Genomic DNA, 57671 nt, shown 5'->3' on the forward strand with positions numbered 1-57671 from the left:
CTGCATCAGTGAAGTCGCTGGAATACGCCATTAGCATTGGATTTTAGATGCTGAGGAGTACCTTAATTCAAAACCTCATAAGATGTCAAATGGGTTCTATAGGGTTAAAAGTATTTGAGTGTCTAAGTTTTCTCATCTACTAATGTCCTAACACTACTGGCTATCGCTATATTTCATCAGGAAACATTACAAATACTTAATTTGCATAACAACTATCTTCAATTACCTTCTAACATGAAAAAATTAATTCAGTATTATTAAGCTGTTCAAGTGTATTTTATTACCTATTGTTGGCAAAAGATGAGCTATTATTCTTTTCTGTCTACTTAAAAAGCTTTTTTAGAGCAGACTGATGCTGTTAATCACAAAAGCTTGCTTGTTGACAGGGTTGCAGGGGAGAGTGTTTGAAGTTTTTCCCAACAATTCAAATTCTGCAACTTGAATGCACATCAGCTTAAATAGCTCTGACGTGGCTAGCATAAAACTTATAATTAAACCACATTTTAGAAATTTCTTCAAAATCAAAGCCAAGGAATTTATATATTCTTAATAATTGTTTAACAAGCCAGATCACCATCAAAGCCGCACAAAATCAGCAAAACAGTATCTTAAACCGCCCCATACTTAGATTAGGCAGTCTTATATAAATGCCAAAAATTTGATGAATACTCTGTGAAAAGCTACTAGCCTCTTAAATCATTGTGGTAATCTACTGAGAGAAAAAATTACTTAGTAAATATTACTTGCATATTAATTACTTACAAAAACTATTTTTAGTATTTTTATGCAATGTAGCTTGTCGGCATTCATAGACTGACAAGAAACTAACTAAAAATACACGCAATTGCTCATTTAATGGGTGAATTCCGTAATGGAACCAGCACAACAACCATCAAATTTAAAACAAAAAGCCATCAAAGGCGTATTTTGGTCTGCAATTGAAAGTTGGGGACGGCAATTAATTTCACTAATTGTTTTCTTTATACTTGCGCGCCTGTTAAGCCCACAAACCTTCGGTCTGGTGGCGTTGAGTAGCGTATTTATAGCTTTTTTGCAAGTATTTGTTGATCAAGGATTTACACAAGCGATCGTTCAAAGGCACAATTTAGAATCAGAGCATTTAGATACGGCGTTTTGGACTAATTTAGGAATAAGTTTAATACTCACTACCTTATGTTTTAGCAGTGCTGATTTAATTGGTAACTTCTTCAAAGAGCCACAGATAATACCTATTATTAGATGTTTCTCATTAAACTTTATAATCCAAGCATTCATTAGCGTTCAGAATGCAATCTTTGAACGTAAATTAGCATTTAAGACTCTTGCTACACGCTCGCTAATAGCCGTGATTGTTGGTGGCATAGTTGGCGTGACTATGGCATTCATGGGGTTTGGTGTTTGGAGTTTAGTTGGTCAGCAATTATCTAATAGTTTAGCTGCGGTTTTAGTAATGTGGCGGGTTAGTGATTGGCGGCCAAGATTCAAATTTTCGCCAAAACACTTTAAGGAACTTTTTTCCTTTGGAGTGAGTGTAGTTGGCATGAATTTAGCTTTCTTTATTAGCCGCCGTTCCGACGACTTTTTTGTCGGTTATTTCTTAGGTTCTACAGCATTAGGTTATTATTCTGTTGGTTATCGTGTGTTTTCAATTCTCACAGAATTATTAACTAGCGTCTTATCAAAAGTTACTCTGCCAACTTTTGCCAGGTTGCAGAAAGATCCAGCAAGATTAAGAAGCGCACTTTATCAAGCAATTCAACTATCAAGTCTAATTACTTTTCCTGGCTTCTTAGTGACATCAATATTAGCACCTGAATTGATTCAATTGGTGTTTGGTGAAAAATGGCTACCTAGCATCCCAGTAATGCAAGCTTTAAACCTTGCTGGTATTGGTATAGCTTATTTTTATTTCACTGGTTCTGTACTCATGGCCATTGGAAAGCCTTCACTTAAACTAGCTCTAGATTTATTACAAGCTATGACCAATATTATTGGTTTTGCACTAGCAGTTAAATGGGGCATAGTAGCTGTTGCATATGCTTTTGTAATTAGACTTTACTTGATTGCACCCTTGAATATTTGGATCATTTGGAAGCAAATAAATATTAATGTCTTTACTTTTTTGCGCCAAGGTGCAACTGCTTTAGGTGGAACGGTAGCTGTAATATTGACAATTTTGTCTATTAAATATTTTCTTGGTGATTCATTCAGCCCTCTTGTAATCGTATCAATCTCCGTGCTAGCTGGACTTATAGTATATATATCTTCGATTTTTTTACTTGCACCAAAACTGTTTTGGCAGTTAGTGAATATAGTTCGTCCCGCACAACAAATACAGTAATACATCTCAAACTAATTAAACATTAAACAATAGTAGGGGGAGCCAGTTGTGCAGCGTTAGCGACGTAAGAACGAGGGGTGCCGCGCATGGTTTCCCTACATTTTATGTTTTTTTAAGTTGAGCAACTTAGATGACAGCGAAATAATCTTAACTAGACTAATTGAAAGATAAAATTATTAAAAATGTATTGCAAGATGAAAATGACAGACTCTTTTAGCAAGTCTGTCATTTTAGCTTTTTTGTAATACAATTGTAAATTTTTTATTTCATTTTCTCTGCCATAACGTATTTAAATGTTGTATCCCCTGCTGTTTGATATTTCTCAAGACACAAAGCAAGGTCTTTCTTAATCACCTCAGTATTAACTTCAATGTTATTTAATAAATCTAATATATGCTCACTACTAGAGATATCTACAACTTGCTGCATTAATTCTGCATCTGAAAATATGCCGATAATTTTATCATGCCTAGCTTTATCTACTACGGCAACTGGTATTGAACCGCAAACAGTTGCAAACATTAGTACGTGTAATCGATTGCTAAAAATCATGTATGCACGAGAATACAAATCATACATTTTTTGAGAGTCGATTTTTTGATCAACAAAGGTTACATTATAGTCTCCTTTATATCTATAGTAAATTTCTTTATTAAACTCATAATCCATATCTACTTGATAAGAAACAAGCAACTTTTTATTCCATTTGTTACATACAGTTTTAACAATTTCGTCTAAAATAGGAAAGAGATTCCTGCGATAAGTATCCGATTCATCAAAAGAATGAGTTGATTCTCTAAAACTCAATATTACATATTCATTATTAAAATGGACTAAATTATTGTTTGTAGTATTAACTTTTAGTAACCAAGCCAAGTCAGGAAAAATTTTAACTTTATTTATTCCTATTTTTTTAGCGTAAGTTTCTGATTTTGTGTCTCTAACTGAATAAAAATACATCAAGTTAGATTGGACTTTTTCTGCTATTTCATCAATTGTCGAGAATGGCCCAATAGAAACTCCAAATCTACATATACGAACACCAAGGATTTTAAATATAGCGTATGTTGTGAGAGATTGAATTTTTTTATTTAAGTAATTTAAATACTCTCCAAAATTATAATTATCAGTGTTTACACTAAAACGATGTCCAGGGGTTAAAATATAATAAATTTTGTTTTTAGAACTAAATAAGTTTTTTAAGGCAAACTTAAGTACTAACAAGCTAAATTTACTTCTATATTTGCTAGCTCTCTCATCTTGTTTTATCTCTAATTCCTGACAAAACCATTCTGGCAAATCTTTCTCATTGATAACTAAATTTCCATATTTTCTTAAATTGTCTAATAAGACTTTAATAATAATTAAATCACCTAAATTTTCATACTGAGTCTGAGGGCTTAAAAAAATAATATTTTTTGTTTGTTCATTTACCATAAAATGCACTACCTCTTTAGAGTTGTGAAATATGAGTGATTATGAGGTTAAAACTATTATGAGATTCTAAAATTAATTATTTGAATCAACAATATAACATAGATTGTAGTCTCAATAATTAATAGATGTCAGGTAATTTTAGCATTGGTATTACAGTTATTTTAAAATTGAAATGCTAAAAAATAATTTTAACTATTAATTTTCATGGATAATAATACCATAAGTAATCATAGTTTATGACACACTTTGCATTTACCTAATATGTAGTAATGCACTTAGTTAGCAGTCTAGAATATTTGTTACTTGTATTGACGGGCTTTGTGTAGTGTCAAATTTAGGTAAAACTATATTAAGATAAGATGAAATTTAGATTTTGAGTTTTAATTAACTAATTATTATCACTTACGATAAATAGTTATCTCTATTTATTTACTTTAAAAAAATAAAAATCATGGGCTGATAAAAAATGAAGTATTGGCGCGAAACTATAGCTGTGACGCAGCGCATATTAATTGAATTATTACGTCGCAGACGCAGCTTGATTTTTTGGGCAATTTTTCCGGTTTCAGTGTTAATGCTGGGTGGTTATATTTTGGCAGAACGCGCAAAACTATCAATTGCTGACGCTTTTGCATATACTGCACCATCAACTTTGGTAGGTGCAGCATTATTTTTTAGCTGTTTGGGTGGAAGTGTCGCTACAGTAGTTGCAGAAAGAGAACAACAAACTCTCAAACGTCTATTTCTCTCGCCTTTGAGTGGTACATCCTATTTTTTAGGAATTTTTTTAGCTCATAGTTGCATTGGCTTAGGACAAACATTGTTAGTTTATACTACAGCTGCCTTTTGGGGTGCTAGTTTTAAGGGTTCTATTTTCTTAGGGCTAATCATTATTATCATGAGTATTGTGGCTTATGTAGGCTTAGGGTTTATTTTGGGTACTCAATTGGCACGTCGTATCGAAGATGTTAATGCTTTAGTTGCAGCTTTTGGAGTGCCTTTGTTAATTTTAGGCGGAGCATTGTTACCGAGTTCGCTGTTTCCTAAAACTTTAATTAATATTGCTAAATATAATCCTATTTATCATATGAATGAGGCTTTTGTAGGAGTATCTGCTAAGGGTGAGCAAGTTGGGGATATTGCTTCACATTTTTGGTTTTTAATAGTATTTGCTATGGCAATGATGATTGGTGGTTGGCTATCTTATCAGCGAATGTTGATAGTAGAGAGAAGATTATAAAAAGATGTTATCAATTAACAATTTAAATAAGTCTTACGGTAAAACTAAAGTTATTAATAATTTAAATTTGCATATTAAATCAGGAGAGATTTACGGTTTAATAGGGGCAAATGGGGCGGGAAAGACAACCACTATTAATATTATTTGTAATTTAGTTAAAGCTGATAGTGGTAATGTTCAAATTAATCAGCAGCCGATTTCGGCAGCAACAAAAAAGATAATTGGGATTGCACCTCAAGAAAATCTGCTATATAAAACTTTAACTTGTACAGAAAATTTAGATTTCTTTGCTAATATCTATGGCTTAGATAAAAAAAATCGCCAACAACAAGTACAAGCAACTTTGGCGGCTGTGAATTTATTAGACAGAGCAAATAGTCCGGTAGAAACTCTCAGTGGGGGAATGCAGCGACGGTTAAATATTGCAGTTGCTTTAGTACATCAACCAAAGTTAGTAATTTTAGATGAGCCAACTACTGGGTTAGATATTGAAGCCAGATATGAGATTTGGGAGTTAATTCGGCAACTGAAAAATCAGGGAATTACAATTTTATTGACGACTCATTTATTAGATGAGGCGGAGCGTCTGTGTAATAAAATTGGGATTCTCAAGCATGGGCAAATTTTAGCTGAGGGTAGTTTAGCAGAGCTACGCGGGATAATTCCGGCTGCGGAAATTTTGGTTTTACAAACTACACAAGAAACAGAAGCGATCGCCTGCGCTCAAGCATCCGGTTTTACGCCTAGACGCTATGGTAAGGAATTAGCTTTTTGGCTACCAGAACCTCTGGAATTAAAAGAAATTATTGCGCGGTTTGAAGGGATAAAAATTGACGCGATCGCTCTTTCGCCTGTGCGTCTAGAGCATATTTATCTCGAAGTTACACAAAAAAATTAACCATCTCTGGAATTACCCTTGCAACTGCTGTTGTCTGTAATCAGCACTATCAGACAAAAAGTAATGGAAATACTAGCACTCGCTGGATTATTACTATCGTTAAGTCCTTTTGGGCTGGTAGCGGTGATTATCACCAGACAAATTAATAAAAAGCGGCGGTTAAACAGTCAAGATTGGGAACAGAAGGATGATTATCTTCATCCAGTTCACAATATAGTGGAAATTCCCCAAATTCCTGGCAATATCTATCCGCCACAATTAGTTCAAAATACCTACTACTACATAAACAACGAGGTGGACTGTGAAACAAAACATCATTTAGATGTTGGTGAACAATATAACCATTCTTCACCACCATAAGTCAATCAAAAAAGTTACATTAACTATCAGCATTTATAGTTAAAACTATATTTACTATAAGTAAAAATAAATATCGCATTTGTTATTTTGGCGATGCCTGCGGCTGGCTACGCCAACGCAAAAGCTATTTTGGTGTGTTATGCCGTAGGCTAACGCACTGCTTGGGATATCATAATGGTGCGCTGTGCGATACACATCCTATTGGTTATAAAACCCCTCCTCAACCTACAGTAGAAGAATTAGATCCCCGACTTCTCAAAGAAATTGGGGATCTGAGCAGCTGTCTTGTGTTATTTGCTATGAATATTCAGCTTCTGCAACTTCCTGGGAAAACTTTTTATGAATTGTTTTAGAGTTTTCACCATCAGCAGCAACCGCAGTCATCAGATAGTCAATTAAGTTCTCTGAAAAAGGAACGCGGAGATGGAATGTACCATCGGGTTTTAGAGAGATGGGATTACCCGCAATATTGACACTTGCATTAGGTTCCGTCGCACCGTGAATAATTAACTCTGCATCTGCTACAAACCAGAAATCTTGTTGGGGACGACTGAAAACGCGAACCGCATTAGAACGGATAATTGTCACCCAACCGTCGCCTTCGATGACATAGCCGAGTTCAATCATATAGTCCCGATCGCTTGTGGGAATAGCTACATAGCGATCATGGGTAATTTCTTCACATTCATACTGCTGTACTAATTGCGGTTGCTGATAACTTAAATCAATATCAGTGGCATCATACAGCCGCAAAGCTAATTGAGTCACACCAGCATTATGCAGTATTTCTTTGCGATTTTCCGAAAGACTCCAAGAAGCGTAAGCCCACTTCGGAGTCCGAGGTGTGAGAGTAATAGTGCTATCGTCTGCTGGTAGCCAAGTTGCTGCCTCTAAAGAAATACCTTCATCTTCTACATAAGGAGGACTGAAAAAGCGCACAATCTCAGAACGAGCGATGCTGACCCAGCGATCGCCTACAATTGGGTAGCCAATTTCTGCTACATAGTCGCGATCAGTTTCGGGAATACTGACGCTGCTATTGGCTGTTTCCAAATCCAATTCGTACTGCTGCACCAATTGCGGCTGCTGATAACTCAAGTCTAGATTTGTGACATCATAAAGCCGCAAACCTAACTGGAATATGCCAGCATTTTTCAGCATTTGCTTGCTAGTGTCCGAAATTTCCCAAGAAACATCAGCGAATTGTTGGGTATTAGGTGTAAGAACAACACGGCTTGTCTCATCTACTAATACGACATTTGCCGTTGTATTATTTGTATGCGTATTGCCAAAGACGCGGACAATTTCAGAACGTGCTAGAGTTACCCAGCCATCGCCTGCTATAGCATAGCCAATTGCTGCTATATAATCGCGCTCGGTTTGGGGAATTGCTACAGTACCATTAGAAGTGCTGAGTTCATAATCATATTGCTGTAACAATTGCGGCTGCTGATAACTCAGGTCAATATTTGTGACATCATAAACTCGCAGATTTAATTGAGATTTACCTGCATTTTGCAGCATTTGTCGGCCAGTTTCGGAAATTTCCCAAACAACATCAGCCGAGTTGTAACTGCTAGGCGTGAGGACAATGTTACTTTGGGGATCTGCGATCGCTAAAATGTCATCAGTTACACTAGTTGGCACTTGCCCGTTCAATTCTGGTTGGTTTATACCATCAGTATTAGATGACGCTGACACTGCTGCAACTAACACAGCAATATCATCTAGTAATTCTGTGTCTTCTAAGTCGGGTTCTGCTGCATCCGCTACATGATTTAATTTCTCTATCTCTGGATCTAGCGGTTCTGCGCTACTTTCTGCTTGAGAATCTGCTGGGGTCACATCTTCCACTAGGTCAAAACCCCAATCATCTTCATTTACTGAGTCTTCTGGAATCTCAGGAAAATCAAGACTAGCATTCGCTTCTACTGGCGTGACTTGAGTACTCGTTTCAACTTCTGCTACTGGCGTAGTTGTTTCTGGAGTTGTTGCAGTTGCAGGTGATTCTGAATTATATGTATTTCTCGACACATCTCCCATTGGTGGATATGTGGTATTGACTACCGCAGCAGGTGCTTCCATATCCCAAGGCGATATGCTCAGATCGTAACTATTATCCTCAGCTTTGTGATTGTCTGTTTCTTTGCCAATCACCATTGAACTGATCACAGCCCCAGCCCCAATTGCTAAACCTGTATCTGTTGTCGCTGGGGTAGTGCCTTCCAATAAGTTAGCAGTACCGTTATGAGGAGTGTTACCGTTCGTTCCATTGACTGGTGGAATTGCAGGTTCGCTGACAACAGTGTTATCTGCTATTGCTGTTGGTGCAGATGGCTCAGAACTTGCTGGTAATTGGTTTTCTGCTGCTGCACTATCTGACGAGGAGCTAGTTCTCACTATCCACAACAACAATCCAGCAATGACACCCAAGGGTAACACCAACCACCAAAGCGGGATTTGTCCTTGGGAGAGGGGATTACTTGTTGAGGGAGCAGTAGCAGGTTGCTGTTGGCTAGATGTAGCAGCTGGGGCTGTAGTTGCTGCTGTAGTAGGTGCGGTGGTTGCTGCTGTAGTAGGTGCAGTAGTTGCTGCTGGTGGTGTAGCTTGGGCTGTGGTTGCTTCGGTAGTAGATGTTTGATTAACAACTAGCTGGAGTGTTGGTGTTTCACCTTTGGCGATCGCTTCTGCTTCTGCGGTTCTAGCTTGTTCTATAGCTTGTTTTCCTGGTTTTGCCAGTGCAAAGCCGAGAAAACCTGCTACAGCTGGGCTAGGATTGCTTTTGTAAACGTAAACTAAAGGTTGGGAGAAGGGATATTTAGGATCATCTGGCAAAGCTTGATGCAACTGGAGAACCCGCACACCAGGTAACTTAGATATCTGATTAACTCTGGCATAGCTGATGCCATCTTTACCTAGTTGTTTGACGATTTCGGCGGTGTTGTCTTCAGTTAATTGAGTAGCGGTAGGGCCAGTAGTAAATTTTACTATCTTAAAAACTGGGTAGTTGTTGAGTGCTTGGCGGGTATCGCTAGTATCTGGGCGATCGATGACGCGAATCTTACCTGGAGGGCCGCCCACTTGCGACCAATCAGTAATTCTTCTACCTCGAAAAATTCTAGCGAATTCTTTATCAGTCAAGCTGCCCCGAAAGGGATTTTCTTCCCCGACAATGATCGCAATCTTTTCGCGGTGCAAACGGACTTGCTCTAAACCTTGAGCTTTTTCTTCAGGAGTCAAGCCGCGCCCGATCGCAGCTACATCAACTTTTCCTTCAAGTACAGCTTTGAGCGCCGCATCTGTACCATTATTGGCAACTTCTACCTTTGTACCCGCAAACTGTTGCTCAAAACCTTGTTTGAGGTTTTGGTTAATGAGAGCCAAGCTACTTGAACCATCAACACGCACTGTAGAACCATTCTCCACCGTTTGCGGCAGTGAGAAAGTAGGAGTCTCAGTGGCAGATTGTGCCAACACTGGTGCTGACACGAAGACATTTACTGCCATAGGGGTGGTAGCTAAGGCGAGCGATAATGCCAAATTGACGATCGCACTATCTTTTTTTTGTTGTTGCCACATATGCTTTTAATTTAAGGTACAGAATACTGCAAGCCGACCAGTACTGAATAGGATTTTGTTATCTGGGAGGAGACGCGCTAATTATACATCTAGTGTCAAGTTTCTTTTCAAGTTGCGTAATTTACTTATACGAATCTATGCTTAAGCTTGACCAAAACTAGGGTGTAGGGTGTAGGGTGTAGGGAGAAAAGAAGAATCATGTCGTTGGGATACACTCTACCCCCTACTGATTTCCTTACTACACCCCACACCCTTCTTCTTGACTTTGGCTACTAACTATGGGTGTTTAGGTTTTTTAATTCATTGAAAAGAATGCAGATTTTTAAGTTCTTCTTTGATGAAATAGATTTCGATGTAATTAACACATTTATTAGCAATTAGACTAGGATTTTTTCACAAAAATATACAAGTTATATCAGTAGACAGTCAGCAGTAAGCAGTAAACAGCCTTAAAAGAGACTTTCAAGCAGATGAATTGGGTACAAGGTTTTTTACTGAATACTTATAACCCACTCCCTACTCCCCACTCTCTGATAAATAACAATGACAATCTGGTTTCTCAATCAATGACTCAACTAAGGCATTTAAAGCCGTCGCCGCTAACAAGCCGCCCCCCAAAGTGCCTTCAATTGTGAGCCACGGGATGTCTTGCTGCATGAGTTGGCGTTTAGCGGCGGGAGCATGGCTAAAGCCAATAGGCATTCCAATTACCAAGGCGGGGTTAATTTTTTGCTCTTTGATGGCGGTGCAGGTTGCTAATAAAACAGAAGGTGCATAACCAATCACAACAATGCAGCCTTTAGAGACTTGGAGTAATTTTTCGCGCCATTCTTGACGCTGCCAAAATTCTTGTTCTGCTTCTATAGCAGTGGTGATGTGGCAATTGTCAATTAAAATGCTGACTTGGCAGCCTAAGTGAGCTAATCTTGTTTGATCTAAGGCGGCAGCAACGGTAGGGATATCAACAAAAATCTCACAATTAGATTTTAGGGCAGTACGACTAGCTGCGATCGCCCCAGCACTCACCCTCACAAACGATGCTAAACTCACATCACCACAGGCTAAAACTAACTGTGCAATTAGGTGTTGTTCAATCTCAGAACGGTTAGATAAATCAGGTAATAGGCATTGTAAGGATTCGGCAAAACTTTCCCAATGAGTATGCACCTGGGCATCTAAGCCACTCCAAAGTTGTTCTAACCCGCCTAAGCCAACTTGCGTTTCTACTTCTAATAATTTGAGTTGAGCGAGGACTTCTGCCTGCATAATTTGACAATGGCGATCGCGTCCTAATAATCCTTCTAATGCTGAGGCTGTTTGTCGCAGTTGGGCAATTTGCTGCATCACAGCCCGATATTGCTGTTGCAACTGCGCTGTCAAAGTTTCGGTTTCTGGTTCCACCTCCAGAATATTGCGGATGTGGTTGAGTTGAAAGCCTTGCTGCTTCAAAGCCACAATTCTTTGTAGACGGATGACATCTTGTTCTGTGTAGAGACGATAGTTGCTAGGCGATCGCACTGGTTGCGGCAACAACCCCAATTCATGATAATGTCGTACCATGCGCGGCGTAATCCCACCGCCTACCGCTTGGGTAAGTTCTTTAATTGTCAAGCTATCAGTTTTCATAGGAAGTTGCAAAAATTAAAGCTTGTTGAATATCTTCATCTTCCAAGCAATTAATGTAGTTGCCCAACCCAAACCCATCAAAAATTACGCAACACAAGTATTAGAACTTGGCGATCTCACTTCCACTCAAACATTATTTACTAACGTTTCAACATTTATAACTAACATTCAAGCATTTGTTACAAACAATCGAATCTTTGTGATTAACATTCCAACGTTTGCTATAAATGTTTAAGCATTTGTTATAAACACTCAAGCATTTCTTGTTAATGCTTAAACATTTGCTAGAAATATTTAAACATTTGTTGCAAACACTCAAGCATTTCTTGTTAACCTTTGACCATTCATAAATAAGATTCAAGCGTTTATTACAAATGCTTGAATCTTATTTATGGTTAAAACTAAAACAGTAAGAGACTTTCAAACCTATTCCCTGTTGCCTATTGCCTGTTGCCTGCTATAAAACCCTTGTACCTGTTTTTCATTCACCCAAGTAGCATGAAAACCATAGGGTACGCGTTGGGGAATTAGCATCCGCGCTACAGGTTCATCTGTGATATCTTGAGCATTCACAACCACTAACTCCGAAGTGTTAGCCGTCTCATCGTGAACAAAAGTCATCAGCCAGCCATCATCTTCCTCAGTTGCGTAGGGACGCGGCACAAATATAGACTCACCACCATAACGCCCTGCCCCAAATGCATGGATTTGAGTTTTATTATTGCTGAAATCGTATTTCATTATCCCTTCAAACAAAGGCACAGAAGTAGCTGCGCTTTTATTGACGTAACCATAGCGAGTTTGCCGCCCCAAGAAATTCTCATTAACGCGAGGAAATTCCCCAGCAGTATCATCTAAGCTAGACTCAGACACAGCCCCAGTAGTTAGATTAAACCGCCATTCATGCAGTCGTGGAATACCTGCATCAGGGTCAGCATTATTAGAACCCAACAAAGAAGTAGAACTCATACGACAGGCAATCAGTACCATTTCATCACCTTGTTCATAGGCGTTAAGGGTATGAAAAACATAGCATGAGGGACTTTCAAACCAGCGAATATTGCTGTTATCGCCGTGACGTGGGAGAATACCAAAACGACTTGGGCGATCGCTCTCAAACATCAGCATTGGTTTTCCTTGCTGCATCCGTTCTGGGCGGAAAGTCAAGGGTAAATCCATGAAAATTGTGTAATTTTCTGTGATAGCAAAATCATGCATCATCACAGCTACAGGAATTTCAATTGGCACCGTCTTTAGCAACTCACCAGAGGCAGAAACTATGCCGTATTGCAAATATGGTGGTGCAAAAGAGTAGCCAAAGAACACCATTTCACCCGTGATGGGGTCTACCTTTGGATGGGCGGTGAACGCAGAAACTAGTTTGCCATCAAAGGTGTACTTACCGATTGTCTTTAACTCAGGAAGCCCAATTGCGTAAGGCGCGCCACCTTCCCACGTTGCCAACAACTGTCCATCATGCCAAACTAAAGCCGTATTAGCAGTATTTCTAGATATACCAGGATGATTATTTTGCTGTGGCGGTTCTAAAAACCCAGTCAAAATTGCCTTACCTGCTTCATGTTCAGCTTGCCATTTTTGCGTCTGCACATAGCGGTTAAGATAAGAAGCTTTGCCGTTATTAATTCTCACACCATGCAGCATCCCATCCCCATCAAATAAGTGATACTGACCAATAGGCGACCATTGGACATTAGGGCCATTTCTCACAAACATTCCTGATAATTCGGGTGGAAATTCCCCAATTACTTCTAAGGTGTCCGCAGTAATTTCTTCTCGAACCGGCGCAAAATTGCCATCAAGGTATGGGTTAACAGATGCGTTTTCCATTATGTCTTTGATGAAACTGGGTAAATTTCCAAGATTACCTAATTCAATGCGTATGGCAATCAGTGAACTAAACTTTATAGCCAAAACCTAACAAGATATCATGTCAAAGCGAGGACTGCTTTATATTATTAAATAATGAAACAGACGTGGAATATTGATCAATGCAATTAGTTAGTCGAGAGCATATTGCGATCACTTCTGATGTGCGGAGTGCAAAACCTTGCATTGCTGGTACTCGTATTGCTGTAGAGGATGTGGCCGTGATGCATTTAAAGATGGGGTATTCTTTAGTAGAGATTGCTGGTAAATATGACTTGTTACTAGCATCTGTCTATGCAGCAATGGCTTACTACTTTGATCACCGAGACGAAATTGATAGCCGCACAGCGAAAGAAGAAGAGTTAGTTGAGATAATAAAGCAAAACCATCCCTCGCGTCTTCAAGAGAAACTTAAACAGTTGCGGAATGAATGAGCGAATTCGCTTTCATTTGGATGAAAATGTCGATCCGGCGATCGCGCTTGGCTTACGACGTTATGGAATTGATGTTACAACAACCAATGATGTAGAATTACGTACCCAAAGTGACGAAGTTCAGTTAGCGTTTATTCAGAAAACACAGCGTGTCTTGTTCACTCAAGATGCAGATTTTTTAATTATTGCAAGTTCTCGACTTGATCATCCTGGCATTACATACTGTAAGAAAGGAACCCGCTCAATTGGTGAAATTCTTGAAACCTTAATTTTAATTAATGAGGTAATGACACCTAGAGAGATGGTAGGACGTGTTGAGTTTGTGTAAAATCCACAGAGATTTATAACAACATACTCTATAACAATCGCCTACAAAATAATAGTCCTAGCATCAATCATCCGTGAACAACAAGAACCCCGACTTTTGAAAAAAGTCGGGGTTCTAATTATCTCAAATTACCAATTAGCCAATAGATTCTAGATTCAGCTTGACAACTTTTTTCTTTTCTTCTTCGGCTTTAGGCAGAGTCAAATGCAAAATACCATCTTTATATTCGGCGGTGACGTTGGTATTTTGAATGCGGGTTGGCAAAGGAATCAAGCGTTGGAATTTGCCATATTGAAATTCAGACTTGGTTACACCTTTGTCTTCAGTTTTTGTTTCTGATTTACGTTCGCCACTGACGTAAACAGCTTTTTCGGTAACTTGTACATCCAGTTCTTTGGCTTCTATTCCTGGTAGTTCCAGTTTCAGAAGAATAGCATCTTCAGTTTCTTGTAATTCAGCAGCCGGAACTCTTGCAAATGTTCTTTCTAGAAGGGTCGATGGTAGCATATCTTCTTCAAATAAGCGATTGAGTTGTCTTTGGATGGTGTTCATTTCTTGCCAAGGGTTCCAACGTACTAATGTCATAATGTTTACCTCAGATAATGCCTAGTTTTTGTAGTTGATTTAGGTGTTAATCATTTAACTTGTTTTTATAGTATTCAAAATACCAAAAGTGGTAAATTCGGTTTTTCTCACTTATGAAATGATGATTACCGAACCTAACATTATCGTTAATAGCATTACGGTAGACTCACCTTATTTTGGTGTACTAACCGAACCTTATCTTATTTATTATTAATAGATAGATTCATCTTTGATTTGTTCAAAAATCAGTACATTTCACTTACCTTCTTTGCTATTACCTATTGCCTACTGCTTTCCTAAACAATTAAGTTTAGTAATCAAACCTGATTTCTATATACCTAACTTCTTTAATAAGTCGGATATTTGACTTATCATAGTTGTCATTTAAATAGCAGAAATAGTTAATTTAGTGAGGATAGAATTTTTACTTATCATTCTTCGTTGGGCATCCAAGTAATTAAATATACTTGAATGTTACACGTTTCAATTAAAAATTTATAACAGATATGACAGCCAGTTGGATTTATCTCATCATCGCAATTCTGTTTGAAGTCGCTGGAACAACTTCTATGAAGTTATCGGAGGGATTTACTAAAGTTGTTCCTTCAGCATTAATCTTTATCTGTTATGGAATTTGTTTTAGCTTTTTGACTTTATCACTCAAAAAGATTGAAGTTAGTGTTGCTTATGCGGTCTGGTCAGGTTTAGGTACAACTTTAATTGCTAGTATCGGTATTTTTTGGTTTCGTGAATCAATGTCGATGGCAAAATTTGTATCTATTGCTTTAATTATTGTCGGGGTAATCGGGATAAACTCTGGCAAATAAAAAAATACCCTAGTCTGTTCCACAATAGACTAGGTAAGCACAATAATTATCTGTTAACTGTTCCTTGTTACCTGTTCCCTGCTTACGCACCCATCCCTGAATATCGCTTTAAACCTGCACGCCACAACGCACGATTCACTCCCAACAACAAAACTATCCAACCAATCATTGACATAAACCCTCGCGCTATATCTACTGGTAGCCCCACTAAAAGACTTGCAGGGAAGTTAATTAAATAAGGGAAAGGTGTAAAAAACACTATATTTCGCACTTGTTCAGGAAAGACATTTAAAGGCGCAATCATCCCTGATAAAAATAAAAAGAATAAAAACCAGAAATTCTCTAAAGCACTAGCTCGTTCTGTCCAAAAGGCAAACATTGCCAGGGTATATTGAATTACAAATCGTAAAATAAACGCTAACACTACCGCTAATGTAAATAGTAGTATTTGACCGAAATTAGGCAACCAAACAGCTTGAGGATACAACAGAAAGAACAAGACTATTAACGAAATAGTAAACGGAATGCGAGCTACTCTTTCAGAAAGATGTGCGGTAACATGATGCCAAACTGGATCTATCGGTTGTAACAATCTGGGAGATAGTTTACCTTCTACTACTTCTTTTTCAAATTCCCAAATTACCCAAACTACTGTGATTTGTCTCACAAGAAAAACTGTGAGAAAGTACCGAGTAAAATCTACAGATGTTAAACCAAACTGTCCTCCTTGCGCTGCTTGTATCCACACACCCATCAGGATAATTGGCAAAGACCCGGACAACACCCATAAAATTGATTCTGCCCGATACTCCAGCGTATTAGCATAGTAAACTGACAGCAAAACCCCAGCTTTTCTAATAATCTGTTTCATTGATATAGGAATCCGGTTTGATTACTGAACATACCTGTGTAGTCAGGCAATAGGCAATAGGCAGGTAACAATGTACTGATTTTTTTCAAAAATCAAATACTAGTCCTATAATTTGTTTACTATTGAAAAACTCAGCAGTTTCTAGATAACTCCCGCCTGAAATACTTTACCAATTACCTCTTCTATGGGCGGTTCGGTGACTTTTAAATCAATCACTTCTAAATCTGCCAAAATTTGAGCTACGGTTCGTGTCAGTGCATCTTGCTCTACTATAAAGCTTACTGCTCGTCCGTCTAAGAGTTGTACTTCTCCGTAAGATTTGAGTTTTTCTTTTGGTAAGGGTTGGGCTAACTCTACATGAACTTCTCGATATGGTGCAAAGCGTTCTAGCAGCCCATCTAAACTACCGTCATACATTAGCTTTCCTTGGTGAATTAACAGCACTCGCTGACACAATGCGGTAATATCAGCCATATAGTGGCTAGTTAATAACACTGTCGCCTGATAACGCTGATTGTACTCGCGCAAAAAGTCACGCACAGCCACTTGAGCATTCACATCTAAGCCTAGTGTTGGTTCATCTAAAAACAATACTTGAGGACGGTGCAAAAGTGCTGCTAACAATTCTGCCTTCATCCGCTCGCCTAATGACAGTTTTCGCACTGGCTGGTTAAGCTGACCATCCAAAAACAGCATCTCTGATAATTCACCTACCCGCCGGTGAAATTCTTTATCGGGGATGTCATACACAGCAGCATTAATTCTCAAAGAATCCATTGCTGGTATATCCCAGAGAAGTTGCTGCTTTTGTCCCATGACTAAGGTAATTTTTTGTAAAAATGCTTCTTGACGCAGAAAAGGGGTGTGTCCAGCAACTTTGATTGTTCCACCAGAAGGATGTATCAAACCCGTCAGCATCTTCAATGTCGTAGTTTTACCTGCGCCATTTGGCCCCAAAAACCCCACCACCTCACCGGGAGCAATTTCAAAGGAAACATCCTGTACAGCTTTAATTACACGGTAGTTACGCCGGAAGAAGTGGGTAATTGTCCCGGCAATACCTGGCTCTTTGACAGCTACAGGATAAAATTTACTGAGATTTTCAACAAATATATTTGACATAAAATTTATTTCTAAACCTGCAAAAGACGCGAGATTGTTTCATCAATCATCTACGTCTCTCAGAGGTTGAAAAGACTAGGGTAGGTGCTTTGCGAACTATAAATTAGGATAATTTTCCTTGATAAATCCCAGGTAAAAGTATATGTGTTAACGTAAACGCCCCGATCGCAATGTACTAATAATCAGCCACAATCCCAACAAACTGGCAGCAGCAAATAACACACTACTTAAGAACGATAATTGTGATGTCTGCGCTTTTGTAGTAATAATTGCTGCGCCCATTATCAATGAACCCACCAATATACTAAAAGACAAACGATTGGCGGCATCGTCTAATGTGCGGCGCATTCCATCTAAACCGCGCAACGATAAATTCCATTGCAGGGTTTCTGATGTAACTCGGTCTAATAATAGTTCAATTTGTCGGGGTGATTGTAATGATAAACTTTTTAAGTCGAGGGCAGTTCTTAAAAGCGATCGCACCGGATTATCGCCCACTAGTTGCCGTCTAAACAAGTCTGTCATTAACGGCTTGACTTCATCAAACAAATTAATTTCTGGGTTGAAGGCACGGGCTACACCTTCTAAATTAGCTAGGGTTTTAGCATATAAACCCATATTGCTCGGCAGTCTAATTTTATTGTTGCGGGCAACTTGCAAAATTTCATAAATCACTTGACTGAAGTTCATCTCCGTCAAGCTGACATTATGATATTTCCGCAACATCCGGTCATAATCACTTTCTAGCCGCGCTACAATTACGGGCTGTGGTGAATCTGCTAACTGCAATGTTAACTGAGCGCACCTACCAGCATCTAAATCGACGATCGCCAGCAACATTTCTGTTAATATCTGCTGGGTACGAGGATCGAGTCTACCTACCATCCCACAATCTAACAGTGCTACCCGACCATCGTTGAGATAAAACAAATTTCCGGGATGGGGATCGGCATGAAAAAACCCATCAATATATAACTGTTGGAAAAATGCCCGAAATAATAACGTAGTTATAGCTTTACGTTCTGCCGCTACATTACCATTATTGTCGCTGTTAAATGTTGCTGACAAGAAGGGGACTCCATCTAACCACTCCATTACCAACAACTTTTCGGAAGTTAAATCCCAATAAATTTCTGCAACTACAATTTGTTTCGGGTCAAACCAGCGACCTTTAGCTAAATTTCGTCGCAGTTCGTCTGTATATCCAGCTTCTCTTGTAAAGTCTAATTCCGCTTCTAAAGCTTTGGTAAATTCTTCAGCCGTGGATTTAATTTCGTAAGTTTGTCCAAAATCTGTACGCGCAACTAAATCAGCGATCCCCTGAATTAAAGCAATATCTTGAGCAATGGTAATCTCGATCCCCGGACGTTGCACTTTCAGCGCGACTTCTCGACCATCGGCTAATGTGGCGCGATGAGTTTGAGCAATTGATCCCGCCGCCACGGGGACTGGGTTAATCTTTTGAAAAACTTCTTCTAGGGGACGTTTTAATTGTTTGCGAATAACTACTTCGATCTCTGTCCAGGGAACTGGCGGTACTTCATCTTGTAGTGTTGACAGTTCCTCAATGTATGAGGCACTTAGTAAATCTGGCCGAGTCGATAATAACTGACCAAGTTTGACATAAACAGGCCCCAAATTTACCAAGATATTTTTTAAAACTGCTGGGGTGGGTAGCTGGGGTTCATCGGTTTTGCCACCCGTCAGCAGTCTTCGCATATAATCCCAGCCATTGCGAAGTACTACTTCAATAATTTCTCGTTGACGAGGAACAGTTTGGGTTAGAAACATTTTGGTAAACTGCAAGCCAGCAGTAAATTTAAAGTGGTAGACAACAAGGAATTACAATACAGCCGGAGCTATTTTTAGTTAAAGTTCGACTGGCTAAAGTACAGTCTTGAAATCTTTTTTGGGATGATTTTACAACTTCTAATAAGCTTTGTTCACTTAATATTTTCTTAATGTAAGTTGAACAAGATTCTCCTCCATGTAATTGGCGATGGGCGCAAGAAAAACCCTTAAACGGAGAAAGATAATTTTGATAAGCGGTGATGGAGTTAATAGCTATTGTCTTAGCCAAAGGCTCAAAGCTAGTCATAACTGTCAGTAAAAATAACAGACAATCAAGTTATAATAGAAAAACTAGCTTTCAAGCCTCTGTCAAGGGTTTTAACTTTGATAGTTACAGTAGGTTAGAAAAGCGGGGATCATCTTGCAGGATTTTGAGAACCTGCTTAATTTCTTGGGTGCGTTCTTTATTGACGATGAGTGTAACGTTGCGATCGCGCACAATCACCACATCCTCTAAACCAATAGTAACAATTACATCCTCTGGATTACTAGCATAAAGGATTGATCCTTGCGTATCTAACCCTACATGAGTAGCTAATTCTACATTGGGAGTCTCTTCTTTTTTGAGTAAACGCTCGATCGCATTCCAATCTCCTAAATCATCCCAACCAAAATCAACAGGCATGACGTATGCTAGATTGGTCTTTTCCATGAGTGCATAGTCTATACTCTTTTTAGGCAACTGGGGGTAAACCTCAGGGCCGTATTGTTCTAAAGGTTCAATGATTTCTGGCGCATGGGTGTGTAGTTCCTCAAGAACAACCCCAGCCCGAAACACGAACATTCCACTATTCCAGCTAAAACGTCCCGTAGATAAAAAAGTTTCTGCTAATTCGCGGTTAGGCTTTTCAGTAAAACGGTTGACGTGATAAGCTGGCAACTCATTAAAGTTACCCATCTTTTCACCTTGTTCAATGTAGCCGTAACCAGTTGATGGAAAAGTGGGCTTAATTCCTAAAGTAACAATCGCTGCGGTGCTTGTTGCTAGTTGAGTAGCAGCCTTTAATGTGTTTGAAAACGCCTTTTGGTCAGCTATCCAATGGTCAGCCGGAAAAAAGCCAATAACAGCGTCTTCTCCATAACGCTTTTTAATTTCTAAACTTGTCCAAGCAACGGCGGCGGCAGTATCCCTTCCCTCTATCTCAATTAATAAGTTTGGCGATGGCAGTTCGGGCAACTGTTGGCGTACACCTTCAGCTATCTGGCTAGAAGTAATTACCCATAAGGAATTCCAACCGTCTGCCAATGGGAGCAATCGATCAGCAGTTGCTTGCAGTAAACTTCTAGAACTACCATCTAGACTTAAAAATTGTTTAGGACGGTCTTTACGACTGAGAGGCCAAAAACGCTCACCTTTGCCACCAGCGAGGATGACGGGGAACAAGGAACTATTCATGTTGTCATACACACCTACGCAAGAACACTACAAGTGTACAGTGTGCTTTTACGCTGGCAAGATTTGTAGCTTGGATTAACATAACTTTTAGGGAAGTGGTCGAGTGGGGAGAAATTTGTGATTAGAGAAGTTCAATGGTCAGAAAATGAGGTTACACCTCAGCAAATACCAGGTTTAGATTTAGAAAGCCAGCCTGGTCAAATACAGCGCTTAGAGAATCAGGGAACGCTGCAAACAGCAACAGATTCAGAAGTTGAATCTACAACTCAAGAAGCAACAGCCACGGCTTCTCGCAGCGTTGTCGAGTCAGTGAGTGCAATTCCCAACGAACTCTATGAGAGATTGGGCTTGAGTATGCCTCGCTGGCTGCTGTGGATACTCACAGTAGTGATGGGGGTAATTCTCTCTGGACTATTAGTATCGACTTTGGCACTCTGGACTCCTTTATGGAGCAATCTGGATAAAACAGACGAAGAACAGGGGTTTGCTGGTAAAGATGAACAAAAAGTTCCCTTACCAGGGGAATTATGGGGCAAAATTTCTCAATACCAGCTATCGCGTCCCATGAATATTTTGATTATGGGAATTGAGCCAGTGAATAATGCTGTGGATGGCTCACCTGAAAGTTTTGCTGGCAAAAGCGACACCATGCTTTTAGTGCGGCTCAACCCCAGTGATAAATCCATCCGGGTGCTTTCGATTCCCAGGGATACCATGATTGCGATCCCAGAAAAAGGTTTAACAAAGCTATCGGATGCTAACCCTCAAGGCGGGCCAGTGTTGGCGGCGCGGGTAGTTAGCCGGACTTTGAATAATGCGCCAATTGACCGTTATATTCGGATTTCTACCAGTGGCTTGAGACAATTAGTTGATCAGCTGGGTGGGGTAGAGGTATTTGTACCTAAATCAATGGAATATCGTGATACTAGCAGTCAACTGTCCATTAATTTAGTTAGTGGTTGGCAAACCCTCAATGGCGAACAGGCAGAACAGTTTGCCCGTTTCCGTGAAGAGGGGCTAGGGGATTTAGAAAGAGTGCAGCGACAACAAGCACTAGTCACGGCATTACTGCAACGCCTCAACAGTCCTACGGTTCTACCTAAGTTACCTCAATTAACCCGCCTGATGCGGAAGTATTTTGACACTAACTTAAAGATAGAAGAAATGATGGCTTTGGTGAATTTTTCCGTAAATGTAGAACGGGATAAATTCCAAATGACCACTTTACCGGGTACCTTCAGCCGCTTTAGTCAAGACCCCAATAGCTATTGGCTGAATATGACTGGACAACAAAATCTACTGAATAATTATGTTGGGGTCGATGTGCCTGGACTGAAAGCAGATGCGCGTCCAGTTTCTAACCTCAAAATTGCTATTCAAAATGCTTCTAATCAACCACAAGTAACCGAAAAAGTTATTGCTTATCTCAAAGGGAAAGGCTTTAAAAATATTTACACAGCTTCAGATTGGCCTGATAGCCAACGTCAAACTCAGATTATTGTCCATAGAGGTAGCCGACAACCAGGAATTGACCTGCAAAAGATCTTGGGTTTAGGTCAAATTGAAGTGTCATCATCTGGGGATTTTGAATCTGATATTACGATTCGGATTGGGAAAGATTGGAAATAGTCAAAAGTCATTAGTCATTAGTCATTATCCCTTACTCTTGACTATGGACTATTGACTATGGACTCTTGACCAAACATAAAGTTATGAACAAGATTTGGCAGAAATTATTAAGTTTGTTTCTAATTTTGCTATTGGCTGGTCTGTGGGTAATACTTAGCCCGCGACCAGCTTTTGCTCAAATTAATACAATCAACTACAGCAACATCAATTTAGAAAACCGCGACTTTGCTAATACTGATTTGGCTGGTGTCACCTTTGTCGCGGCGGAAATGCGGGGGACGAATTTTCAAGGAGCGAATTTAACAAACGCCATTTTTACTAAGGGTGTTTTATTAAAAGCTAATTTAGAAGGTGCAAACTTGACGGGTGCTTTAGTAGATCGCGCTACTTTAGATGGTGCTAACTTAAAAAATGCTAATTTTACCGAAGCGACTTTAACCAGTAGCCGCTTTTATGATGCTGACATTACTGGCGCGGATTTCACAGACGCTTTAATTGACCGCTATCAAGTTTCTTTGCTGTGTGAAAAGGCTGATGGGGTAAATCCAGTAACTGGTGTTGCTACCCGCGATAGTTTGGGTTGTAAGTAAAAGTATGAAGTTTGTAGACGCGTTCGCGAAGCGTTCTCGAAGAGTAGCGGCTTGCCGTTCGCGTAGCGTCTCCTTTTAGGAGAAGGCTAGTTTGAAGTATGAAATATAGTTATTAAATGTTTATCGGACACAGGGAATTGAGAACAGGAAATTTCACCTACTCTGTTCCCGATTATTTCATTCTTCTCCAGACTGTCAGGTATTATTCGTGACTAATCAAGAGCAAAAATCGTCTCGTTCTTTCGCTGGAATTGCTGGCATTGTTGCCGCAGCCACGTTAATTAGTAAAGTATTTGGGTTAATTCGGCAGCAAGCGATCGCTGCCGCTTTTGGTGTTGGTGCAGCTGCGACTGCTTATAGCTATGCCTATATTATTCCTGGCTTTTTATTGATATTACTAGGTGGTGTCAACGGGCCATTACACAGTGCTGTTGTTAGTGTTTTAGCTAAACGCAAGCAACAAGAAGCTGCGCCTATGGTGGAAACAGTGACCACCCTAGTGGGTGGAATACTGTTGATTGTTACCGTTGCCCAGATTTTTTTAGCAGATACCATTGTTGATATTGTCGGTCATGGTTTGAATGCCACTACAAGAGCGATCGCCATTCAACAACTCCAAATCATGGCCCCGATGGCTTTATTTTCGGGCTTGATTGGCATTGGTTTCGGGACTCTCAATACTGCCAACCAATATTGGTTACTTTCTATCAGCCCTTTACTATCAAGTATCACTGTAGTTGCTGGTATTGCGATTTTAGCTTTGCAATTAGGCAAGAACATTATTCTGCCAGAATACGCCTTCATGGGTGGAATGGTGTTAGCCTGGGGAACTTTAGCCGGGGCAATTCTTCAGTGGTTGGTGCAATTGATTGCCCAGTGGCGGTTAGGACTAGGTACGCTGCGTCTGCGGTTTGATTTTAAAGCCCCTGCTGTTCAAGAAGTGATTAAAATTATGACTCCGGCAACAATTTCTTCGGGAATGATGCCAATTAATGTTGCCACTGACCTTTATTTTGCCAGTCCTATTCCTGGTGCGGCGGCTGGTTTTAACTATGCCAATTTGCTAGTTCAAACACCTTTAGGGATTATTTCTAATATTATTTTGTTACCTTTATTACCAATTTTTGCCAAACTAGCGGAACCCGAAAATTGGCCTGATTTGAAATTACGCATTCGCCAAGGTTTATTACTTACAGCCTGCACGATGCTGCCTTTGGGGTCTTTAATGGTGGTATTATCAGTGCCAATTGTGCAGGTAGTATATGAGCGAGGAGCCTTTAAGCAAGATGCTACGCAGTTGGTTTCTTCGCTATTGGTTGCCTATGGCATAGGGATGTTTGCTTATTTGGGGCGAGATGTTTTAGTACGCGTGTTTTACGCCTTAGGAGATGGGCAAACACCGTTTCGGATTAGCATTTTTAACATTTTGCTGAACGTTGTACTTGATTATTTTTTGGTTAAACCTTTTGGTGCGCCAGGTTTGGTATTAGCAACTGTTGGTGTTAATTGCAGCTCAATGTTAATGCTGTTATGGTTACTTGATCGCAAGCTTAACGGTTTACCTTGGCGTGAGTGGAGTTTGCCAATTTTTGGTTTACTTGGTGGCAGTATCGTGGCTGGGGTAGCCAGTTATGGTACTTTGTTTGGCTTGCAGCATTTATTAGGTACAAAAGGCTTAGTAATTCAGTTAGTAGAGTTGTCAATTGCTGGTTTAGTGGGCTTAGTTGTGTTTGCTGCGATCGCTTCACTTATGAAAATACCAGAGGTGAATACTTTTGTTTTGCGCTTGCGTCAGCGTTTCTTAAAAAAATAACTGTGAACTTTGAACAACGCTAACCTTGCTCGAAATTATATGCCTGCTGAATTCTGCTGTATCATTCCTTCATAGTCAGAGGTATACGCACAATGAAAATTGAGCCTACTCCTGGCTGACTTGTGACAAAAATCTCACCGCCCATCATGTGGCAAAAATGGCGGCTAATTGCTAATCCTAGTCCTGTACCGCCATACCTTTTAGTAGTTGAAGTATCCCCTTGGATAAAAGGTTGAAATAACTGTTGCTGTTGATGATATGTCATGCCAATGCCTGTATCAGCAACTGTAAATGAAATCATGCTCAAGGGCGATTCTAAAGGGGAATTTGGTTTTTCACTTTTAACAGTTAGTGTGACTTTACCGTTAGTAGTAAATTTAGCCGCATTACTCAGCAGGTTTAATAATACTTGCCGCATCCTGGTCTGATCAGCATACATTGTTCCCAGTTGCTCGTCGCACTCTACTACTAAAACATTGCCGTTTTTTTCGATAGATGGCTTGATAGTGTGAACAATATTATGAATCAAATTGGCAATTTCAAATGTCTCTGGATAAAGAGTCATTTTCCCCGCTTCAATTTTTGACAAGTCGAGGATGTCATTAATTAATTCTAGTAAGTGTCTACCTGCGGAGTTGATTGTTTCTAAGTCAGTAATAAAATCTCCCGATAAATTTAAATCTGTAGCGTCATCCTGCAACAGTTGGCTGAGTCCAATTACAGCATTTAGAGGTGTACGTAGTTCATGGCTGACATTAGCCAGAAATACGCTCTTGGCTTTGCTGGCGGCCTCGGCTAATTCTTTCGCTTGTTCTAGTTGTTTGGTGCGTTCTGATACTCTTTCAATTAAACGATTTAACGATTTGGCTAACAAGCCAATTTCATCTTCGGTGGTGACTGGGGCGCGCAAATCAAAGTTAGATTTGCGGGCGACTTGTTCTGCGACTTGGGTAACGGTGATTACTGGTTCGGCGATCGCTCGACTAGTGCGCCATGCGATAATGGCAGCGATCGCTACTGATACCAGCATACTCACCATTACAATTAATCTTTCAACCCCTTTAGCTTGCTCTACATCTTGTTGTCTTTCTTGTTCTTGATTTTCGGCAGTTTGCAAGATATTAGCTAACTTCTCTGATAGCAGATCTAACTGTATGGCTGTTTCACCACGCATAATTGTGAGTAATTGCTCTCTAGTTAAGGCAATTTGCGGTGGCTGTAAGGGCTGCTTATCAGTTTTTTGCAATATAGCTTCTATTTGGTCAACGTAAGACTTTAAATTAACTGCATAATCTTGTAATAAAGCCTGTAAATTACCACTTGCTGCTGCTAACCTTTTTGGCTTTGTATCTATAAAAGCATCAATTTTTTTCTCTAAATTTTTAGCTTTATTAACACTACTTAAAAATTCGTTTTTTTTAGTTAACAGCTTTTGTGAATCTTCTAATACTGCAACTAAATTAGAGCTATGTAATTGCGCGCCGACTACTGCATTTTTATAGTCATTCAGTAGTTGTCGTTGTTCTTGAGCTTGATTAAACTGCCTGATTTCTCGCCCTCTGTAGTAGTTGGCGATTACTAAACCAGTAAGTGACCCAAAAAAACCAATGCCAATAGCGACAAAATAGCCATAACCAATTTTCTGATGTATCCGCCAGGAACTGGCCTTTAGTTTCCCACTAGAAGGAAATTCTATAGTTGGTAGTTCGTCGGTTGATGGCTCTTGGTCTGGCACTTTTTTGCTTTCTAAATTGCTGTTAATAAGGTTAGGCTTGTGAGTTTGCATTCCTCAAATCTCCTTGCCCTCCCGCAAAAATCGCCATATCAATTTCATCTTTCAAATTAAATTAATTGGTGATTAGCACCTATACAATTTTTTCGAGAAGTAGGGTAAATATTCTTTAAATAATTGCCATGACTTCATTATATTTGGGTGATTTTGATATGAATGTATACAAAAACACGGGCTAAAGATAAAAACTATTTTTATAATCAATAGTTTTATAGAGTAAAGTATATTCTAGGTTTTTTGCTCATCGTTACTATTTTTGAAACCCAGTTAATTGCAGCTATGTTTTGACTATCAGCTACACTGCTACTTCGCTCTTACTTTAGCTTATTTAAATATGTAGTTGCCTGACATTTTCATTTATATCGCATCTTATCATCAATTACTCTAATTCTCCAACCTGTAGCAGAAGGCAGAAGGTAGAAACCTTGCTGTTTCTGACATTCACGTTGTCAAAATGTCCTAATCGATATAGCAGGCAACAGGCAACAGGCAACAGTTTTGAAAGCCTCTTAGCATCCATGTTTGATGATTAGATCTTGTGCTAACCTTTACTTCTACTGCTATGCTCTTGGCTATATTTTAAGTTTTCAGCATCTCTAGCCACAAAAAGCCCCTGCCTTGTTGCAAAGTCACAATATCAAGGCAGAGGCAAATTTATAAAATTACGAAGACTGTAATTTTTATTGTGCTATGCTACGCGATCGCAGTTGAACGCAACTGGCTAACTGCTTGCTGCAAAAATTCCGCCTTATCGGTTTGCTCCCAAGGCAAGTCTAAATCATTCCGTCCCAAATGACCGTAAGCCGCGATGTCCTGATAAAAACGTCCGCCTCGTTCACTTGGTAACTTGCGTAAGTTGAAAGCATGAATAATGCCTGCTGGACGCAGTTCAAAGTTCTGTTTGACTAATTCCAGCAAAATTTCATCATCTACTTTGCCAGTCCCAAAGGTATCTAAGAAAATACTGACTGGTCTAGCCACACCGATGGCATAACTCAACTGAACTTCGCATTTGTCTGCTAACCCTGCGGCCACAATATTTTTGGCCACATAACGAGCAGCATAAGCAGCAGAACGGTCTACTTTTGTGGGGTCTTTACCAGAAAAAGCACCACCACCATGACGAGAATAACCACCGTAGGTATCAATGATGATTTTCCGTCCTGTCAGCCCAGAATCGCCTTGAGGCCCACCAATGACAAACTTACCTGTAGGGTTAACTAAAAAGCGTGTATCTTGATCAGGCTTAATGTCAATATCGCTAAACACAGGCTCGACCACTGCTGCCCAGAGGTCTTGTTTGATTTTAGCTTGCACTGCTGCCTCATCAGTGATTTCCCCAATAGTAGCTGTATGCTGAGTGGAAATCAAGATAGTATCAATACCAACAGGTCTGCCATCTTCATAGACAACGGTGACTTGTGTTTTCCCGTCAGGACGCAGGTAGGACAATTCACCTGTTTTGCGAACTGCTGCCAAACGACGCGCAATTCGGTGGGCAACACAGATGGGTAAGGGCATGAGTTCTGTCGTTTCGTTGCAAGCAAAACCAAACATGATTCCTTGGTCGCCTGCGCCGATGCTGTCGAATAGTTCATCACTATCCTGTTCACGGGTTTCGTGAGCAACGTTTACGCCTTGAGCAATATCTGGTGATTGTTCATCTAAGGCGACGATAACGCTAGTGCTGTTAGCCGAAAAACCGTTATCTGCATTGATATAGCCAATTTCGGCGATTTTTTTCCGTGCTAGATTGGCATAATTGATGTTTGCCTTGGTAGTAATTTCACCAGTTATTAAGACTAAACCAGTGTTCACTACTACTTCAGCCGCAACACGGCTGGTAGGGTCTTGGGTCAGTAGAGTATCAAGAATTGTATCTGCAATCTGATCGCAGATCTTATCGGGATGACCCTCAGTTACTGACTCGGAGGTAAATAAATAGCGATGAGACAAAGACATTCCTCCAGTGAAAGTATTTTTGTTGACTAAATATTTAAGTTTATATTTAGTTCAACGAATTATTTGTGGAATCATAACAATCTTGACACATTCGGTAGTCAGTGTAGTGCTATCTTTTTAAGACCAAATCAAGTCTGAGGTTTGGTAAAGCAAATATTTACGATTTTCAATAGTATTTTCAATAAAGTAGTTTTATTAATAATCAATAGTGAGTAGGAAATCGGGCATAACAAACTGACTATCTATCAAACATAAAATAAAAAGGGGGTCTCCCCGGAAGCGCCCCCTAAAAACTTTGACACAAACACTGCTGTTTTGTTTTAGACTTGAACCGCTAGTTTTGCTTCCTTTGATGTCAGGCGCTCATAGGTAGCACGCATTTTTAAACCTGTTAGCACTTGGAACAAACCAGTTCCGTTATTGGAACCTGGATACTCACGGTGTTGGAGTAACAAGTGAGTCATTTCACCTTCATACTTGGTAGATGTGTTGCTGAGGTGGTTTTCGATGTAAATGACTTCTTCTAGGTTGTCAAATTGACCATCTACTTCTAAGACAGAAACGTAGCGGCCGTAGTAAACATCGGAGCCATAGTACAGCTGCATACCTGGGTAAGAACAGGTCAGTTTACGTCCACAAGGAGTCCAGTGAATGGTTGACCCTTCATCAAACAGGTAAACAGGTGTAAATCCTTCTTTACCTTCTCTTTGCAACATCCGTACCCGCAGAACTTTGCGGTCTGTGTCGTTCTTGATTAAGTTTGTAGGCAATACTTGGAGAACTACATCAGCGAATTCTCTTTGGGGTTCAATATACTTCGTAAAGTCAGGTTTACGAGAGTTAATAGCTGCTAAGACATCTTCGTAGCGATGACCCCTTTCTGCCATGTCGCGTTGAATTTTCCAGGCAATTTTAACTTCATCGCTGATGTCAAAATAAACGCTGAAATCGAGCAGCGATCGCACCCGCTCATCATATAAAGGATGTAAACCTTCAACCACTATAATATGATTTGGTTCTATTCTTTCTGGCGGATCAATCATGCCGGTTTCGTGGTTATAAATCGGCTTATCAATGGCTTGACCTTCTTTGAGAGCCTTAATTTGCTCGTACATCAAGTCAAAATTGTTTGCCCTGGGGTCAAGTGCAGTTATCCCAGTTTCTTTGCGTTGTTTGCGATCTAAGCAATGATAGTCATCTAAGCAGATAACTGTCATGAACTCTTCACCAAATAAGTCGATCAAACGACGCAAAAAAGTAGATTTGCCGCACCCGGAGTCTCCGGCTACTCCAATTAGTACCACGCGTTCCGGCTTACTTGTCATAAATCTCCTCTAAATACTAAATGTGTCAATCAATAATTTTTCACACAGCAGATTTTGAAGCCAGGAGTTTACCCCATCGGTTTTTCCTGTGTTCTTGCTACTCAGCCACATAATGACTATCAGACGGGCGAACAACCAAGTTAACGGCTGTTACTCGTCTGAGATTGCTTTATTTTGCAGCTGGTAAGTATTTAATCCTAGTGGTATATTTGATTTTAACAGAAGGGGTTATCCTATACAAGGTTTAATGTCAGGAAGAATATCGTGCTTACACGCTTGTATTGATGATTTAGTGGTCACTTTTCCAAGCACGCACAACTATTGTCTTAATCATATATTACTAGTGGAAGTTCTATTATCTAAAGTTTATCAGGTGTAGTCTCTTTGAGATAGCGCACTTTTAAGAGATGGTGCCTCTTTATTACTATTGGTCGATTACCCTAAACATTCAAAGTTAAAATCTACCAAAAGAATGAACATAAAGTTAACTTCATAACTCAGATTGTCTGAAAATTCTAAAAGTATAAATATGTACCTTATAGCAAGCTATTAGTAGAGGTTGACAGATGTTTCACATCCAGTGAAACTGGTTTTAAGTATTTAGATTACATCCTTTAAATATGCATTCGTGCTAGCCAAAAAATTAACTATGACTAAATAATCAATAAAAAACAGCCAAGCATATTATTGGCAAACACGTACACTAAAATTGAAGATGTTTGATTGGTTCTGCCACCTTACTCCCTTCAAGGCGAAAAACCCGCCCAAAGAAGTGGCTCAATAAGAGACGGTGCATAACCCAAAAATCTAAAATCTAAAATTCGTAGTCAACACTAAAAAAGCTATAGCAGCCTGTGTATGAGATTCAACAAATCTATTGCCTCAACCCTATTACCTGCCCTCACCGTTAGGTGGTAAATCAAATTGGGATGGCTATATGCCTGTTGCTATTAGGATAGTTGCTGTTTATGGCGATAAGTAGTTGCATATCTCCTTGATGGGAATGCCAATTCCCGAAGAAAAGATTAAAGTGATACATTTTTAACATTCCCCAAGAGACTTATCCTCTACTTTAAAAGGTGAACAGGTGTAATTATTACAGTGCCTACTTGTCTTAAGGTGAGTGTACTTAGCAAGGCATTCTTTTTGTGATGCCGCTTTCCTAAAGCACTAGTTTTGGTTGCCAAAAATCCGATAAACTAAAAGCTGGCTAGTGATGGGAATAGCTTTTTTTGAAAAACGGTTAAGTAAATATCGGAGTGATAGAACGAATGTACAATCAAGGTGCTGTTGAGGGTGCTGCCAACACAGAATCAGGTAGCCGCATCTTCGTTTACGAAGTGGTGGGTCTGCGTCAGAACGAAGAAACTGATCAAACGAACTACCCAATTCGTAAAAGTGGCAGTGTGTTCATCAGAGTGCCTTACAACCGCATGAATCAAGAAATGCGACGTATCACTCGCCTAGGCGGCAAAATTATTAGCATTCAACCAGCCAGCGTTCTAGAACAACTAAATGGTCATGCCGCAGTTGTGGATGCTGCATCTGGAGAGACTGCTAGTGGTGGGGGGAATGGTCAAGCCACACCTGTGAAGGCGACAAGTGAAGTTAAAGGCTTCGCTAAACCACAAGCTGAAGAACAGCCAAAAAATAAAGATACCAAAGGCAACACCATGACTCAAGCGAAAGCCAAAAAAGCCCACGCTGATGTTCCAGTAAACACTTATCGTCCCAATGCTCCATTTATCGGTAAGTGTATATCTAATGACCCATTAGTTGGCGAAAGTGGGATTGGTATTGTTCAGCACATTAAATTTGACCTGTCTGGCAGTGATTTGAAGTACATAGAAGGTCAAAGTATTGGGATTATTCCCCCTGGCTTGGACAAAAACGGTAAACCAGAAAAACTGAGACTGTACTCTATCGCGTCAACCCGTCATGGTGATGATGTAGACGATAAGACAGTTTCATTGTGTGTTCGTCAGTTAGAGTACAAGCACCCAGAAACTAGTGAAACAGTTTACGGTGTTTGTTCTACACACCTGTGTTTCCTCAAACCAGGAGATGAAGTAAAAATCACAGGCCCCGTGGGTAAAGAAATGCTGTTACCCGACGATCCTGAAGCCAATGTCATTATGATGGCAACTGGTACAGGTATCGCACCCATGCGCGCTTACTTGTGGCGGATGTTTAAGGATGCAGAAAGAGCCGCTAACCCAAATTATCAATTTAAGGGATTCTCTTGGCTGATATTTGGTGTTCCCACAACTCCCAATATTCTATATAAAGAAGAATTGGAAGAAATGCAGCAGAAGTATCCTGATAACTTCCGCTTGACTTATGCCATCAGCCGTGAACAAAAAAATGCTCAAGGCGGCAGAATGTACATTCAAGACCGCGTAGCAGAACACGCTGATGAATTGTGGCAGTTGATTAAAAACGAAAAAACCCATACATACATCTGCGGTTTACGCGGAATGGAAGATGGTATTGATGCGGCTTTAACTGCTGCTGCTGCTAAGGAAGACGTAACTTGGAGTGATTATCAGAAGGAAATCAAGAAAGCTGGCCGCTGGCACGTAGAAACTTACTAATTTTGTTATTGGTCATTGGTCGTTAGATTAAGACAACTGACAAAAGACAACTAAAACAAGATAATCTGTAGGGTGGGTTGTTTACCCACCCTACAATTGTTTTGTATATATATTTGCTAAAGAAAGAGTTTTGGTGGTTAAAATAATAACTGCTCTGAACTCATAACTAGTATTGGGTGAAAAGTTTGTGGGTGTAAAGCTGGGAATCTTGGGATTAGGTACAGTAGGAACAGGTACGGTGCAACTACTACAAGATGCTGTTGGCCGTCATCCACTGTTGGAGGAAATAGAAATTTATCGGGTGGGGGTACGATCGCTTGACAAACCCCGTGCGGTAAAATTGCCACAGTCAGTGGTAACTACAGATTTAGAAGCAATTGTCAATGACCCGGCGGTAGATATAGTAGTCGAGGTCATGGGTGGACTGGAACCAGCGCGATCGCTAATTCTCCAAGCGATCAAAAATGGGAAACACGTAGTTACTGCCAATAAAGCTGCGATCGCTCGTTTTGGGGCTGAAATTTTCAACGCTGCCAATGAAGCTGGGGTTTATGTCATGTTAGAAGCAGCTGTTGGCGGTGGGATTCCCGTCATTCAACCCCTAAAGCAAGCTTTAAGTGTCAACCGGATTCATACTGTTACTGGCATAGTTAACGGTACAACTAACTACATCCTCACCCGGATGCAAACGGAAGGCAGCGACTTTGGTGATGTTTTGGCTGATGCTCAACGCTTAGGCTATGCTGAAGCTGACCCAACAGCTGATGTTGAGGGCTTAGATGCAGCCGATAAAATTGCGATTTTGGCATCCTTGGGTTTTGGCGGACGCATCCGCTTAAACGACGTGTATTGTGAAGGCATTCGGCAAGTTAGTAAGACAGATATTGCCTATGCCGAAAAATTAGGATTTGTGATTAAATTATTAGCGATCGCCAAATCCCAAAACATGGCTAACTCGCAGCTATCTGTCAGAGTTCATCCTACCTTTGTACCTAAAGCGCACCCATTAGCTAGTATTAACGGTGTTTACAACGCCATCCTCGTCGAAGGAGAACCCATCGGCCAAGTGATGTTTTTTGGGCCGGGTGCAGGTGCAGGCGCAACAGCCAGTGCCGTCACATCAGATATTTTAAGCCTAGCAGCTGCTCTCAAAAGTAATACAACTGCTCCCAATCCGCTACTGACTTGTAGACATGAGGATTACTGCCAAGTTGCACCCATTTCTGAACTAATAACCCGATTTTACACCCGCTTCCTCACCAAAGATCATCCTGGTGTGATCGGTAAATTAGGTACTTGTTTTGGCAATCATGGTGTGAGTTTAGAGTCAGTTGTGCAAACTGGCTTTCAGGGAGCGTTAGCCGAAATTGTCGTTGTTACTCACGATGTTAAAGAAGGTGACTTCCGCCAAGCTTTAGATGAAATTCGGAATCTGGAAGCGATTGATAGCATTCCCAGCATTTTACGAGTGCTTTAAGAAGTGTGAAGTATGAAATAAACGTGTTGAGAGGAAGTCTAAAAACTAAGATGTTAAACCCGCCTACGCGGGTTTTGTCTGTATAGCCGCGACTTCAGTCGCCAAAGCTAGGAAAGATTATTTATGCTTTACACTTCATTTTGTAGGTTAATTTTTTACAGGGAATTTTACCGTTTCCAGGGTATACACGATGACAAATCTACCTCCGTCCGATCCAAAGTCATCTGAAAAAACAGCCCTTGGCTTTGATGAATTTATTGCCATTTTGGTTGCCTTTGCCACTATTGGGGGAATTCTGTTGTGGTCATTTTCTCGGCGTGATGCTGGCTGGAACTTGAATGCATTGTTGTCGCCTCCACCGAGTTCAACTCCGACAACTCAACCCAAGCCCGCAGCAACTTCTCCAGCTACGCAAATGCAACCAAACGCAAATTCCCAACCTGAGGCTGTGCCATCGCCTCCAAATGAGTTTGTTCCTGAACCAAGCCCCACTCTACCCCTAATACTTCCACCTATTCCAGTCGCTCCGATTAATTCATCACCAAAGTTGGCTCCTTTCTCTACATCAACTAAATCATCACCTTTGCCTTTAGTTACCCCTGCTGAACAGAAGTCAGTTATTCCGCCACCGATAGCATTTAATGATGTACCTACTAATTTTTGGGCCAGTCGGTTTATTAATACTCTTTCGGCTCGTGGTATTATCAAAGGTTTTCCAGATTATACATTTAGACCAAATCAGCCTGTCACCCGCGCTGAATTTGCTGCTATCCTCCAGCAAGCTTTTGACACAGAACTGAGTAAAAACTCAGTTCCGTTTAAAGATGTAGCAGATCAATATTGGGCAACACCAGCAATTGACCACGCTGTTGGTACAGGATTTTTAAAAGGGTTCCCCAACAAAACCTTTCAGCCAAAACAAAAGATTTCGCGTGTACAAGTTTTGGTTGCACTTGTCAGTGGGTTGAATCTCAAACAACCAGCGAAACCGTCACAGGTGTTAAGTATTTATCAGGATAGAAACAATATTCCTAAATATGCTGTTGGCAAGGTAGCGGCTGCAACAGCTAATGGTCTGGTGATTACCAATTCTAATCAAAAAGTTTTGGCTCCTAATCAAGCAGCTACCCGTGCTGAGGTTGCTGCTATGGTGCATCAAGCTTTGGTTAAGCTGGGAAGAGTAGATAATCTCTCTTCTGAGAATATTGTGCGTTGGCAAAGCCCGCCGCAGGCATCGCCTGTGCAGAATTCCTTGCCTAAAGGTAGAGTCACTCCCTGAAAAATTGCCGTCTCGATAAGGGACTTCCAACTCAAAAAATATCCAATCATGAAGGGTAGCAGAGGGGGAAAAAGATTCTTCGCAATATCTTTGATGGTTGATAGTTGAATAATTTAATTTCTGGAAGTCCCTAAGTATAGGAACCGAAGTATAGCTTAGGACATCAACAGATGATAAAACTTAGACAGCAAATCGCTTTTAACCCTGTCACCTATCACCTGTTACCTGTCCCCTGCTAGATCACCAACATTTAATCTTCAAAAAATTTGAGCGGCGCAAATTGCCGCTCAAATTTCTGTGTTTTAAATTGCAGTGAGGAGTTATAGCAGTTGAAGCATAGTTTGGGAAATAAGCTAACCGTAAAACTCAGACATCAAGAGACTTTCGAGCCTGTTGCCTGTTGCCTATTGCCTGCTATATTAAGCTTCAGGAGCGTTTCTGCCAACAACTTGTGATTTAAGAGTTGTAATTTCATTAGTTAGCTCTTTTCTGGTTGAAGCTTTGAGTAAATAGCGATAAACAAACCAAGCAGAGTAACCAATACCAATCAACTCAAAGGTAGGTGCTACTAAAGGAATGTCATTCAAAGAATCTAATATTGCCAAAAGTACCTTAACCGCGACAATTGCTGTCACAATTAAGCCAACGCTAACCAGAGGTTGCTTGTATTTATTGAAAAAGCTACCCAGGTATTCAGGCAGTGTTGCTAAAAAGCCAGAAATTTGTTCGCCATATTTTATCCATTCCTCTTGAGGTTGTGCAGGAGGCTGGAGTTTGGTAATGGTTCCTGTTTGGCTGTTGATATCTGGCACTGTTGCTTCTGTGGATTTTGTTTCTGCGAATTCCGGTTCTTGCATTTTAACTTCCATAAATTTGACAGTTGGGTTTTTTAATCCGGACAATTACAACCAAAAGGCTGCGATTAAGCAAGACACAAGTGTATCAGACTTGGCTTGGGGTTCCCTATAACCATAAAGGCCTCTAACCTCTACTGCATCAACTACAAGGTAGACAGTCAGTAGGAGGACAGAAGCTAAACAGCGATAGAATGTGTTACCCCATCTGTCTGAGTTTTGTGTTTGTCAATCAACTGGAACCCTCAGGATGAGATTATCCCATACCGTATCATTTGCTGATATATAGTACTCATTCAAGTACAAATCATGCAAAAAACAGACCACTTCTCCTTTATACAAGGATAATCGCCGATTTTACCTGAATATTAAAGCTATCTTCAGCCGGATTCGTCAATAAATCTGTTGGTCATTTATATGAATACTTAATAAAACATTTTATATATTCATTTAACCTAGATTTTATAAATATTTTGTGGTATGAGTTTACCAGTGGGCTAAGAGGTAGCGTTAAGCCATCTGAGTAAAACAGCGTAAATATTTGTAGTTGAAATAAGGCAACCCTGATTAACCAAGTTTCACCACCAAAAATGAAAGCGGTTTTTTCTTTGCAACTCTCTTTCAAGTCAGGAAGGAATCAGGAATTGAAAATATTTTCCAATTCCTCACCCCTATTAATCAAGGTTGAGTATCCTTTAACCCGTTCTATTCTTGCGTCGGGAAACTAGTTTATGTAGTTTAGCCTAGTCCCAATCTGGCATTTGTGCGCCGTCTTCACCACCAACACCGATGCCTGTGTTAAAAATGTCTGCATCAGTAATATTCATATTTTCCATTGAAGCGCCATATACATTGGAGTCGTGAATTTGAGCGCGGGTAAAATTGACTCCGTTAAGATTGGCTTTTTTGAAATTAACGTTAGTCGCAAAAGCTGAAGATAAGTTAGCTCCTTTTAGATTGGCATTGGTGAGATCTGCACCCTCAAGGTTTGCACCCGAAAGATTTGCTTTAGTAAGATTTGCACCGCGTAAATCAGCACCAATTAAATGAGCGTTCCTGAGGTCAACTCCTGATAGATTGCACCGTTGACATTCCCCAGTAGATAAAAGTCTTTGTAAATCTTGTGAATTCCCTGCGTTAACAGAGCTTACAAAAAATAGGGGAGTTGCTAAGGCAAGAGCCGCAAACAGCTTGAGTTTCATAATCTTTCCCCCTTTGAAATTAGGTTGCGTCCGTTCTTTTCCTCACGATTCTATTATCTCACTAATTTTTTTCACAAGGTTGATTTAATTAACAAAATAAGGGAGATGTGCAATTTATTTACTGGTGACGCAACAATAATAATCACAAGGGTTTCAGGCTATTACTTGCAGATTAATTATGCATAAATTACCTAATTAGAGCCTTGTTAAATATTTTTACGAAATTCGATTATTTATGTTGCTTTGTCATAAGTTGTTAAGGGTAATTCTTCTAGGAGTAAAAGTCACTCAGTAAATACCGTTTAAGTATATTAATTCGCTAAAAAATTCCTCATGTACTGATTAACTAATTGAGGCTGTTCTTGCTGCACCCAATGTCCGCAATCGGGAATATACTGAATTTGAAAGTTGCTAACGTAGGCATCAGTTCCATAAGTAAGTTCTTTACCAAGAGCAGTATCCTTTTCTCCCCAAATCATCAGTGTTGGCACAGACAAAATTTCCCATTTTTTGTTGGGTAAAAATTGCGGTAAATTATTGCGGTAATAATTCAACATAGCTGTTAAAGCACCGGGTTTAGCCGCAGCCTTTTTATAAGTTTCTAGGTCAGATGAAGTGAAGGCATTTTTATTAGCGGCTGTACCTTGAATAGTCTGGGTAATTGTTTGATAATCGAAAGATTGTAGCATCATTTCCGGAATTGCAGGCAGTTGAAAAAAGAATATATATGAACTACGTAGCAACTGCTGAGGAGTTAAGAATGCTTGGGAAAACTTAGCAGGATGCGGCAGGTTAAGTATGATTAATTTCTCGATCATTTCTGGGTGGGCATAGGCAAAAAACCAGGCGATCGCACCGCCCCAATCATGCCCAACTAACACACATTTTTCTTGTCCTAAACCTTTAATTACTCCTTCAATATCTTTGACAAATTCATCCATTACATAAGCTGATTGTGCTGTTGGTTTATCGCTATCGTTATAGCCGCGCAAATCTAACGCCACAACTTGGAAATCTTGAGCGAATTCTGGTATTTGATGCCGCCAAGAATACCAAAATTCCGGAAACCCATGTAACATCAGCATTAAAGGGCCTGTACCTTGGGTGACATAGTGGAGTTTCACACCATTGGTAGTTATGCATTTGTGTTGCCAAGTCTCTGTTGCTGCTGACATAGGTTGTATTTGTTCTAGGGATAACGTAAGTTGTGTTGAATTATGTACCGTCTTCCTAGACCAAACATCTGTTAAAAGGCAGTGTTTGAGGTGGTGGCAATGTCAGAGAATTTTTATATGGGGAGTGGGGAATCGGGAGACAAAAGCGAATGGAATTCACGGCTACATAAACAAAGCCCACCTCCGTGGGCTAACACTACTTCCCACTTCCCCCTCATGAAAACAACAGAAATTCGTGGTGTCTGGCTGACAACTACTGACAGTAAGGTTTTCCGGTCACAGCAACGCATTGCACAAGCAATGGACTTGTTAGCCGAGACTGGATTTAACGTGGTGTTTCCCGTGGTTTGGAATAAGGCTGTGACTATGTACCCCAGTCAAACTATGCGACAAACTTTTGGGGTAGAGATTGAACCGATGTCTCTTGGTCGTGACCCTTTAGCAGAGGTAATAACCCAGGCGCGACGAGTGGGGTTAAAAGTTATCCCTTGGTTTGAATATGGCTTTGCGAGTTCCTACAAATCGAATGGTGGGATGCTGTTACAGCAAAAACCAGACTGGGCGGCGCGAGACTGTAATGGGAACCTGTTGCAGAAAAATGGTTTTGAGTGGATGAATGCTTTCCATCCCCAAGTGCAAGAGTTGATGTTGAACTTGGTTTTGGAGGTTGTCAGAAATTATGATGTCGATGGTATTCAAGGCGACGATCGCTTTCCGGCTTTACCATGCGAAGGTGGTTATGATCCCCTGACTATTGCCCGTTATCAACAGCAATTTGGTTGTAGTCCACCCAACAACGCCAAAGATAAACAGTGGTTACAGTGGCGTGCTGATATTTTGACAGATTTTTTGGCGTGTCTGTACGGCGAAGTGAAAAGGATTAACCCTAATTTGCTGGTGTCGATGTCTCCAAATATTTATGATTGGGGATTTCGAGAATATCTGCAAGACTATCCCACATGGCTGAGGTTGGGAATTGTCGATATGATTCACCCCCAAATTTATCGCCGTGATTTTAATACTTATAAAGCGATCGCTAATCAACTGGTCAGTCAGTTTACAGATGAGACTCTTTCTAAGGTAGCACCAGGAATTCTCATGAAGCTTGGTGATTACCGCATTAGTCCAGAATATCTGATGCAGGCGATCGCCTACAACCGCCGCCTCGGAATTTCTGGCGAAGTCTTCTTTTTTTACGAAGGTTTGCGAGAGAATAACAATGCTCTTGCTAATGTCTTGCGAAATGGCCCCTATGCTAAACCTGCTGTATTCCCGACTTTGGCAGATTTACAGCAACATAGCAATAGTGATGCTTTATCGTTATGGCAGAAAATCAAAAAATTCTTGAAAAATCTTATTTAAATAAGCGTATGGCAGATAAATTGCAGATAGAACAAGTAATTCAAACTCTCAAAGATGATTTACCAACTTTATTTGAAAAAGATATCTCTTACGATATTTATACACAAGATATCTATTTTCAAGACCCAGTAAATAAATTTAAGTATAAATTCAATTACCGCATTATATTTTGGACATTGCGATTTCACGCCCAACTATTTTTTACTCAAATTGCCTTTGATGTACATGAAGTTTATCAGGCGGCGGAAGATACGATTATAGCTAAGTGGACAGTACGAGGTGTGTTACGTGTACCTTGGCAGGCAAAGATATTTTTTAATGGCTATTCAACTTATAAACTTAACTCAAATAATTTGATATATGAGCATATTGATACTTGGGATAGAAAGCCAGGAGAGATTTTAAGGCAGTTTGGTCAGAGAGGTGATAGGTGATGGGTGATAGGTTACAGGGTTATTTATTATTTGTTGATGTTCTCAACTATGCTTAGATTGCTAAATATTCAATATTTATGAAGGCTTAAAAAAGCATGGAAAGAAAAATATTATCTGGGCTAAATACAGTTACATTTCAACATCCTTTTGACCAGAAAGCTTTGACAGCTTTAAATAAAACACCTGGGTTACCTTTATTGTTGAAAAAGGTAAATGAGTATGGAATTGACCGCTTGCTGAGAATGCAAATTCTTGGTGGGGAATTTCGCGTCACATCTCGCAATTTTCCTCCATTGCATGATGCATTTGCAGAAAGCTGTGAAATTCTTGACTTGAGTCCAAAGCCGGAACTCTATCTATTTCGTGGTACGGGACACATTCATACTAATGTAGTTGGTGTAGAAAACCCAATGGTAAGCGTGAATTTAGAAGCGATGGAATGGTATTCCTATGAAGAGTTGCTATTTGCTTTTGGGTATGAAATTGCACGAGTTAAGGGTAAATATATCGCTTATCAGCAAATGGCAAATGTTATGCCAATGTTAAAAAATATCGTTAATAGTACAACTTTTGGCTTGGGAGGTTTAGCTGCTGGCGGGATAGAAATAGGGCTTTATAACTGGATTATTATGTCAAAATTTACTTGCGATCGCGCGGGTTTATTAGCGTGTCAAGATATTAATGTTGCTATCACTGCACTCATGAAATTAGGTGGTTTACCTAGTGAATATATAAATCCAGATACTATCGCTGATTTTACAGCCCAAGCGCGGGAATTTTCTAGCATTAGTCTAGATAACGTAGATCAAGTAACTAAGATATTCAGCTTTATGGAGTATCAACTTCCTTGGTCTGTGATGCGCGCTTCTGAATTATTGAAGTGGGTTGATTCGGGAGAATATGATAAGTTACTGCAAGCAGAAAATTTAGAGAAATTAGAAGTTTCAGCAGACAATACAGAAGATTCAGAAGATTGGCAATTTATGTCTTCTTGGTAAGCTTATAAAACGAACCGCAAAGTACGCAAAGTACGCTAAGGGAGAAAGTATAGAGAGTGTTTGTTTGCCGCAGTTTTACAAAGAGCAGTATAAGATTTAAATAACAAATTATTTTGACTGGCTCATCACTACATTCATCAGACTATCTAACAGGCGATCGCGTGACAATGAGCATAGTTCTTTGCCATACAAGATATCCTGTACAATCACATAAGAAACCAGCGACCCCATAAAGATATGCGCCATTGCTTCTGGGTCAGCAATATTTAATTCTGGATGAGATGCAAAATATTGACTAAGTAAAAATCGACCGCGTTGCACTACTGTTTGATTATATAGTTTTGCTAGTTCGGGAAAGTTTTGTGACTCAGTAATAATCAACCGTAACAGTGCTAAATAATCAGGATTATCCGCAACTTTGGTTAAATAAGTTTCAGCTACCTGACGCAATAAAATTGCAGGTTCACCATGCAATTTCGTACCAGAAAATATACTTTGAAAACACGTAAGCGTTAACCGTTCCATCAACGCTTTAAACAATCCTTCTTTATCTTGAAAGTGACTGTAGATCGTTTGTTTTGAAACTCCTGCTTCTGCACTTACCCTATCCATACTGGTTCTAGCGTAACCCTCTTGCAAAAATACTTGAATTGCTCCTTGCAAGATTTGCTCTTGCTTTTGAGTAATTGCAGGTAAAACAAATTCCAGTTGGGAAGCATGAGTTTTAGCCATGAATAGTAAACTTTTTTGCAGATATCTTGCTATATCATACTGGACAGTCTAGTATGATGACAAAAAGTTTTGTTATCAACTAGGGTGCTAATATGACTCAGACTGCCCCAGTACCGGAAAGTCTTACGAATGCGCCAGTATCTAAGCAGCAACACCGCAAAAAACCAATTCCTTTATTGATAATAGGCTTACTGGCGGTGGGTGGCATTGGTTACGCAGTGTGGCGTAGTCAACCGCAAGGGTCAGCAGATATGCTTAAGGTTAGCGGCAGGATTGAAGGTTACGAAACCGAAATTGGGGTGAAACGTTCCGGCAGAATTGTGTCAATGGCTGTACGAGAAGGTGCAGCAGTCAAGAAGGGGCAACAATTAATTACACTAGATGATAGTAACGACCAAATTCTGCAAGACCAACTGCGGGGTGCTGAGGCGAGAATTGCATCGGCTCAATCGGATGAACAGCAAGCAATCTCAGATGTTGAGCGAGTAGAAAGAGAAATTCAAGAAATTACTAGCCAAATTAACGAAGCCAAGCTTAATTGGCAGCAGTCCCAAGGTGACACCACAGGCAGAATTGAGCAAGCACAATCAAATGTAGCAGCAGCTAAAGCGCAACTAGTGCAAGCACAAGCCCAAGTTAAACAGGCAGCAGCAGAAGTAAAATTAGCAAAAATTAACCGCGATCGCTATACCAATTTAGTCAAAGAAGGTGCTATTAATCAACAACAATTTGACCAAGCACAAACCACCCTTGACACGGCAATAGCAACCCTAGAAGCACGACAAGCAGCAGTGAATGCCGCACGTCAACAATTAAGTGCCTCATCGGGCGCATTAACTCAAGCCAAAACTACAAGTTTCAACCCTGATATTCGCAACGCCCAAGTAACATCATTAGTTAGAAAGCAGCAGCAAAGTTATGCACAGTTGAAATCTGCACAGGCAAAAGTTAAATCTGCCCGTGCCAAAGTCAGAGATGCCCAAGCCGCAAAGCAGCAAATTGTTACGCAAATTGCCGACTCGAAAAAAGATTTAAATGTCATAAGTCCTTTAGATGGAGTAGTCACCGCCCGTAGCGTCGAACCCGGTGCAGTAGTTAGCAGCCAGACTAATATTTTGACAATTGTAGATCCCAAAACAGTGTACTTTCGAGGTTTTATTCCCGAAGGCGATATTGGCAAAGTGCGTTTAGGGCAAACCACAAAAATCTTCATTGATTCTGCACCGGATAAACCATTACAAGGTAAAGTGATTGCCATAGATCCACAAGCATCATTTACGCCAGAGAATATTTATTTTCAAAAAGATAGAGTTAGACAAGTAGTAGGAATTCGGATTGCAGTCCAAAATCCTGATAGCTGCTTCAATCCCGAAAATCCTTATAATCAATCAGATTTACCCTGCGCCAAAATGGGGATGCCAGCTGATGCAGAGATTGATTTGAAGGCAGGAGGTTAGAGGCTAAGGATGTCCCTTGCATCAATCAACAGATAAACCTCTCAAAACTCTCTGCGCCTCTGCGTCTCTGCGTGAGACATAAAATTATGAAACAGCCACTCACGACATTACCGCCATCATCAAGCCCTCCAACCACCGCAATTACAGCACGTGGTTTACACAAGCACTATGGAAACTTAGCCGCCGTTAGAGGCATTGATTTCACTGTCCACAAAGGCGAAATGTTTGGGCTAATTGGCCCTGATGGGGCGGGGAAAACTAGCACCTTTCACATTATGGGCGGGGTAATGGAAGCAACAGCAGGGGAAGTGGAGATATTTGGACAGCCTGCACGAGATGCACGGTTAATGACTGGTTATCTCACCCAACAGTTTTCGCTGTATTTAGATTTGAGTATTGATGAAAACTTACGTTATGCAGGAGGTTTACGACAAGTTGCGGATGATGTGCTGTGGGAACGCCGCAATAAGTATCTAAGTTTAATGGATTTAGATAAATTTGGCGATCGCCTAGCGGGACAACTTTCGGGCGGGATGAAACAAAAGCTGGCACTTTGTTGTGCTTTAGTTTCCCAGCCGGAAGTATTGTTATTAGATGAACCTACCACAGGTGTTGACCCTGTTTCGCGGCGAGAATTTTGGGATGTCTTAGCAGAACTTTCAGCCGAGGGGATGACAATTGTTGTGGCGACACCTTACCTTGACGAAGCTGAACGCTGTCACCGCGTGGCTTTAATGTATAGTGGACAAATTCATGAAATTGGTACACCCGCCCAATTACGAGATAACTTGGGTTTGCATCGCTTAGAAGTGCGAACCGCAAATTTAGAAGCCACAGAAGAGATACTTTCGCAGACTACACAGACAAATATTATAGATGTGCAGATTTTTGGCGATCGCTTGGATGTCCTCGTGCAAGATTTAAATGTAGGAGAAACCGAAGTTCGCCAACTATTGCAACAACATCAGCTACCATCACCCAATATTGAACGTGGCGAACCCACATTAGAAAACGTCTTTGTCACACGACTACGCCAACAAGGTTCCGCACCGCAGTTTTTGGCCTTTCCTCGTTCTCGGATGAGGGGCGGTGGAGAAAGAAAAGAATTAGCTATTTACGCCCAAAACCTGAGTCGTGTTTTTGGCAAATTCCAAGCCGTGAAAGATGTCAACGTCGAGGTGCGTTACGGCGAAATATTTGGTTTATTAGGTGCTAACGGTGCAGGAAAAACCACCACCATCAAGATGCTGTGTGGACTTTTAGAAGCCAGTGGCGGCGAAGTCTCTTTGGGTGGTGAAACAGGAAATCTGCGGAGTGCAGACTTACGGCGACGCATTGGTTACATGAGTCAGAAATTCACCCTCTACGACGATTTAACCATCCTGCAAAACCTCGAATTTTATAGCGGAGTTTACGGCGTACCACGCAAACTGCGACGCGAAAAAATTGATTGGGTAATTACTACCTGTGGCTTAGAAGGGCAAGAAAATCTGGTAACTGGACAATTACCCGGAGGATGGAAACAGCGAGTAGCATTTGGTGCTTCCGTGATGCACGAACCAGATATTTTATTTTTAGATGAACCAACATCGGGTGTAGATCCCTTAGCGCGTCGCCAATTTTGGAAGCTAATTAATGACTTTGCGCGTAACGGTACAGCCATCTTAGTCACAACTCACTATTTAGAAGAAGCCGAACAATGTAACCGGATGAGTTTTATGGTTGCAGGTGAAACCGTCGCCGAAGGTTCACCCAGTTCCATCAAAGCATCACAACCAGGAAAATTAATCGAAATCATCGTCAATCAAAACCAAGCCGCATCTAAGTTACTCAAACAACACTTCGACTCCTGGCGAGTTTCGATTTTTGCCGATAGTTTACACATTGTTCTCGACAACCCCGAACAAGAAATAAACCAAATTACTCAACTTTTAAAAGCCAATCAAATTACCGTTAATTCCCTGCGTCCTATTCCCTTTTCCTTAGAAGATGCCTTCATAGGAATAGTACAGCGATCGCAATAAACTCAGCGTACCTCCGCGTTAACCTCCGCGCCCCTCTGCGTTAAAAAAATGAAAAGAATAATCACCCAGTGTATTAAAGAAATAGCTCAATTTCGCCGCGATCGCCTCACCTTAGCCTTAGCATTTCTCTTACCATTTATCACCCTGATAATCTTTGGCTTTGCGATTAGGCTAGAAAGTAAAGATATCCCGTTGATTGTGCAAGATTTCAACCGCACTAACTTAAGCCAAAGTTACATCGAAAGATTATATGCCACTAATCAATTTATTCCTAAACAATGGTCAGGCGGCAATCCTACACGCGACGCAATAGATAAAGGAATTGCCAAAGTCGCAGTAATTATTCCGCCGGAATTTAGCCGCGATATTCAAGCACGAAAAAATACCACAGTACAAATATTAATCGATGCGACAGACGTTAATAATGCCCGTGTAATTAGAAATAGTATTCAAAGAGTTACAAACTTTTTCATGCAAGAACATGGACTAATACCAGCTACTAATACTATTACAGCGCGAATGCGTTTATGGTTTAATCCTGGCAGACTAGAATCACTGTATATTGTGCCGGGAGTATATGGCGTTGTGTTGTGGATTTTTCCTTCATTACTAGCTGCGATCGCAATGGTAAGAGAAAAAGAAAAAGGTACAATTTTACAAGTCTACGCTTCCAGTATCAGTGCAACTGAACTATTGCTAGGTAAAGGATTAGCCTACTTATTAATTGCCCTAACTGAGACATTAATAGTAATGGGATTCGGCTCAATTATTTTCCAAGTTGGTATAGTGGGCAACCCCATAACATTATTACTTGGCACTTTATTATTTCTAGCAGATAGCGTTTTTTTTGGTTTACTTTTAGGAGTACGCAGCAGTAACCAAAATTCTGCGGTTCAAGGCGTTTCTCTCATTGGTTTTATCACCTCATTATTATTATCTGGATTTATTTATCCACTCAACAATATACCATTCCCCCTCTCATTAGCACCTAACATAGTTCCTGCACGTTACTACATTAATATTACCCGCGATGCCTTCGTGCGTGGTACAGGCTTTGCCGGAGTTTGGTTCGATTTACTCATGCTAGCAATCATGGGTTTATTCTTTTTTAACGTATCACGCCGAGTTATAAGCCGAATGCAACTACCAAATTAACCTCTCTGTGTTCTCCGCGCCTCTGCGGTTAGTTAAAATATGAAACTTATCCAACGATTATTTGATAGCCCATTTTGGGCATTAGTGCGAAAAGAAATTAATCAAATCTTACGCAATAAACAACTCATTGTATTGCTAATTGTCCCGCCCACAATACAACTACTACTGTACGGATTTATCCTCAATCCTGATGTGCATAACTTACGCTTAGGTGTCATCGACTATGCCAACGTCAGCGCAAGTCGTGAGTTAGTTACAGCCATGACATCAAATCGAATTTTTACTCTCGAATCTGTACCAACCAGTGAACAGGAATTAAGCCGACAAGTAGAAGAAGGCAAATTAGATGTCGGAGTTATAATTCCCCCTGATTTTTCTCGCAAACTCACACAAAAATCAGCAGAAATTCAAGTATTTATTGATGCTGTAAATGCAAATACAGCCGGAATTGCTGGTAATTATATGAATCAAATTATCCAGCAATATAATTTGCGCTTAACTCAAAATCAAGCAACCCCGCCAATTTCACCGGAAGTTGTATTTCTTTACAACCCAGGACTCACTAGTAGCTGGTTTTTTGTACCGGGAGTTATGGGTTTAGTTCTGACATTAATTGGCACATTAGTATCAGCAATCACAGTTGTGCGGGAGAAAGATACAGGCACATTAGAACAATTATTGATGACTCCGGCTGCTAACTGGCAGATTTTGCTGTCAAAAATTGTGCCTTTAGCGGTTTTATTATTAGGTGATGTATTTCTAGCCTTGACATTAGCAACAATAGTATTCAATGTACCATTTCGGGGAAATTTTCTGTTATTTTTAGGCTTATCAAGTATGTATGTGTTTGTGGGTATTAGTTTAGGAATTATGTTAGCAACTGTTTGTAAATCACAACAGCAAGTAGTACTCACATCTTTCTTTATTAACTTACCAATGGTACAGACTTCTGGTGCGATCGCGCCAATTGAAGCCATGCCGCCTTTATTCCAAATTCTATCCCTACTCAATCCTTTACGGCATTATATTGCGATCGTGCGCGGCATTTTACTCAAAGGTGTTGGCTTAGATGTGCTGTGGGTTAATGTCTTAGCTTTAATTGCCTTTGCTGTTGTTTTATTAACTATTAGTATTAATAAGTTTCGCAGTCAGTTAAGTTAAACCTAAATTTAATACTGGAGTTGCACATGGTTGAACTTGTAGTTCTTTTTTAAGTTTAAAATAGAACGTACTGCCCTTACCAACTTGTGATTCTACCCAAATCTCGCCACCATACATTTCTACAATTTTTTTCACTATTGATAAACCAATTCCTGTACTTTCTGAGTCTTGTGTATCAGATAGTTTTTGAAAAATTTGGAATATTTTGGCGTAATATTGTTCTTCAATGCCAGGGCCATTATCACTGACACTAAATCGCCAATAATCATTTTCTTCAGTACAGCCAACTGTAATCTTTCCTTGGGGCTTATCTAGAAATTTTATGGCATTACTTAATAAATTTTGAAATACTTGTTCAATCTTAGTCTTTTCACCGTTAATTTTAGGTAAGTGGTTAAGAATTTCTATCTCAATATTTTTATTAGGTTCTAGCAGTTCAATGACATCTGTAATAATATTATTTAAATCAATTTCTCTTTTTTCGCCTTGAGAACGCCCGATGCGCGAATATTCTAAAATACTATCAATTAACCTTTGCAATTTTTGAACTCTATTTATCAGCCTATTAACTAAGTTTTTGCCTTCATCATCAAACTTATCTGCATAATCAGTTAATAGCCATTCTGATAATAAGCCGATACCTCGTAAAGGAGCTTTTAAATCATGAGAAACAATATAAGCGAAATCATTTAATTCTCGATTTTTGCTTTCCAATTCTTTCAATAATTCAGCCATTTGTTCTTGAGAATGCTGACGCTGTACAATCTCTTCTTGCAAATGCTGATTTACAGTTGCTAGTTCATTAGTGCGTTGTTCTACTAATTCTTCTAGGCGTTCTTTATACTGTCTTAGCTCCGATTCTACTAGTTTACGCTCTTTAATTTCTGCTTGTAAGGCTTGATTTGCTTCTTCAAGTTGCTTTGGGCTAGGCAAGGCAAGAGCTTGCGGCACTAAAGGTATTAATATTAAAGCTGTATAAAATGAAATGAAAGCTGTAATTGCTTTCATCGCACCAGATAGCCAATAATAAGGATGCCAAAGCGTCCACACTTCCATTACATGAGTCGTACCACAAGAAATAATAAAGGCTCCGAATAAAATAAAAATATTTTTAAAAGGTATATCTTCTCTTTTACGAACAAAATAAATTAATGTTAGCGGGATTGAGTAATAAGAGAACGCAATAATAATATCTGATAAGAGATGGAGCCATACTAACCCTGGCTGCCACAGGTAACAATGCCCATGCGGAATAAAGTTTTCTGACAAAAAAAAGCTGAAAAAATTCTCCATTAGAACGCCCCCTGCTGTACTCCAACTGTTGTTATCATAATTAGATTAAAATTTTGCCTAATTGTAAAGTAATTATTACAAAAAGGTTATTCTTATTATTTATCTGTATAAGTTAGTACTTATACTAGGTTTGATTAATAAATACTGTTGTAATTCTTGCTCAGTATTTAAGACAGAAGATTTTAGGTAATATCGCTATAAGTCAGGCGATCGCATTTAGTTTAAATCGCACAACAGGTTTTTCAACGCAGAGTATCGCTGAGGTAAACGCAAAGTTACATGGAGAGTTTCTTTAAGTTTTTGCTTGTATTGCTGGATACTGTTTTAACACCTGCTGTAAATATTGCCCAGTATAAGACTTAGAATTTTTCGCCACATCTTCTGGTGTTCCGAAAGCAATAACTTCACCACCTTTATCTCCACCATCTGGCCCCAAATCTATTACCCAGTCAGCACAACGAACCACATCTAAGTTGTGTTCAATTACTAAAATTGAATTGCCTTTATCTACTAATCTTTGCAAGACATCCAATAATTTATGCACATCATAAAAAGATAATCCTGTTGTAGGTTCATCGATTAAATAAAGTGTCTTTCCAGTGGCGCGACGAGATAATTCTGTGGCTAATTTAACGCGCTGTGCTTCACCACCAGATAAGGTGGTTGCGGGTTGTCCAAGTTGAACGTAACCTAAGCCAACATCGACTAAAGTTTGTAGTCGTGTAACTGCTTTCGGAATGTTTTGGAAAAAGTCTAAACTCTCCTCAACAGTCATATTGAGAACATCAGAAATAGACTTATCTTTGTACTTCACTTGCAATGTGTCGCGGTTGTATCTTGCACCTTTACAAACTTCGCACTGCACGTAAACATCAGGTAAAAAGTTCATCTCAATGACGTTTACACCTTGCCCACTGCAAGCTTCACAACGCCCACCTTTAACGTTAAAAGAAAATTGTCCGGGTTTGTATCCTCTGGCTTTAGCTTCAACGGTTTGCGAAAACACATCCCGAATTACATCAAAAACTCCTGTATAAGTTGCCGGGTTAGAACGTGGTGTGCGTCCGATAGGAGATTGGTCAATTACAATGGCTTTATCAACTGAATTTAAGCCTTGAATTTTTTCTAGTTCTTTTGGTAAGGGTACTTTCTTCGTCAGGTGATGTTGTAGAGATGGGTAAAGTAATTCGTTAATTAATGTTGATTTACCAGAACCAGAAACACCAGTTACAGCAACAAGTTTACCTAGAGGAATCTCAACATCTATATTTCTTAAATTGTTGCGATGGGCGTTTTTAATTATTAAACTCCGTCCATTACCTTCGCGGCGTTCTGCTGGTGTATGAATTACTTTTCTTCCTGATAGATATGCACCTGTTAATGATTTTTCTGCTGTTAGTAAGGCTTGTAAATCACCTTGGGCAATAATATGTCCACCATGAATTCCTGCACCAGGGCCAATATCAACTAAATAGTCAGCAGCCCGGATGGTCTCTTCATCATGCTCAACTACAATTAAAGTATTACCTAAATCACGCAATCTAATTAAAGTTTTGAGTAATCTACTGTTATCTCGTTGATGCAAACCAATACTTGGTTCGTCTAAAACGTAGAGAACTCCTGTTAAACCAGAACCGATTTGTGTGGCTAGTCGAATGCGTTGTGCTTCACCACCAGAAAGAGTCATAGCGGGTCGGTCAAGGGTAAGATAATCTAAGCCAACATCTAACAAAAATTGCAATCTAGCTCTGATTTCTCGCAATACTAAATCAGCAATTTGCATCTGCCGATCGCTCAATTTTAACTGATCAATTCTTTCCTGTGAATCTCTAATTGATACGCCTGTCAAATCTAAAATGCCATATTGTCCTAACCGCACCGCCAAAGCTTCGGGTTTTAAGCGTTTTCCCCCACAAACTTCACAAGGTTGGTCAATTAAATACTGTTCTAATTTTTGCTTAACTAACTCTGAACCACCTTCATACTGTCGTTGTAATATCGGAAGAACGCCTTTAAATTGGGTTTTTGCTGTCTCTTTGTTTTTCTCTTCCCCATTTAAAATAATTTGCTTTTGTTCTTCCGATAACTTACTCCAATTAGTTTGTAATTCAAACCCGTGCGCCTGTCCCAAACTATAAAGTAATTCCAAATAATAGGAATTTTCCTTTTCTGACCAAGGTGCGATCGCAGCATATACTGGTGCTTCAGGGTCAGGTATGACTAACTCTGCCGAAAATCTTCTTAACGTCCCGATACCATGACAGTGAGGACAAGCACCATAGGGAGAATTAAACGAAAACAATCGTGGCGATAACTCCTCCATCACTGCGCCATGTTCGGGACAAGCGAAGTTTTCCGAAAATACCATTTCTTCGTCTTTCGCTTCTGGGTTCTCAGTAGCCGGACTGATAAGTATGATTGCAATACCTTCAGATTGCTTAAGACACGTAGATAAAGAATCGACCAAACGCTCTTGAATGCCGTCTTTTTTCACCAAACGGTCAATGACAACTTCCATTGTGTGAGTAACATTTTTATCTAATTCAATCGAGTCTGACAGTTCGCGCACTTCGCCATCGACCCGTACCCGCACGAAACCTTGCGAAGCCAAACTTGACAATAGCTTGCGGTGTGTCCCTTTTTTACCCCGAACCACAGGCGCAAGAATTTGAAACTTGGTGCGGTCTGGTAAGTCCATAATGCGGTCTACCATCTCGTCGATAGTTTGGGGGGCAATACAGCGATCGCATATGGGACAATGAGGTTCACCAGCCCGACCAAACAATAGCCGCAGATAGTCGTAAATTTCCGTTACTGTCCCCACAGTCGAACGGGGGTTGTGAGATGTAGATTTTTGGTCAATAGATATCGCCGGACTTAAACCTTCAATTGCTTCGACATCCGGTTTATTTAACTGTCCTAAAAACTGCCTAGCGTAAGCACTGAGAGATTCTACATAACGCCGTTGACCCTCAGCAAAAATCGTATCAAAGGCTAAAGAAGACTTACCCGACCCTGATACACCAGTGAATACTATCAGGCGATCGCGTGGCAATTCCAAATCAATATTCTTCAGATTATGCTGCCTTGCACCCCGAATCCTAATCGTATTTTGACTGTTGTGATGAGTGTTGGGAAGATGCCCATTTAGGAGAGATGCGGCGGCTAGCTTGTTATCTGACATATTGACAGGCTGATAGTGGGAGGCAGAGTGAAACAGTTCTTAATAATACTATTTTTCCTCTGCATATACTAGAACAATAGTACTGTTTTATGTAGCGATCGCCCTATATTCTGACTACAGACATCCGCCCCAGTCTGCTAATTTAAAAGCATCGCAATTAAACATCCTGCTGAGGGTAAAGCTATGGTATCGCAAATCCAACCACAGACAACGCTGTACCCCAATTATTGCAAATGGGTTTGAGTATAGAACAGGTTGCACCGGTTTTGAGTTTATCAGTAGAAGAAGTGCGATCTATGTCTTAGGAAAAACCTTTCTAATCATCGATAAATCAATTCTCCTGCCTTTTGTCCGACAACTTCAGGATGGGCAACTTGTAATTTCATCTGTTCAGCACGGACTGTTAAAAATGGCTGACCTAAATTGAAACCTGAAAAAGGACTTTCGGCAGGTATTTCTAACGACGAACTGATTAAACCGAATGCGGCTTCACATTGGGCTGAAAATCTGATTAATTCAGCACCTCTAACACTAAATGAATGACCAGTCAAACTTTGTCGCCAAGCTAGATTTTGGGGCTTATAGTTCAGAGTACACAAATTGCGATCGCCCTGACGCACTGTAACCCGCTTGTCGTTTTCCCAGGTAAAATGGGCTAATTCTTTCGGTAGTCCCCAAATTTCTCGACCACCCGCCACAGAATCAGCATTATCTACATAAATGTGCGAAACCCAAGCACCAATTTTATTTTGATAACTAACCACAGCCGGAATCACAATTAACTCACTGTACTCCAGCACTGAACCTTGACAGTATTCAGATAAATAAACAGCAGCGAGAGTTTTACCCGGCCATACAGAAAAAATTTGAAATTCAGACGGAATTAGGGAGCGTACTTGATTAATATTTACCAGATGAACAGATGCGATCGCTTTACCGCAAAGTGTCCAAGGTGTTGCTGGATAAGACATATTAACCTATCACCTGTAACCTTTAACCTGTATACCAAATCCCCAAATAAAAAAAATCCCCACCCAGGCGAATGCGTGGATGGGAAATATTCAGTAGGGAATATCTCACGTTCCCTACTACATTGGAGGAATTATTTGCTTTCAGTGAAATCTGCGTCAATTACATCATCACCGCCACTAGGAGGAGTAGAAGAACCACCATCTTGAGGTTCCGCACCTGGTGCAGCACCACCGCCAGCTTGTTGATAGATGTTGCTACCAACTGCGAATAGGGCTTGTTGCAGTTCTGGCATGAGCTTGGCGATTTGCTCATCGTCTTCCTTAGCAACCGCTTCCCGTAGGTCTTTCACCAAACCTTCAACTTTGGTCTTATCAGCCGCCGGAACTTTATCACCTAATTCTTGCAGTTGCTTCTCAGCTTGATATGCCAAGGAGTCAGCTTGGTTCTTGCGTTCAATTTTCTCACGACGTTCTTTATCAGAGGAAGCGTTTTGTTCTGCTTCGCGTACCATCCGGTCAACATCATTTTTATCTAAGGTAGAAGCACCAGTAATGCTGATGGACTGTTCCTTACCAGTACCTTTGTCCTTAGCAGTAACGTTGAGGATACCGTTAGCGTCGATGTCGAAGGTTACTTCGATTTGAGGTACGCCACGAGGTGCGGGAGGAATACCATCAAGGCGGAAGGTTCCCAAACTCTTGTTATCGTTAGCAAATTCCCGTTCACCTTGGAGGACGTGAATTTCTACGTTGGTTTGACCATCAACAGCAGTAGAGAATACCTCGGATTTCTTGGTAGGAATTGTGGTGTTGCGAGGAATAATCTTAGTCATCACACCGCCCAAGGTTTCTACACCCAAGGACAATGGTGTTACGTCTAACAATAAGATACCTGTAACATCACCAGCCAAGACACCTGCTTGAATTGCAGCACCAACGGCTACCACTTCATCAGGGTTAACAGTTTGGTTAGGTTCTTTACCCAACAACCGCTTCACCAACTCTTGGACGGCAGGAATACGGGTGGAACCACCAACTAGTACAACTTCATCGATATCGTTTTTGCTCAACTTGGCATCGCGCAACGCATTCTCAACAGGAATGCGAGAACGGTCGATTAAGTCAGAGCAAAGTTCTTCAAACTTAGCGCGAGTCAGCGTCATATCCAGGTGCTTTGGCCCATCCTGGGTAGCGGTGATAAATGGTAGGTTAATTTCCGCTTGGGTAACGCTGGAAAGCTCAATTTTTGCTTTTTCTGCGGCTTCAGTCAGACGTTGCAGTGCTTGTCTGTCTTTGCGGAGGTCGATACCTTCGTCTTTGCGGAATTGTTCTGCTAAGAAATCAACGATTTTTTTGTCGAAGTCGTCACCACCAAGGTGGGTATCACCAGAAGTTGCTAATACTTCAAATACGCCGTCGCCTACTTCCAGAACAGATACGTCGAATGTACCACCACCTAAGTCAAATACCAGGATGGTTTCGTTGCTCTTTTTATCGAAGCCATAAGCCAGAGACGCGGCAGTAGGTTCGTTAATAATCCGTAGAACTTCAATACCAGCGATTTTACCAGCGTCTTTGGTAGCTTGACGTTGGGAGTCGTTGAAGTATGCCGGAACGGTGATTACAGCTTGGGTAACGGTTTCACCAAGATATTTGCTTGCGTCTTCAACGAGTTTACGCAAAACTTTAGCGGAGATTTCTTCTGGGGCGAATTGCTTACCAGCACCAGGAGAATCTAGCTTAACGTTACCGCCACTGCTCAACACTTTATAAGAAACTTCTGTAGCTTCGTTAGTAACTTCGTCAAAGCGGCGACCAATGAAACGCTTAACAGAATAAAAAGTGTTTTCTGGGTTCATCACCGCTTGGCGTTTAGCGATTTGCCCGACCAAAGTGTCGCCATTTTTAGCAAACGCTACTACCGATGGTGTTGTCCGAAAACCTTCTGCGTTAGCAATAACCGTGGGTTTACCACCTTCCATTACTGCGACGCAGGAGTTAGTTGTACCTAAGTCAATTCCAACTACTTTTGCCATTTTATGTGCTGGCTCCGTATAACTACAAATGAATGAATGGGAATATAAGGACTAAATCTTGAACCAACTGATTTATGAAAGCAGTTACTTCAGCATCAATGACCTTTAGTTCGGTTTTTTGGGGTTATAGCCCCAAGTTCTGCTGATATATATACTGAGCTTGTATAGCCAGTCCATGAAGGGTGGTTTCCCGAACCTGATCTGGGACGGTTAATTTTAAAGATTTGTTTAGTTGGTTCATGGATTAATTTGCTTTCACTTCGTCTAATTTATGAGAATTAATACATCCAGTAATTAGGGTGAACCGTAATCACCATGTGGTGTTTGCCGTCTTTAAACAACATTAATTCCAAAGATACAGAGAATAAATGAGCTATAAAACGAGCCTTTGCCTAATAATTTCAGTTAAAACGCGGATACTTAGTCAAGGCTAGAATTTGTAATATTTATGTATTAGGAATGTATCTACAAAGTGCTAGTTATGCCTCGTGCCTCTGGATGTTTATTTGGACTAGCCTTAGGTGATGCCTTGGGTGCTGCTACAGAATTTTTAAGTGTTAAGGAAATTTGCGATCGCTTTCCACCCAATGGGCCTCAAGAAATCGTCGGTAATCCCGCACGAGTAACTGACGACACCCAGATGACTCTAGCGGTAGGGCAAGCTTTAGTGGAAGTTGGTGCAGCAAACTTGACTGTAACGACTTTAGAACCTGTTTTAAGGCGTACTTTTATTGAATGGTTAAACAGTCCCGACAATAATCGCGCCCCCGGAATGACTTGCTTGCAGGCTTGTGAATATCTAGAAGCAGGTCTACCTTGGCAACAAGCAACCAGACCAAACTCTAAAGGATGTGGTGCAAATATGCGTGTCGTGCCTGTGGGTTTGTTGCCAACAGATGATAGCACTCGCGCAGCCGTTGCCCAGTTTCAAGCAGCATTAACTCATGGTCATCCCACCGCCCTGACCGCCTCAGATTTAACCGCAGCAGCAATTACCTACCTTGTCAAGGGCAGTGAACCACAAAAATTGCCAGCCCAACTTCGCAACTATGTCCTAAGTCAGCGATTAGTTTATCATGGCGATTGGCTAGGTTCTTTGTGGCAGCGACCGGGCATTGATACACCAGAAGAATTTATTAGTCTGGGCTGGGATGAATGTTTAGCTGTGCTTGACCGTCTGGATGCAGCATTAGTCAATCCTAATCGTGATATTGACCCCTGTTTAGCAATAGGTGAAGGTTGGGTTGCTGAAGAAGCCTTTGCCACAGGTCTACTATGCTTTTTATTATTTCCACAAGAACCATTAGCTGTATTGCAACGCGCTGCACTCACATCAGGCGACTCTGACTCCATTGCTTGTTTAGCAGGTGCTTTTGCTGGCGCATATTTAGGAATGGCAGCATGGCCAGAAGATTGGGTGAATCGTATTGAATACCGCGACCAATTAGCGGCCTTGGGTCAAGTTTGGGATTGAGACAAAGGCAGGAGGCAGGGAGGGGGCAGAAGGCAGTCCCGATGAAACAAGTTTCATCGCCAAGTATGAAAGTGCGACTGCTATTTTTACTCAGCACTCACTCAGCACTTTCAAGTCAGAAGTTGAAAAGAGGGGTGTTGAGAGTATGCTTTTGGGAAGCAACCTTGATGAAGGTGCTTTTTTTAACCAAAAAATCACTAATATTAAGATGCTATAAAATGATAAGTAACACGATTAAAAAATATCTAAAATTATTCAAAAATTCTCCAAGACCCAGTGAATCATCAAGACTTTTCAAGGAGATGAGACAAGAATTTGAGAGATCACCTCCTTCAGTTAGCGAAGTGATTCAGGAGTTGGAAAAATATGCTTCAAATCCAGATTATCCTGGGGCTTCGTTTATCATGATGGCAGCATGGATTAACCTATCAAAGGATTACACACCTATACTTTGTCAAATCCTCAATGATGAGAGTAATAATGGTCTTCATGAATCAGTTATTGAACTTTTAGATGTATTGCGCGATGAAAGAGCAATTCCTGCATTATCCAAGGCATTGACATACAGATGGTCGTATGATGAATGGCTCAATGTGCCAAGAAAGTCTCTCATGGCATTAGCAGAAATCGGAACTCCTGAAGCGAAGATGATTATAGAGGCGGCGGCTCAATCTCCTGAAGAGCTAATTAGGGAAGATGCAAATCTGATATTAGACAATTGGTAAATTGACTAATCCACCAAGCATAAAATGCAAACAATACATCCATACAAACAGTCATGAAAATAAAAAAAGTATTTAAGAACCATTTGTAGCGGCTTGCTTTCCAACGTGTCCTTTTAGCAAAAAATTGGCGGAAGTTGTGAATCAAAACTTGGCGAAGTGTAACTTACTTGATTTATAAATTTCCTACAATG

The 57671-nt window shown here is 40.4% G+C and carries 44 protein-coding genes; 23 read left to right on the forward strand and 21 right to left on the reverse strand.

The genetic code is table 11. The features are described from left to right. The first annotated feature begins 871 nt into the window (after positions 1-871). Complete coding sequence (locus H6G76_RS07575) at positions 872-2341, forward strand: lipopolysaccharide biosynthesis protein (RefSeq protein WP_190697844.1); 1470 nt, start codon at positions 872-874, stop codon at positions 2339-2341. Between the two features lie 261 nt (positions 2342-2602). Here the strand turns inward: H6G76_RS07575 and H6G76_RS07580 are convergent, their stop codons facing one another. Continuing rightward, positions 2603-3778, reverse strand: a complete 1176-nt coding sequence (locus H6G76_RS07580; RefSeq protein ID WP_190697847.1) for a polysaccharide pyruvyl transferase family protein — start codon at positions 3776-3778, stop codon at positions 2603-2605. A gap of 466 nt (positions 3779-4244) precedes the next feature. Between H6G76_RS07580 and H6G76_RS07585 the strand changes: the two genes are divergently transcribed. The 3 genes from H6G76_RS07585 to H6G76_RS07595 all read left to right on the forward strand — a co-directional run bounded on the left by H6G76_RS07585 (position 4245) and on the right by H6G76_RS07595 (position 6276). After that, complete coding sequence (locus H6G76_RS07585) at positions 4245-5018, forward strand: ABC transporter permease (RefSeq protein ID WP_190697850.1); 774 nt, start codon at positions 4245-4247, stop codon at positions 5016-5018. A 4-nt stretch (positions 5019-5022) separates the two neighbouring features. Further along, the gene (locus tag H6G76_RS07590; RefSeq protein ID WP_190697853.1) at positions 5023-5916 is read left to right on the forward strand and encodes an ABC transporter ATP-binding protein; all 894 of its coding nucleotides are present in this window, start codon (positions 5023-5025) and stop codon (positions 5914-5916) included. Positions 5917-5979: 63 nt separating this feature from the next. Beyond that, entirely contained in the window at positions 5980-6276 is a 297-nt protein-coding gene (locus tag H6G76_RS07595; RefSeq protein ID WP_190697856.1) for a hypothetical protein, read from the forward strand. 297 nt (positions 6277-6573) lie between these two features. On the opposite strand, the gene H6G76_RS07600 is transcribed toward H6G76_RS07595, so the two are convergent. After that, entirely contained in the window at positions 6574-9855 is a 3282-nt protein-coding gene (locus H6G76_RS07600) for a DUF4912 domain-containing protein (RefSeq protein WP_190697859.1), read from the reverse strand. Positions 9856-10371: 516 nt separating this feature from the next. Next, positions 10372-11481, reverse strand: coding sequence for a precorrin-8X methylmutase (locus H6G76_RS07605; RefSeq protein ID WP_190697862.1), 1110 nt, complete (start codon positions 11479-11481; stop codon positions 10372-10374). Between the two features lie 22 nt (positions 11482-11503). Between H6G76_RS07605 and H6G76_RS07610 the strand changes: the two genes are divergently transcribed. Then, on the forward strand, positions 11504-11716 hold the full coding sequence (locus tag H6G76_RS07610; protein ID WP_190697865.1) for a hypothetical protein: 213 nt from the start codon (positions 11504-11506) through the stop codon (positions 11714-11716). A gap of 191 nt (positions 11717-11907) precedes the next feature. Here H6G76_RS07610 and H6G76_RS07615 read toward each other — a convergent pair whose 3' ends face one another. Next, positions 11908-13329, reverse strand: a complete 1422-nt coding sequence (locus tag H6G76_RS07615) for a carotenoid oxygenase family protein (RefSeq protein ID WP_190697868.1) — start codon at positions 13327-13329, stop codon at positions 11908-11910. 161 nt (positions 13330-13490) lie between these two features. On the opposite strand from H6G76_RS07615, the gene H6G76_RS07620 reads away from it, so the two are divergent. Further along, the gene (locus H6G76_RS07620) at positions 13491-13802 is read left to right on the forward strand and encodes a DUF433 domain-containing protein (protein ID WP_190697871.1); all 312 of its coding nucleotides are present in this window, start codon (positions 13491-13493) and stop codon (positions 13800-13802) included. Then, complete coding sequence (locus tag H6G76_RS07625) at positions 13795-14130, forward strand: DUF5615 family PIN-like protein (protein WP_190697874.1); 336 nt, start codon at positions 13795-13797, stop codon at positions 14128-14130. Before H6G76_RS07620 ends, H6G76_RS07625 begins: the two co-directional genes overlap by 8 nt. A 135-nt stretch (positions 14131-14265) precedes the next feature. Here the strand turns inward: H6G76_RS07625 and H6G76_RS07630 are convergent, their stop codons facing one another. Continuing rightward, a complete protein-coding gene (locus H6G76_RS07630; protein ID WP_190697876.1) occupies positions 14266-14715 on the reverse strand; it encodes an Hsp20/alpha crystallin family protein in 450 nt (149 codons plus the stop codon). A 506-nt stretch (positions 14716-15221) separates the two neighbouring features. On the opposite strand from H6G76_RS07630, the gene H6G76_RS07635 reads away from it, so the two are divergent. Further along, a complete protein-coding gene (locus tag H6G76_RS07635) occupies positions 15222-15542 on the forward strand; it encodes a multidrug efflux SMR transporter (RefSeq protein ID WP_190697880.1) in 321 nt (106 codons plus the stop codon). Positions 15543-15624: 82 nt separating this feature from the next. On the opposite strand, the gene H6G76_RS07640 is transcribed toward H6G76_RS07635, so the two are convergent. From H6G76_RS07640 to H6G76_RS07660, 5 genes are all read right to left on the reverse strand, one after another. After that, positions 15625-16413 (reverse strand): ABC-2 family transporter protein, encoded by a 789-nt coding sequence (locus tag H6G76_RS07640; RefSeq protein ID WP_190697882.1) that lies wholly within the window; start codon positions 16411-16413, stop codon positions 15625-15627. 141 nt (positions 16414-16554) lie between these two features. Beyond that, complete coding sequence (locus H6G76_RS07645) at positions 16555-17535, reverse strand: ATP-binding cassette domain-containing protein (RefSeq protein ID WP_190697886.1); 981 nt, start codon at positions 17533-17535, stop codon at positions 16555-16557. A gap of 147 nt (positions 17536-17682) precedes the next feature. Further along, positions 17683-19326 (reverse strand): AarF/ABC1/UbiB kinase family protein, encoded by a 1644-nt coding sequence (locus tag H6G76_RS07650; RefSeq protein ID WP_190697889.1) that lies wholly within the window; start codon positions 19324-19326, stop codon positions 17683-17685. 28 nt (positions 19327-19354) lie between these two features. Beyond that, a complete protein-coding gene (gene yidD, locus H6G76_RS07655; protein ID WP_190697892.1) occupies positions 19355-19633 on the reverse strand; it encodes a membrane protein insertion efficiency factor YidD in 279 nt (92 codons plus the stop codon). Positions 19634-19717: 84 nt separating this feature from the next. After that, a complete protein-coding gene (locus tag H6G76_RS07660) occupies positions 19718-20782 on the reverse strand; it encodes a mannose-1-phosphate guanylyltransferase (protein ID WP_190697895.1) in 1065 nt (354 codons plus the stop codon). Between the two features lie 117 nt (positions 20783-20899). On the opposite strand from H6G76_RS07660, the gene H6G76_RS07665 reads away from it, so the two are divergent. The 3 genes from H6G76_RS07665 to murJ all read left to right on the forward strand — a co-directional run bounded on the left by H6G76_RS07665 (position 20900) and on the right by murJ (position 24814). After that, positions 20900-22411 (forward strand): LCP family protein, encoded by a 1512-nt coding sequence (locus H6G76_RS07665; protein ID WP_190697898.1) that lies wholly within the window; start codon positions 20900-20902, stop codon positions 22409-22411. An 83-nt stretch (positions 22412-22494) separates the two neighbouring features. Next, positions 22495-23001, forward strand: coding sequence for a pentapeptide repeat-containing protein (locus tag H6G76_RS07670; RefSeq protein WP_190697901.1), 507 nt, complete (start codon positions 22495-22497; stop codon positions 22999-23001). 208 nt (positions 23002-23209) lie between these two features. After that, complete coding sequence (gene murJ, locus H6G76_RS07675; RefSeq protein WP_190697904.1) at positions 23210-24814, forward strand: murein biosynthesis integral membrane protein MurJ; 1605 nt, start codon at positions 23210-23212, stop codon at positions 24812-24814. 61 nt (positions 24815-24875) lie between these two features. Here the strand turns inward: murJ and H6G76_RS07680 are convergent, their stop codons facing one another. The 3 genes from H6G76_RS07680 to H6G76_RS07690 form a co-directional block, all read right to left on the reverse strand. Further along, the gene (locus H6G76_RS07680) at positions 24876-26600 is read right to left on the reverse strand and encodes an ATP-binding protein (protein ID WP_190697907.1); all 1725 of its coding nucleotides are present in this window, start codon (positions 26598-26600) and stop codon (positions 24876-24878) included. Positions 26601-27299: 699 nt separating this feature from the next. After that, entirely contained in the window at positions 27300-28562 is a 1263-nt protein-coding gene (gene metK / locus H6G76_RS07685; RefSeq protein ID WP_190697917.1) for a methionine adenosyltransferase, read from the reverse strand. 326 nt (positions 28563-28888) lie between these two features. After that, entirely contained in the window at positions 28889-29893 is a 1005-nt protein-coding gene (locus tag H6G76_RS07690) for a phosphoribulokinase (RefSeq protein ID WP_190697921.1), read from the reverse strand. Positions 29894-31164: 1271 nt separating this feature from the next. Here H6G76_RS07690 and petH point away from each other — a divergent pair. From petH to H6G76_RS07705, 3 genes are all read left to right on the forward strand, one after another. Next, positions 31165-32487 carry a ferredoxin--NADP reductase gene (petH, locus tag H6G76_RS07695; protein ID WP_190697924.1) on the forward strand — a complete coding sequence of 441 codons (1323 nt, stop codon included), beginning with the start codon at positions 31165-31167 and terminating at the stop codon, positions 32485-32487. 187 nt (positions 32488-32674) lie between these two features. Then, complete coding sequence (locus H6G76_RS07700) at positions 32675-33964, forward strand: homoserine dehydrogenase (RefSeq protein WP_190697927.1); 1290 nt, start codon at positions 32675-32677, stop codon at positions 33962-33964. Positions 33965-34154: 190 nt separating this feature from the next. Next, positions 34155-35243: an S-layer homology domain-containing protein gene (locus H6G76_RS07705; RefSeq protein WP_190697930.1), complete on the forward strand. Its 1089-nt coding sequence runs from the start codon at positions 34155-34157 to the stop codon at positions 35241-35243. A 419-nt stretch (positions 35244-35662) separates the two neighbouring features. On the opposite strand, the gene H6G76_RS07710 is transcribed toward H6G76_RS07705, so the two are convergent. The 3 genes from H6G76_RS07710 to H6G76_RS07720 form a co-directional block, all read right to left on the reverse strand. Further along, the gene (locus H6G76_RS07710) at positions 35663-36100 is read right to left on the reverse strand and encodes a CAAD domain-containing protein (protein WP_190698328.1); all 438 of its coding nucleotides are present in this window, start codon (positions 36098-36100) and stop codon (positions 35663-35665) included. A 740-nt stretch (positions 36101-36840) separates the two neighbouring features. After that, a complete protein-coding gene (locus H6G76_RS07715; protein WP_190697935.1) occupies positions 36841-37299 on the reverse strand; it encodes a pentapeptide repeat-containing protein in 459 nt (152 codons plus the stop codon). Positions 37300-37610: 311 nt separating this feature from the next. Then, positions 37611-38474, reverse strand: a complete 864-nt coding sequence (locus tag H6G76_RS07720) for an alpha/beta fold hydrolase (RefSeq protein ID WP_190697939.1) — start codon at positions 38472-38474, stop codon at positions 37611-37613. Positions 38475-38690: 216 nt separating this feature from the next. Here H6G76_RS07720 and H6G76_RS07725 point away from each other — a divergent pair, with 216 nt between their 5' ends. The 3 genes from H6G76_RS07725 to H6G76_RS07735 all read left to right on the forward strand — a co-directional run bounded on the left by H6G76_RS07725 (position 38691) and on the right by H6G76_RS07735 (position 41268). Further along, on the forward strand, positions 38691-39836 hold the full coding sequence (locus tag H6G76_RS07725; protein WP_190698332.1) for a glycoside hydrolase family 10 protein: 1146 nt from the start codon (positions 38691-38693) through the stop codon (positions 39834-39836). Positions 39837-39844: 8 nt separating this feature from the next. Beyond that, on the forward strand, positions 39845-40270 hold the full coding sequence (locus H6G76_RS07730; protein ID WP_190697941.1) for a DUF2358 domain-containing protein: 426 nt from the start codon (positions 39845-39847) through the stop codon (positions 40268-40270). A 95-nt stretch (positions 40271-40365) separates the two neighbouring features. After that, entirely contained in the window at positions 40366-41268 is a 903-nt protein-coding gene (locus tag H6G76_RS07735; RefSeq protein WP_190697944.1) for a M48 family metallopeptidase, read from the forward strand. Positions 41269-41376: 108 nt separating this feature from the next. Here H6G76_RS07735 and H6G76_RS07740 read toward each other — a convergent pair whose 3' ends face one another. Continuing rightward, positions 41377-42000: a TetR/AcrR family transcriptional regulator gene (locus H6G76_RS07740; RefSeq protein ID WP_190697947.1), complete on the reverse strand. Its 624-nt coding sequence runs from the start codon at positions 41998-42000 to the stop codon at positions 41377-41379. Between the two features lie 92 nt (positions 42001-42092). Between H6G76_RS07740 and H6G76_RS07745 the strand changes: the two genes are divergently transcribed. The 4 genes from H6G76_RS07745 to H6G76_RS07760 all read left to right on the forward strand — a co-directional run bounded on the left by H6G76_RS07745 (position 42093) and on the right by H6G76_RS07760 (position 47797). Further along, entirely contained in the window at positions 42093-43457 is a 1365-nt protein-coding gene (locus H6G76_RS07745; RefSeq protein WP_190697949.1) for an HlyD family secretion protein, read from the forward strand. A gap of 86 nt (positions 43458-43543) precedes the next feature. Continuing rightward, positions 43544-45481 carry an ATP-binding cassette domain-containing protein gene (locus tag H6G76_RS07750; RefSeq protein ID WP_190697952.1) on the forward strand — a complete coding sequence of 646 codons (1938 nt, stop codon included), beginning with the start codon at positions 43544-43546 and terminating at the stop codon, positions 45479-45481. A 48-nt stretch (positions 45482-45529) separates the two neighbouring features. Continuing rightward, a complete protein-coding gene (locus H6G76_RS07755; protein ID WP_190697955.1) occupies positions 45530-46636 on the forward strand; it encodes an ABC transporter permease in 1107 nt (368 codons plus the stop codon). Positions 46637-46675: 39 nt separating this feature from the next. After that, positions 46676-47797 carry an ABC transporter permease gene (locus H6G76_RS07760; protein ID WP_190697958.1) on the forward strand — a complete coding sequence of 374 codons (1122 nt, stop codon included), beginning with the start codon at positions 46676-46678 and terminating at the stop codon, positions 47795-47797. Here H6G76_RS07760 and H6G76_RS07765 read toward each other — a convergent pair. The 4 genes from H6G76_RS07765 to dnaK form a co-directional block, all read right to left on the reverse strand. Next, a complete protein-coding gene (locus H6G76_RS07765) occupies positions 47789-49090 on the reverse strand; it encodes an ATP-binding protein (protein ID WP_190697961.1) in 1302 nt (433 codons plus the stop codon). The two genes, H6G76_RS07760 and H6G76_RS07765, sit on opposite strands and share 9 nt — an antisense overlap. A 292-nt stretch (positions 49091-49382) precedes the next feature. Beyond that, positions 49383-52274: an excinuclease ABC subunit UvrA gene (uvrA, locus tag H6G76_RS07770; protein ID WP_190697964.1), complete on the reverse strand. Its 2892-nt coding sequence runs from the start codon at positions 52272-52274 to the stop codon at positions 49383-49385. A gap of 320 nt (positions 52275-52594) precedes the next feature. Beyond that, complete coding sequence (locus H6G76_RS07775) at positions 52595-53245, reverse strand: acetoacetate decarboxylase family protein (protein WP_190697967.1); 651 nt, start codon at positions 53243-53245, stop codon at positions 52595-52597. A gap of 131 nt (positions 53246-53376) precedes the next feature. Then, positions 53377-55281 carry a molecular chaperone DnaK gene (gene dnaK, locus H6G76_RS07780; protein WP_190697970.1) on the reverse strand — a complete coding sequence of 635 codons (1905 nt, stop codon included), beginning with the start codon at positions 55279-55281 and terminating at the stop codon, positions 53377-53379. 481 nt (positions 55282-55762) lie between these two features. Between dnaK and H6G76_RS07785 the strand changes: the two genes are divergently transcribed. Beyond that, complete coding sequence (locus tag H6G76_RS07785; RefSeq protein WP_190697972.1) at positions 55763-56755, forward strand: ADP-ribosylglycohydrolase family protein; 993 nt, start codon at positions 55763-55765, stop codon at positions 56753-56755. 41 nt (positions 56756-56796) lie between these two features. Next, positions 56797-57480 (forward strand): HEAT repeat domain-containing protein, encoded by a 684-nt coding sequence (locus H6G76_RS07790; protein WP_190697974.1) that lies wholly within the window; start codon positions 56797-56799, stop codon positions 57478-57480. Positions 57481-57671: the final 191 nt, after the last annotated feature.

This window comes from Nostoc sp. FACHB-152 (genome assembly GCF_014697475.1).
GTDB lineage: Bacteria > Cyanobacteriota > Cyanobacteriia > Cyanobacteriales > Nostocaceae > Nostoc_B.

Coding starts and splice junctions, on each gene's coding strand:
- H6G76_RS07575 (WP_190697844.1), top strand. CDS start 872: ATGGAACCAGCACAACAACCATCAAATTTAAAACAAAAAGCCATCAAA.
- H6G76_RS07580 (WP_190697847.1), bottom strand. CDS start 3,778: ATGGTAAATGAACAAACAAAAAATATTATTTTTTTAAGCCCTCAGACT.
- H6G76_RS07585 (WP_190697850.1), top strand. CDS start 4,245: ATGAAGTATTGGCGCGAAACTATAGCTGTGACGCAGCGCATATTAATT.
- H6G76_RS07590 (WP_190697853.1), top strand. CDS start 5,023: ATGTTATCAATTAACAATTTAAATAAGTCTTACGGTAAAACTAAAGTT.
- H6G76_RS07595 (WP_190697856.1), top strand. CDS start 5,980: ATGGAAATACTAGCACTCGCTGGATTATTACTATCGTTAAGTCCTTTT.
- H6G76_RS07600 (WP_190697859.1), bottom strand. CDS start 9,855: ATGTGGCAACAACAAAAAAAAGATAGTGCGATCGTCAATTTGGCATTA.
- H6G76_RS07605 (WP_190697862.1), bottom strand. CDS start 11,481: ATGAAAACTGATAGCTTGACAATTAAAGAACTTACCCAAGCGGTAGGC.
- H6G76_RS07615 (WP_190697868.1), bottom strand. CDS start 13,329: ATGGAAAACGCATCTGTTAACCCATACCTTGATGGCAATTTTGCGCCG.
- H6G76_RS07620 (WP_190697871.1), top strand. CDS start 13,491: ATGCAATTAGTTAGTCGAGAGCATATTGCGATCACTTCTGATGTGCGG.
- H6G76_RS07625 (WP_190697874.1), top strand. CDS start 13,795: ATGAATGAGCGAATTCGCTTTCATTTGGATGAAAATGTCGATCCGGCG.
- H6G76_RS07630 (WP_190697876.1), bottom strand. CDS start 14,715: ATGACATTAGTACGTTGGAACCCTTGGCAAGAAATGAACACCATCCAA.
- H6G76_RS07635 (WP_190697880.1), top strand. CDS start 15,222: ATGACAGCCAGTTGGATTTATCTCATCATCGCAATTCTGTTTGAAGTC.
- H6G76_RS07640 (WP_190697882.1), bottom strand. CDS start 16,413: ATGAAACAGATTATTAGAAAAGCTGGGGTTTTGCTGTCAGTTTACTAT.
- H6G76_RS07645 (WP_190697886.1), bottom strand. CDS start 17,535: ATGTCAAATATATTTGTTGAAAATCTCAGTAAATTTTATCCTGTAGCT.
- H6G76_RS07650 (WP_190697889.1), bottom strand. CDS start 19,326: ATGTTTCTAACCCAAACTGTTCCTCGTCAACGAGAAATTATTGAAGTA.
- yidD (WP_190697892.1), bottom strand. CDS start 19,633: ATGACTAGCTTTGAGCCTTTGGCTAAGACAATAGCTATTAACTCCATC.
- H6G76_RS07660 (WP_190697895.1), bottom strand. CDS start 20,782: ATGAATAGTTCCTTGTTCCCCGTCATCCTCGCTGGTGGCAAAGGTGAG.
- H6G76_RS07670 (WP_190697901.1), top strand. CDS start 22,495: ATGAACAAGATTTGGCAGAAATTATTAAGTTTGTTTCTAATTTTGCTA.
- H6G76_RS07680 (WP_190697907.1), bottom strand. CDS start 26,600: ATGCAAACTCACAAGCCTAACCTTATTAACAGCAATTTAGAAAGCAAA.
- H6G76_RS07690 (WP_190697921.1), bottom strand. CDS start 29,893: ATGACAAGTAAGCCGGAACGCGTGGTACTAATTGGAGTAGCCGGAGAC.
- petH (WP_190697924.1), top strand. CDS start 31,165: ATGTACAATCAAGGTGCTGTTGAGGGTGCTGCCAACACAGAATCAGGT.
- H6G76_RS07705 (WP_190697930.1), top strand. CDS start 34,155: ATGACAAATCTACCTCCGTCCGATCCAAAGTCATCTGAAAAAACAGCC.
- H6G76_RS07710 (WP_190698328.1), bottom strand. CDS start 36,100: ATGCAAGAACCGGAATTCGCAGAAACAAAATCCACAGAAGCAACAGTG.
- H6G76_RS07715 (WP_190697935.1), bottom strand. CDS start 37,299: ATGAAACTCAAGCTGTTTGCGGCTCTTGCCTTAGCAACTCCCCTATTT.
- H6G76_RS07720 (WP_190697939.1), bottom strand. CDS start 38,474: ATGTCAGCAGCAACAGAGACTTGGCAACACAAATGCATAACTACCAAT.
- H6G76_RS07725 (WP_190698332.1), top strand. CDS start 38,691: ATGAAAACAACAGAAATTCGTGGTGTCTGGCTGACAACTACTGACAGT.
- H6G76_RS07730 (WP_190697941.1), top strand. CDS start 39,845: ATGGCAGATAAATTGCAGATAGAACAAGTAATTCAAACTCTCAAAGAT.
- H6G76_RS07735 (WP_190697944.1), top strand. CDS start 40,366: ATGGAAAGAAAAATATTATCTGGGCTAAATACAGTTACATTTCAACAT.
- H6G76_RS07740 (WP_190697947.1), bottom strand. CDS start 42,000: ATGGCTAAAACTCATGCTTCCCAACTGGAATTTGTTTTACCTGCAATT.
- H6G76_RS07745 (WP_190697949.1), top strand. CDS start 42,093: ATGACTCAGACTGCCCCAGTACCGGAAAGTCTTACGAATGCGCCAGTA.
- H6G76_RS07750 (WP_190697952.1), top strand. CDS start 43,544: ATGAAACAGCCACTCACGACATTACCGCCATCATCAAGCCCTCCAACC.
- H6G76_RS07755 (WP_190697955.1), top strand. CDS start 45,530: ATGAAAAGAATAATCACCCAGTGTATTAAAGAAATAGCTCAATTTCGC.
- H6G76_RS07760 (WP_190697958.1), top strand. CDS start 46,676: ATGAAACTTATCCAACGATTATTTGATAGCCCATTTTGGGCATTAGTG.
- H6G76_RS07765 (WP_190697961.1), bottom strand. CDS start 49,090: ATGGAGAATTTTTTCAGCTTTTTTTTGTCAGAAAACTTTATTCCGCAT.
- uvrA (WP_190697964.1), bottom strand. CDS start 52,274: ATGTCAGATAACAAGCTAGCCGCCGCATCTCTCCTAAATGGGCATCTT.
- H6G76_RS07775 (WP_190697967.1), bottom strand. CDS start 53,245: ATGTCTTATCCAGCAACACCTTGGACACTTTGCGGTAAAGCGATCGCA.
- dnaK (WP_190697970.1), bottom strand. CDS start 55,281: ATGGCAAAAGTAGTTGGAATTGACTTAGGTACAACTAACTCCTGCGTC.
- H6G76_RS07785 (WP_190697972.1), top strand. CDS start 55,763: ATGCCTCGTGCCTCTGGATGTTTATTTGGACTAGCCTTAGGTGATGCC.
- H6G76_RS07790 (WP_190697974.1), top strand. CDS start 56,797: ATGAAACAAGTTTCATCGCCAAGTATGAAAGTGCGACTGCTATTTTTA.